Source organism: Aquimarina sp. AD1 (genome assembly GCF_003443695.1).
GTDB classification, from domain to species: Bacteria; Bacteroidota; Bacteroidia; order Flavobacteriales; family Flavobacteriaceae; genus Aquimarina; species Aquimarina latercula.
This window is the reverse complement of the sequence record NZ_CP031966.1, coordinates 2,862,501-2,920,171: the sequence shown is the minus strand read 5'-3', so window position 1 is coordinate 2,920,171 and position 57,671 is coordinate 2,862,501. Positions and strand designations below refer to the sequence as shown.

41 protein-coding genes and 1 rRNA gene (2 of these 42 cut by a window edge) are annotated in these 57,671 nt (G+C 32.8%); 28 read left to right on the top strand and 14 right to left on the bottom strand.

What is annotated here, in order from left to right; translation table 11 throughout:
• Nucleotides 1–490: the final stretch of a glutamate-1-semialdehyde 2,1-aminomutase gene (gene hemL / locus D1815_RS12770; RefSeq protein ID WP_027395355.1), read on the top strand. The gene continues 797 nt to the left of window position 1, outside the view; the window shows 490 of its 1,287 coding nt (coding positions 798–1,287); the start codon falls outside the window, past its left edge; it ends in the stop codon at nt 488–490.
• Between the two features lie 61 nt (nt 491–551).
• Here hemL and D1815_RS12765 read toward each other — a convergent pair whose 3' ends face one another.
• Nucleotides 552–3,041 carry a zinc-dependent metalloprotease gene (locus D1815_RS12765; RefSeq protein ID WP_118387395.1) on the bottom strand — a complete coding sequence of 830 codons (2,490 nt, stop codon included), beginning with the start codon at nt 3,039–3,041 and terminating at the stop codon, nt 552–554.
• A 165-nt stretch (nt 3,042–3,206) separates the two neighbouring features.
• Between D1815_RS12765 and D1815_RS12760 the strand changes: the two genes are divergently transcribed.
• The gene (locus D1815_RS12760) at nt 3,207–4,490 is read left to right on the top strand and encodes a hypothetical protein (protein WP_118387393.1); all 1,284 of its coding nucleotides are present in this window, start codon (nt 3,207–3,209) and stop codon (nt 4,488–4,490) included.
• Here the strand turns inward: D1815_RS12760 and D1815_RS12755 are convergent.
• Nucleotides 4,487–5,995 carry a hypothetical protein gene (locus D1815_RS12755; protein WP_118387391.1) on the bottom strand — a complete coding sequence of 503 codons (1,509 nt, stop codon included), beginning with the start codon at nt 5,993–5,995 and terminating at the stop codon, nt 4,487–4,489. The genes D1815_RS12760 and D1815_RS12755 overlap by 4 nt on opposite strands.
• A 178-nt stretch (nt 5,996–6,173) precedes the next feature.
• On the opposite strand from D1815_RS12755, the gene yiaA reads away from it, so the two are divergent.
• The 6 genes from yiaA to D1815_RS12725 all read left to right on the top strand — a co-directional run bounded on the left by yiaA (nt 6,174) and on the right by D1815_RS12725 (nt 10,213).
• A complete protein-coding gene (gene yiaA / locus D1815_RS12750) occupies nt 6,174–6,650 on the top strand; it encodes an inner membrane protein YiaA (protein WP_027395359.1) in 477 nt (158 codons plus the stop codon).
• A gap of 125 nt (nt 6,651–6,775) precedes the next feature.
• Nucleotides 6,776–7,543 (top strand): tetratricopeptide repeat protein, encoded by a 768-nt coding sequence (locus D1815_RS12745; protein WP_118387389.1) that lies wholly within the window; start codon nt 6,776–6,778, stop codon nt 7,541–7,543.
• A 32-nt stretch (nt 7,544–7,575) separates the two neighbouring features.
• The gene (locus D1815_RS12740) at nt 7,576–7,863 is read left to right on the top strand and encodes a hypothetical protein (RefSeq protein ID WP_118387387.1); all 288 of its coding nucleotides are present in this window, start codon (nt 7,576–7,578) and stop codon (nt 7,861–7,863) included.
• 85 nt (nt 7,864–7,948) lie between these two features.
• Nucleotides 7,949–9,232 (top strand): DUF2157 domain-containing protein, encoded by a 1,284-nt coding sequence (locus D1815_RS12735; RefSeq protein WP_118387385.1) that lies wholly within the window; start codon nt 7,949–7,951, stop codon nt 9,230–9,232.
• 11 nt (nt 9,233–9,243) lie between these two features.
• Nucleotides 9,244–9,795, top strand: a complete 552-nt coding sequence (locus D1815_RS12730) for a GDYXXLXY domain-containing protein (protein WP_118387383.1) — start codon at nt 9,244–9,246, stop codon at nt 9,793–9,795.
• A 73-nt stretch (nt 9,796–9,868) separates the two neighbouring features.
• Nucleotides 9,869–10,213: a DUF6515 family protein gene (locus D1815_RS12725; protein WP_118387381.1), complete on the top strand. Its 345-nt coding sequence runs from the start codon at nt 9,869–9,871 to the stop codon at nt 10,211–10,213.
• A 76-nt stretch (nt 10,214–10,289) separates the two neighbouring features.
• On the opposite strand, the gene D1815_RS12720 is transcribed toward D1815_RS12725, so the two are convergent.
• Entirely contained in the window at nt 10,290–10,907 is a 618-nt protein-coding gene (locus D1815_RS12720; protein ID WP_051336320.1) for an SPOR domain-containing protein, read from the bottom strand.
• 597 nt (nt 10,908–11,504) lie between these two features.
• Here D1815_RS12720 and D1815_RS12715 point away from each other — a divergent pair.
• The 3 genes from D1815_RS12715 (at nt 11,505) to D1815_RS12705 (ending at nt 18,843) form a co-directional block, all read left to right on the top strand.
• Nucleotides 11,505–15,902, top strand: coding sequence for a T9SS type B sorting domain-containing protein (locus tag D1815_RS12715; protein ID WP_158594410.1), 4,398 nt, complete (start codon nt 11,505–11,507; stop codon nt 15,900–15,902).
• Between the two features lie 35 nt (nt 15,903–15,937).
• The gene (locus D1815_RS12710; RefSeq protein ID WP_027395366.1) at nt 15,938–16,936 is read left to right on the top strand and encodes a type IX secretion system membrane protein PorP/SprF; all 999 of its coding nucleotides are present in this window, start codon (nt 15,938–15,940) and stop codon (nt 16,934–16,936) included.
• A gap of 176 nt (nt 16,937–17,112) precedes the next feature.
• Nucleotides 17,113–18,843, top strand: coding sequence for an alkaline phosphatase (locus tag D1815_RS12705; protein WP_118387376.1), 1,731 nt, complete (start codon nt 17,113–17,115; stop codon nt 18,841–18,843).
• Nucleotides 18,844–18,926: 83 nt separating this feature from the next.
• Here D1815_RS12705 and D1815_RS12700 read toward each other — a convergent pair whose 3' ends face one another.
• The gene (locus D1815_RS12700; protein WP_118387374.1) at nt 18,927–20,501 is read right to left on the bottom strand and encodes a hypothetical protein; all 1,575 of its coding nucleotides are present in this window, start codon (nt 20,499–20,501) and stop codon (nt 18,927–18,929) included.
• Between the two features lie 145 nt (nt 20,502–20,646).
• On the bottom strand, nt 20,647–22,356 hold the full coding sequence (gene lysS / locus D1815_RS12695) for a lysine--tRNA ligase (RefSeq protein WP_118387372.1): 1,710 nt from the start codon (nt 22,354–22,356) through the stop codon (nt 20,647–20,649).
• A 397-nt stretch (nt 22,357–22,753) separates the two neighbouring features.
• On the opposite strand from lysS, the gene D1815_RS12690 reads away from it, so the two are divergent.
• The 6 genes from D1815_RS12690 (at nt 22,754) to D1815_RS23650 (ending at nt 27,255) form a co-directional block, all read left to right on the top strand.
• Nucleotides 22,754–23,323, top strand: a complete 570-nt coding sequence (locus D1815_RS12690; RefSeq protein ID WP_118389969.1) for a transposase — start codon at nt 22,754–22,756, stop codon at nt 23,321–23,323.
• Nucleotides 23,324–23,366: 43 nt separating this feature from the next.
• Nucleotides 23,367–23,909: a hypothetical protein gene (locus D1815_RS12685; protein ID WP_118387370.1), complete on the top strand. Its 543-nt coding sequence runs from the start codon at nt 23,367–23,369 to the stop codon at nt 23,907–23,909.
• A 141-nt stretch (nt 23,910–24,050) separates the two neighbouring features.
• Nucleotides 24,051–24,341 (top strand): hypothetical protein, encoded by a 291-nt coding sequence (locus D1815_RS12680; RefSeq protein ID WP_118387368.1) that lies wholly within the window; start codon nt 24,051–24,053, stop codon nt 24,339–24,341.
• Nucleotides 24,342–24,574: 233 nt separating this feature from the next.
• Nucleotides 24,575–25,153 (top strand): hypothetical protein, encoded by a 579-nt coding sequence (locus D1815_RS12675; protein ID WP_118387366.1) that lies wholly within the window; start codon nt 24,575–24,577, stop codon nt 25,151–25,153.
• 584 nt (nt 25,154–25,737) lie between these two features.
• On the top strand, nt 25,738–26,922 hold the full coding sequence (locus D1815_RS12670; protein WP_118387364.1) for a PD40 domain-containing protein: 1,185 nt from the start codon (nt 25,738–25,740) through the stop codon (nt 26,920–26,922).
• A gap of 168 nt (nt 26,923–27,090) precedes the next feature.
• Nucleotides 27,091–27,255 carry a hypothetical protein gene (locus tag D1815_RS23650; protein WP_158594496.1) on the top strand — a complete coding sequence of 55 codons (165 nt, stop codon included), beginning with the start codon at nt 27,091–27,093 and terminating at the stop codon, nt 27,253–27,255.
• Nucleotides 27,256–27,336: 81 nt separating this feature from the next.
• Here the strand turns inward: D1815_RS23650 and D1815_RS12665 are convergent, their stop codons facing one another.
• From D1815_RS12665 to D1815_RS12655, 3 genes are all read right to left on the bottom strand, one after another.
• Entirely contained in the window at nt 27,337–28,221 is an 885-nt protein-coding gene (locus D1815_RS12665; RefSeq protein WP_118389967.1) for a thioredoxin family protein, read from the bottom strand.
• Nucleotides 28,222–28,328: 107 nt separating this feature from the next.
• Nucleotides 28,329–28,820, bottom strand: coding sequence for a DUF1573 domain-containing protein (locus tag D1815_RS12660; protein ID WP_118387362.1), 492 nt, complete (start codon nt 28,818–28,820; stop codon nt 28,329–28,331).
• Between the two features lie 154 nt (nt 28,821–28,974).
• A complete protein-coding gene (locus tag D1815_RS12655; RefSeq protein WP_118387361.1) occupies nt 28,975–30,039 on the bottom strand; it encodes a response regulator transcription factor in 1,065 nt (354 codons plus the stop codon).
• Nucleotides 30,040–30,156: 117 nt separating this feature from the next.
• On the opposite strand from D1815_RS12655, the gene D1815_RS12650 reads away from it, so the two are divergent.
• Complete coding sequence (locus D1815_RS12650) at nt 30,157–30,315, top strand: YqaE/Pmp3 family membrane protein (RefSeq protein WP_081415682.1); 159 nt, start codon at nt 30,157–30,159, stop codon at nt 30,313–30,315.
• A gap of 37 nt (nt 30,316–30,352) precedes the next feature.
• Entirely contained in the window at nt 30,353–31,105 is a 753-nt protein-coding gene (locus D1815_RS12645) for a hypothetical protein (protein ID WP_027395373.1), read from the top strand.
• A gap of 80 nt (nt 31,106–31,185) precedes the next feature.
• On the opposite strand, the gene D1815_RS12640 is transcribed toward D1815_RS12645, so the two are convergent.
• Nucleotides 31,186–32,037: a hypothetical protein gene (locus D1815_RS12640; protein WP_118387359.1), complete on the bottom strand. Its 852-nt coding sequence runs from the start codon at nt 32,035–32,037 to the stop codon at nt 31,186–31,188.
• Between the two features lie 112 nt (nt 32,038–32,149).
• On the opposite strand from D1815_RS12640, the gene lipB reads away from it, so the two are divergent.
• Nucleotides 32,150–32,866, top strand: coding sequence for a lipoyl(octanoyl) transferase LipB (gene lipB / locus D1815_RS12635; RefSeq protein WP_118387357.1), 717 nt, complete (start codon nt 32,150–32,152; stop codon nt 32,864–32,866).
• A 51-nt stretch (nt 32,867–32,917) separates the two neighbouring features.
• Here the strand turns inward: lipB and D1815_RS12630 are convergent, their stop codons facing one another.
• From D1815_RS12630 to D1815_RS12615, 4 genes are all read right to left on the bottom strand, one after another.
• On the bottom strand, nt 32,918–33,946 hold the full coding sequence (locus D1815_RS12630) for a hypothetical protein (RefSeq protein WP_027395376.1): 1,029 nt from the start codon (nt 33,944–33,946) through the stop codon (nt 32,918–32,920).
• Between the two features lie 23 nt (nt 33,947–33,969).
• On the bottom strand, nt 33,970–34,455 hold the full coding sequence (locus tag D1815_RS12625; RefSeq protein ID WP_118387355.1) for a T9SS type A sorting domain-containing protein: 486 nt from the start codon (nt 34,453–34,455) through the stop codon (nt 33,970–33,972).
• 83 nt (nt 34,456–34,538) lie between these two features.
• Nucleotides 34,539–37,007, bottom strand: a complete 2,469-nt coding sequence (locus D1815_RS12620; RefSeq protein WP_118387353.1) for a ribonuclease HII — start codon at nt 37,005–37,007, stop codon at nt 34,539–34,541.
• Nucleotides 37,008–37,115: 108 nt separating this feature from the next.
• Complete coding sequence (locus D1815_RS12615) at nt 37,116–37,718, bottom strand: ribonuclease HII (protein WP_118387351.1); 603 nt, start codon at nt 37,716–37,718, stop codon at nt 37,116–37,118.
• A 139-nt stretch (nt 37,719–37,857) separates the two neighbouring features.
• Here D1815_RS12615 and D1815_RS12610 point away from each other — a divergent pair, with 139 nt between their 5' ends.
• The 6 genes from D1815_RS12610 (at nt 37,858) to D1815_RS12585 (ending at nt 48,921) form a co-directional block, all read left to right on the top strand.
• Nucleotides 37,858–39,915: a putative porin gene (locus tag D1815_RS12610; protein ID WP_118387349.1), complete on the top strand. Its 2,058-nt coding sequence runs from the start codon at nt 37,858–37,860 to the stop codon at nt 39,913–39,915.
• 640 nt (nt 39,916–40,555) lie between these two features.
• Nucleotides 40,556–43,621: a TonB-dependent receptor gene (locus D1815_RS12605; RefSeq protein ID WP_118387347.1), complete on the top strand. Its 3,066-nt coding sequence runs from the start codon at nt 40,556–40,558 to the stop codon at nt 43,619–43,621.
• A gap of 23 nt (nt 43,622–43,644) precedes the next feature.
• Nucleotides 43,645–45,162, top strand: a complete 1,518-nt coding sequence (locus tag D1815_RS12600; RefSeq protein WP_118387345.1) for a RagB/SusD family nutrient uptake outer membrane protein — start codon at nt 43,645–43,647, stop codon at nt 45,160–45,162.
• 23 nt (nt 45,163–45,185) lie between these two features.
• Entirely contained in the window at nt 45,186–46,781 is a 1,596-nt protein-coding gene (locus D1815_RS12595; protein ID WP_118387343.1) for a PKD domain-containing protein, read from the top strand.
• Between the two features lie 20 nt (nt 46,782–46,801).
• Complete coding sequence (locus tag D1815_RS12590) at nt 46,802–47,800, top strand: hypothetical protein (RefSeq protein ID WP_118387341.1); 999 nt, start codon at nt 46,802–46,804, stop codon at nt 47,798–47,800.
• 23 nt (nt 47,801–47,823) lie between these two features.
• Nucleotides 47,824–48,921, top strand: a complete 1,098-nt coding sequence (locus tag D1815_RS12585; protein WP_118387339.1) for a family 16 glycosylhydrolase — start codon at nt 47,824–47,826, stop codon at nt 48,919–48,921.
• A gap of 348 nt (nt 48,922–49,269) precedes the next feature.
• Here the strand turns inward: D1815_RS12585 and D1815_RS12580 are convergent, their stop codons facing one another.
• The gene (locus tag D1815_RS12580) at nt 49,270–52,602 is read right to left on the bottom strand and encodes a VCBS repeat-containing protein (RefSeq protein ID WP_118387337.1); all 3,333 of its coding nucleotides are present in this window, start codon (nt 52,600–52,602) and stop codon (nt 49,270–49,272) included.
• A gap of 206 nt (nt 52,603–52,808) precedes the next feature.
• Here D1815_RS12580 and D1815_RS12575 point away from each other — a divergent pair, with 206 nt between their 5' ends.
• Nucleotides 52,809–55,589, top strand: a complete 2,781-nt coding sequence (locus D1815_RS12575) for a hypothetical protein (protein WP_118387335.1) — start codon at nt 52,809–52,811, stop codon at nt 55,587–55,589.
• Between the two features lie 797 nt (nt 55,590–56,386).
• Nucleotides 56,387–57,671, top strand: a 16S ribosomal RNA gene (locus D1815_RS12570) (it continues 237 nt past the right edge of the window).

The window sequence follows — 57,671 nt, the reverse complement described above, 5'->3', positions numbered from 1 at the left end:
TAAGGTAATTGGAGGAGGTCTTCCGGTAGGTGCTTTTGCTGCTAGAGAAGAAATAATGAATCACCTAGCACCTTTGGGACCAGTATATCAAGCAGGAACTTTAAGTGGTAATCCATTGGCAATGGCTGCTGGATTGGCAATGCTAACTGAGTTGCATGAAAATCCAAATATTTTTGATAGTATCGCAAAAAAGACTGAGTATTTACATGAAGGTATTGCTAAGGTATTAATAGAGAAAAATATAGTACATACGATTAACAGAGTAGGCTCGATGATTTCTGTTCATTTTTCTGAGAATCCTGTAGTAGATTTTGAAAGTGCTGCAGAAGGTAATAATGATGCTTTCAAGAAATTCTTTCATGGAATGCTAAGCCAAGGTGTATATATAGCACCAAGTGCTTTCGAAACTTGGTTTATCACAGAGGCATTAACTTATGAAGATTTAGATACTACTATAAAAGCAGTCTCCGTTACAGCAGGTAGTTTATAAAAACAAAAAGCCAATCTAATCTAGATCGGCTTTTTGTTTTTATAAACGATGGATTAATCATTTATTTTTTAGGTTCCAGTATTAGTGAGATTCTTTCTGTTGCATCCTGTAAATGATAACGTGTCATTCTATCAGATGTCCTACCTATTGCACTATTAATATTTCTTTGTAAGTTTTTTAATTCTGCTCTAACAATAGGTCTGATGTCACTTTGTGAAACATCTACATTAGTACGTCGTACAAAACGTCTAAAGTTAGCAGGAATTGGAGTTTGCTCTTTTGTCATCAAAAACTCCAATCTTTCTAAGTATGCACGTTGTAAATTACGACGATATACATCAATTGATGCTCCCGTTCTTAACTCTTTCCAAATACCAGATCTCAATTCTGTCATCATATCTATTAACGAATATGCATTTCTTGCGTTTAGAGCTTCATTTTCAATTAACCGCGCCATTCTGCCTTGATCTAGTAAATTGTTTAATGTTCTAGTTTGAAATCCACGAACGCGCTCTACGCTACCTGCAGATTCTATTTTATTAAAAATGGTAGCATCTAATAACCAGTCTGGAGTAATAAATAACTGCTCTTGTAAGAACTTCATGGCACGTTTTTGATTTTCTTTAGTTACATGTGTATAAACAGCTCCTTCTTGATCATAGGTCTTGTAGTATTCGTATACACCACCAATATTAGAAGAAACATGTCCCATATATCTATTATATTGACTTAATACTTGTCCATACATAGTCTGTAAGTCGCTATAATTTTTACCGTCTTCTGCAGTCCATTTGATTAAATTAGGAATAATTCTTTTTAAGTTGGCAATACCATAAGTACTAGCTTTTACCGCATCATCACCAAGATCTTCTGTTTGTGAACTAGGATCAATTACTCCAAATTGTTGTCTCCCAAAACGATATTTAGGATCATCTGCGTGTTTTAATATCCAACTATCCAAAGTTTTTTTCTCTTCTTCCGCAGTTGTATTAAGAATTGGTCGGTATCCCCATTTGATAGAATATTTGTCATAGATTCCAATTTCTGGCATTAGCGCGACATCTCCATCACCTGGTTGCGCAATGTAATTAAAACGAGCGTAATCCATTATAGATGGTGCAGTTCCATATTTTTTAGTAAAAGCTGGGTCACGTAATGATTCCACTGGGTATGCAACACTACTTCCCATATTATGAGGCAATCCTAATGTATGACCTACCTCATGAGAAGATACGAATCGTATTAATCTACCCATAACTTCATCTTTAAAAGCTACGCCTTGTGCGTCTGGATTGATCGCTGCAGTCTGTACAAAAAACCAGTTACGTAATAGAGTCATTACGTTATGATACCAGTTGATGTCACTTTCTAAAATTTCTCCAGATCTTGGATCACTTACATGTGGTCCATTTGCATTAGGTATAGGAGATGCTAAATAACGTACTACAGAGTAACGCGCATCTTCTGGACTCCAATCTGGATCTTCTTCTTTTGTTGGAGGATCTTTAGCAATAATGGCTTCTTTAAAACCAGCTTCTTCAAAGGCTACTTGCCAATCTTCAATACCTTGTTTAATATATTTCACCCATTTTTTAGGAGTAGCACGATCTATATAATAGACAATTTGTTTTTTAGGAACAACCAATTCACCTTTTTTGAATTTTTCAATATCTTCATCCCGAACTTCTAATCTCCATCGATCTAAATAGCGTATCGTTTTACTTTCTTGCGCTTCAAGTCCATAATCCGTTTGTCCTCGTGCAAACCAGCCAACTCGTTGGTCAAATATTCTACGTTTCATAGGTGTTTCTGGAAGTAAAATCATAGAATTACTCATTTCTAAAGAAATAGTTCCAGTACTTGCATTAGAAGGTGGTGCTCCGGCGTTGTATGTTTTTACGTGTCGCGTTTCTATATTAAGAGGATAACTTCTTATCGAGTCGATATAGGAAAGGCTAGCATCTAATCGAGTGATCTTAAATCGCTTTCTTCTTGAAGCTGGAAAACCAATGGCTTTCACATCTTTTTTAAATAAGTCTGTAACATCAATTACTGTGGCATTATTTACAGAATCTTTATGAAAAGCTTTTATTGGAAATGAAAATAGAACAGGTTCAAAGTTAGAATTTTCTACTGCTTCATGAATTGGTAAAGAATCTGCGGCATAAATCTGATGTGATACTACTCTTAGTAATACTTTTTTATTCTTTCTTTGCCATCTAAGTACCTGTGTGTTTTGTTTTCCACCACCAAAACCAATACCTGTAGCGGTTTTGGCAATTCTGGTTACCATCAACATCTCTCTGTTAAATAGTGAGTCCGGGATTTCATAAAAGTATTTGTCCTCTATGTTATGAACAGTGAAAAGTCCTGGGTCACTTTTAGCCTTTTTTGTAATAACCTCTTTATAAGGTTTAATAGCATTTTTGTCTTTGCTAGGTTTTTTAGCGGCTGTGGTAGCAGGCTTTTTATTTTTTTTGTTTTGTAATGAAGAGCAACTGGAAAACGTTACTGTAAATACCAATAAGAGGTATAGTGTATTTTTGAGCATGAGTTAATTTTTATCGGCCGAAGATAAAGAAATAACTATGGCGTAGTAGTGAAAGGAAAGTTAAAGCCTAAAATCAAGGCAATTAGTGCTCTGTAGATTGCCAATTTCTATTTCTTATAATTAGAATAATTGCACTACATTTAATCCTCAATTATAAAGTTGTTTATGCAGTACACTTTGATTCATCGCTTACTAAGAATGTTTTTGTATCTATTTGTTTGCATCTATGTTGTTTGGGTCGGAGTAGTTGTAGAACCAGATACGATGAGTTACGTTGGTCTTTCTTTAATAACACCGCCAGGATATGGAACTTTCTTATTTGTTTTTAGAAAATTGTTTGGAGAAGCTCATTATTACTATGTTATAGTATTTATTCAATTAATTTTAAGTTTTGTTTCTTGTTTGTATCTGGTTAAAACGATTAAAAAGGTTTTTGATTTAGATTATCGATTGATATTGTTGATCGAAGTGATGTTATTGGCTCCCGTGGTTATTCCGGAATATTTGACCGTAAATCGTATTGTTACGCAAGGATTAGCTTTTCCTTGTTTTTTGATGATTTCTTCATTTTTGATACAATATCTTTTCTTGAAAAGTAAAAGAGTAATAATGATGTTATTGCTAAGTATTTTTGTTGGATTGTTAATACGAACTCAGTTTTTCTTTATACTTCCAGTACTATTTTTAATATTGGTATATAGAGGGTATGTGAGTAAAAAAATTAAGCAATATTTGATTCCAATAGTATTTGTGTTGCTGATGCCGCTACTGGTTTCTGTGACTCAGAAAACCTTTAATTATATAGTTCATGATAAATATATAAATATTTCTAGTACAGGACTTCAGGTAATGATTATGCCATTTTTTGTAGCTGATCAAAGTGATTATAAAATTTATGAAAATCTTAAAATTCAGGAGTATTACAAGCATATGTATTCCTTAGCTTTTGAGCGTAAACTTTTGGATGATTTTTATAAGCCCGTAAATGATAATGTATTTCATCATTTTGATTATAATTTTGTGAATATATCTTATGGCGTATTTTCAATTGAAGGTAGAAAGTTTTTAATGCCATCTAATCCAAATTCTCATGAAGCTTTGATCGAAAATGATAAGATGTTAATGAGTATGTGGCTACCGTTGTTGTTTGATAATTTTTGGAAATGTGTTGATCTCTTTTATAAAAATGTAGTGAATGCTTTTGGAGGATTTTACATGATATGGTTATCACTTTTATTATTGATAAGCTCACTTTATATTTGGATAAAACGAAAAGAAAAAATTGCTTTACTGGCTTTTGTATTCTTGTTACTGACATTTAGTAATGTGTTGTTAATTTGTATTGTGCAGCATAGTATTGGTCGATATTTAATATATCACCAATGGATGTTACCAGTATTGTTTGTGTTGTTATTAGATTTGATTGTCAAACCAAAAAAACATATTTAAATCGAAGATGAGTCTTTTTGAGATTGATGTACAACTTGCAGCGTAGTATCATATAAATCTAATTGTAATACTTTTGCCTTTAACCAAGCATAAAAACTCATCGCAAAAATATCCTCTCGATCCGGACTGTTCTGAATTAAAGAATGTTCTATTTTTAATATAAATTCGTCGGTTTTTATGGTATGGCTATTAAAATAGAAGCTGGTAGCTAAGGATAAAAATTCTAAAACTCTGTGTTCATTATTATTAATTAAATAAGAACGGTGCTTTTTTCTAAAACTTTTTATTCTAGAAGTCACTAAATCCAAATGATCTAACTCTATGTGTAATAGTATTTCCGTTAGATTTTTCTTTATAACCCAGATAATCCCTGCTTTTTCTGTGTACCAAACATCGCTATGATGCAATTCATTTAGAAGTCTTAGTGCTTCTTTGGAACGTGATTGTTGAAAATAAAAAACAATTAGCGTTAATTTTAAATCTAAGATATAAGTGGTTTGATCTTTAAAAAGCTTATAGTTAAAATTTTCTAAGGGCACTATGGCTTCCGTGGCTTTTCCAGTATAATTATCATTTAGTACCTGTAATAGTGTAAGTTGAGGAAGAAATCTTTTGTAATATTTTTTCTTCTGTTTAAGCATCTGTACCTCCATTTTCTTTAGGTATTTGTAGGAGGTGGTAAAGTTTTTATTTCTGAAATAAGAATTAGCAACATAATAGAGAATCTGAATGTGGTAGAATAGATGCTTATCTGTAAGTTGTTCTTTTGATTCAATCTGTTGATATGTTTTTTCTACAAAAGAAAGGAGTGAATAGAAATTTCGAGTAACATTTGCTGCTCGATTGGTAATATCAAGAATCTTAAATAGTGATCGAAAAGTTAAATCATTAGTAATAGATATATCGAATTGATTTAAAGAGTTTTTAATAATCAACGATATATTATTACTGTTCTGTGAAAGCTCATTTTGAATGTTAGCATAAAAAAGATTTAGATTCTCCTCTTGTTGTAATAAAGTTTGATTTCTTTTAAAATCTTGTATTAAGGATGCTAAAGTTGTATTTGGATCTACATGTGCATATTGGATTTTTGTGTAATGTATCTCGTGTAATACACTAAAAAGATCAAATGTTTTGGCTTTTAGTTCTGCCTTTTTTATTGTCTTTAAGGCTATTTTGTATTGTTTTTGTTCAAAGAAAATTCTACTTGCCAGAAGCAGCTTAAAAATCTCCATTTCTTCAGAAGTTTCGGTTTCAAAACTTTTGGTTGCGATAAAATCAATAAGGCTATCGTGTAATCTTTTGCAAAGTGCGTGATAAGCACCTTTAGCACTCTTGCCATATATTTTTATATCTAGATCTTTATGGTTATATGATGTGTCTAGAATTTTAAATAACTGGATGTTTTTGGTGTCATTTCTTTTGTTTTTATGTTTTAGATAATTAATGAAACTCTTTTTTTCTTCAGTAGATAAAGTAGCTATTATGGAAGAAAGTGGATTCATTATATCGTAAGTATTTTAAAGATAAAACTCTTTTTTATAGATCTAATTTAAATAAAAATCACAATTATATCGTAAGTTTTTTGTAAAAATTGAGTTTTTAAGCTCATCAAGTCATCGCAAATTTGTCCTGTTCAAAACAAATAATTGAAATAAAATTTAATCATCAAAATTAATTATTATGGATTACAAGTTTAGCAACGAAGTAACAGAAGAAATTGTAAATGATCATGTTGATAAAAATGAAGTCAAAACGTATGATCAAAAACCGACACCAGCTTTTATAGGAGCATCTTGGGTAGCATTGTTTGCGGGTATGGTATCATTCTGTACTGGTTTATGGAATGCTGATATGTTATTAAATGAGAAAGGATATTACTTTACTATTTTACTATTCGGATTATTTTCTGCTGTATCCGTTCAGAAAAATGTGCGTGATAAATTAGAAGGGTTACAGGTAACAGAGATCTATTATGGAATTAGTTGGTTTGCAGCGTTAGCATCTATTGTTTTATTAATTATAGGATTGTGGAATGCAGATCTAGATCTGAGTGAAAAGGGCTTCTACGGAATGTCATTTACGCTAAGTTTATTTGCAGCGATTGCGGTACAGAAAAATACAAGAGATAAAAAATTCATTGAGGCAAAAGAAGTGTAATTGGAGAGTAAATCAAAAGGAGGGACTACAATATTGTAGTTCCTTGTTTTGATGATTAGAAAAGGCAGCTACGGCTGTAGCTGCCTTTTTTTAGTATAGTTTGATAATGAATTAATAAGTTAGAAATGTATAAAAATATAGTAAAAGGAATTGTGTGTTTAATGTCAATAGCAGTTTTTTCACAGGATAAAGGGACCGCTATATACTTAAAAGGGAATGAAAATTTTAAAAAGGGGAAGTATAAGAAAGCGATAAAAAATTATACTCAGTTAATTGAAAAAATTGATGTAGATCTTGTTAAGAAAACGGGATATATTAATAGGGGATTATCAAGAGATAAGTTAAAGGAATATGATCTTGCTATTCTCGATTTTACAGAGGCTATAAAACTTGATAGTATCGATATGGCTTCTTTTGTTGATAGAGGGTTGTCTAAAATGCATGCAGGATATCTAGATCAAGCCAAAGAAGATTACAAGTATGTTATTGATAAAAATAGTAATAGTAAAATGATGGAAGCATCAATTTATTGGACAGCGAGAATTAACTATTCCCAGGGAAAATATCAAGAAGTGATTAAGAACTGTGATGAATACTTTAAAGTTAATTCTACGGACCCTGAGCTTTATTTTATTAGAGGAACTGCCAATGATATACTTGGAAATTTTGAGCAATCAATTATAGATTATACAAACGCGATAGAATTTTACCCAAATTATTTTCAGGCATATGCGAATAGGGGTACTGCTAAGATTAATTTGTTAACCGGGAACGGCAATATTCAGCCTTCAAAAGAAGAAACAAAAAGTGCTTGTGAGGATTTAAAGAAAGCCAGAGACTTAGGTGATACTTCTATTGAAGACCTGATTTATATTTATTGTAAAAAGAAATAGAATAAAGAATAAGTTATTTTCATCGATTCATAATGCAGAACTCCAAACAGAATTTAAAGAATAAACCAACTTTGTTTTTTATGATAGGGATTATTGTTTTTGCCCTAGGAATACCTTCTGGAATTTATGGACTAACTCTTAATGGCGGTGCTAGTTTAGGAGGAGTATTAATTTTAAGTGGAGTTATTCTTTTTATTCCTTTTTTTATAATCGATCGAATTTTGGTAAAGCGGATAAAGCCTCTCAAGCTTTCAATTTTAGAATTAATCTTTAGTTTAATTATTCTACTCTGTTATAATATTCAACAGATTAGTATCTAAGTAATAAGGTCATTTTGAGGGAGGTAATTTTTTTATAAAATTAATTATTCCTTTTAAATAATTACAACTTTTTAATCATCAAAATATGAGTTCAAAATTTAATAAAGAATTAAAAGAATTGGTCAGTGATCAAGTGATTTCGTCAGAAATTGCAGATAAGATATCTCAATATTATGGTCAGAAAGAAGGAACTAAACCTAACAAACTGTTTACCATATTTGGGATTTTTGGGGCATTACTAATTGGGGCGGGTATTATTTTAATGTTAGCTCATAATTGGGATGATTTTTCTAGGCTAACAAAAACTATACTGGCATTTGTTCCTTTAGTTATTGGTCAGTCTATTGTTGGTTTTTCTATTTTAAAAAATAAAAGTCGCACTTGGAAAGAGGCTTCAGGAACTTTCCTGTTTTTTGCAGTAGGAGCTAGTATTTCTTTAGTAAGCCAGATTTATAATATATCAGGTGATCTAGGTTCGTTTCTAAAAACTTGGACTATACTATGTCTTCCATTAATTTACTTGCTTAGATCCCATGCGGTAACACTTCTAGTAATTTTATCAGGTACATATTATGTAGCTGAGGTTGGTATATGGAATTATAGAAACTACAGTGTTCCTTGGTGGTATTTTATTTTTATGTTGGGAATCATACCACACTATTGGCGACAGATCAAGAATAATATATCAAGTAATACAACGACAATTTTTAATTGGATTATTCCTTTAAGTGTTACTATAGGTTTAGGGGCTTTTATTAGAGGTAATGAGGAGTTGGGTTTTGTGATGTATGTGACTCTTTTTGGGGTTTTCTATAATATTGGTAGATTATCAATATTCAAAGAATTAAGGACACTTAGAAATGGATTCTTAATAATAGGTTCTTTGGGGACTATCATTTTACTAATGATATTTACATTTAAATGGACCTGGAAAGAGATGTATGATACAACTATGTATCAAGCACAAGAATTCTATGTTTCATTATTTTTAGTAGGTATAGCAATTTCCACCTTGGGATATATTGTCGTCAAAAAAGGTGTTAGATCTATAAATCTATTTCAAATTTCATTTCTAATATTCTGGGGATTATTCTTCTTGCTTTCTGGTGCAGAAGTAATTCCTATGATTTTAACTAATATATTGGTTTTTGCTTTAGGGATTACAGCAATTAAGATTGGAACGGATAAGTTTAATTTCGGAATCCTTAACTATGGACTATTGATTGTTTCCATACTTATTATTTGTAGGTTTTTTGATACAGATATGAGTTTTATTATAAAAGGTTTACTATTTGTGATTGTAGGGGCAGGTTTTTTCCTTACCAATTATATGATGCTAAAAAAACAACAGAAAAATTCTAATTTATAAAAATTAAACCTATGAAAATCATTTATTTATTTATCCTATTTATTGTGATTGCATTGGCGCAGATTTTTGTTCCAATTCATATGATTGTAAATAATGAGGATGTATTAATTTCAGGAACAGAGTATAAATTTAAAACAAGACCTGTTGATCCTACAGATCCTTTTAGAGGAAAGTATATCACATTGCAATATGAGATGAATCACTTTGACACAAAAGATACTACCTATGTAGTAGGAGAAGAGATCTACGTGTATCTTAAGAATGATAATGAAGGATTTGCTGAGGCCTCGGAGATAAGTAAAGTACCTGTAGAAACTGAAAAAGATTATGTGACCGCTAGAGTAACATATTATTATAATGGTCAAGTGAATTTTCAACTTCCATTCAATACTTATTATATGGAAGAAACAAAAGCATATGATGCGGAGGTGGCCTATGTAGAGGCAAATAGAGATAGCTTATCTAATAATATATATGCTTTAGTGTATATCAAAGATGATCATGTGGTTCTTAAAGATGTTTTGATAGATGATATACCTATAAAAGAATATGTAGAAAAATAAAATATAGGAATTAGATTAAACCTTTCTTCATAATCTGGGTCATATTAATGAAAAACATTAAAAGAAGATTATTATGAAGACATTATTGAAAACATTAGTAATTGGCATTATGTTATTTACATTAACTGCCTCTTGTGCAACTACGGTAAAAGTTAGTCCAGCGAATAATGTAGTGGTGACTAAGGTTCATAAGCCTAGAGTTGTAGTACATAAAAATGTAAGGTATTATAGAAATAATGGTGTCTGGTATGTAAAAAAGAATAGAAGATATGTTAAAGTTACAGCTCCAGTTGGTGTGCGTGTAAGTACTTTACCTACTGGATATAGAATTGTTAAGGTAAGAGGTGTGCGGTACTATAAGCATAAAGGAGTATTCTACAAAAAATCGGGAAGAACTTTTGTAGTAGTAAATGTGTAATAAGTTTTAGATTGAGTTGGTTAGTTTAGTTAAGAAAATTCCTTGAGGTTTAATAAAAAAATCTCAAGGTTTTTTATTACCAAGCTTCTTCAATCTTTATACGCTTTCCGTTTTGGTAAGAAGCAATAAACGCACCTCTAAAACCTAGGCCAACTAATTCTCTGCGGAATTTTTTAGCTTCAGCTAAAGAAGCAAAATTACCCAGCGCATATTTATTAAAACTTCCTGCTTTGATTTGTTTAAAGTTCACAAACTTATCCGAGTATAATGATAAATCTTTTTCTTCAAAAGCCCCGATCTGAACTGCATAAACAAGCTCTCCTTGTAAAGATGCTTTTTCCTGCTGTTCACCAGTATTACTATTTGCTGCATTGATCTCTTGATCCATGGATAAATTCTTAATAGTTTCTTCGAGTTCGGCAATCTTATTTTTAAGTATGTCGGATTTCGCTTTAGATTCACTTTTAGCAATTAGGTTATCAGGAGTATTGAATTTCATGAAATAGATGGTTCCTGCAACTCCTAAAAGAGCAATAATTCCTAAAATTATTGTAGCAATTTTAAATTTTCTACTATTTTCTTGTTCTTCTCTAAGAGCTTTGGTATGAGTATAGTTAGTAGCTCTCTTTTCTTCTTTAGCATTGTCGATTTGAACTTGAAAATCTAGTAGTTCATCATCACTGATATAAGGCATGAGTTGTGGTTTTAATGTGTTCAAATATAGTTGATTATTGTTTTACCCAAAAATTAAATTACTGATAAACCGTAATCACTGCTTTAACAGTGTGTATTTTGATAGGTTTTTGATAAAGGATTATTGCGTTAAAATATCCTAGTTAATATGTAGGATTTTTTGCCAATAAAAATAATAAATATCGAAAAATTGTACTCATAACGATTTTTGATAGCAGGATGTCGAATACTTTAGAAGTGTAGAAATATTGTATACAATCATGCGTTATTCTTTTTTTGGTAGTCTGTTTCAATAATCCGCCCACCCTATGTTGAAGTAAACTACGATGCTATTACTATACACTAAACTTAACCATCGTGAACACAAATATATCCTTATGGGTACCGCATTTATTTTTTTCCCATTTATGGTGTAAAAAACAATTGCATCCGAAGATTATTCGGAAAGTACATAGGATAAAACGTGAAAACATACCCAATACCCAAATCTCTTTAAATATACCTATGGACTTCTTTAGTTCGATAATTTGTTGTGGATTACAGTATTTATATGTTGATGGTACTTTTATAAAAACCAACTCAATAAATGCCAACAATTATGACACGGACACTATTTTCTAGTTGCCTAGCCCTACTTTTATTTACTTTTAGTTATGGTCAGACTGTTACTTTTCAAACTGATGATGGCTTAACCGCAAAAACGGTATGTAAAGGGACTGAAATCCAACTAAATTTAGATATAGATCCCCCCAGACCTTCTGGAGGAACGAGCACTTATAATGTTCAATGGGAAAAAACAGTTAATCCAACATTTATAAGAAACTGTCCATTTCCTAGTGGTGACGGTTCTTGTTCGTTTTATCGAGAAACACCATTAGAAACAACAACGTATACGGTTACTGTTAATGGAGGTTCTTCGGGTTCAGTGAGAAGTACTGTAACGGTTACAGTAGAAGAGGTGCCAAATCCAGGTTTAAATACAACGATGTTTCTATGTGGTAGAACTGGTATTATTAATTTGTTTGATGAATTAGATGGAGGGCCAGAATCTGGAGGTGTTTGGAGTAATGGAACAGGAACATATGATACCGCAGATCCTAATGGAGGAGCTTTTACATATACTATTGATAATGGAGCAGCTTGCCCTCCTGTTAGTGCTGTCATAACTGTAAAACCGTGCGGAAATAATGACTCTGATAATGATGGAGTTCCCGATACAACAGATAATGATGATGATAACGATGGTATTCCGGATACTATAGAAGATGGTTTTTGTACTGCAACTACGACGACACCAATTTTTGTATTAGAAGAAGATTTTGGTTTCGGGGGTCCAACACGAAGCAGATATGCAGAAGGATTAGGTTTGACTTACAATCCTGTGTTGCCACAGGATATTAATGGAAACGACGGAGAATATAACGTTGCTACTTCTACTCACTATCGTACCAATGTAGGATTTGATGCTACATTTCTTGCTACAGATCTTGTAGGAGATGTTGATGCTGATGGGAATACAGATGGTAGGTATTTGGCTATAAATATGAAATCGAGCGCATTCGCAGACTTGCCTGTTTTTGTGGCCGAAAATTTACCAGTTACTCCTGGACTTGAATATAATTTTAGCATGTCTATTGCTAGTTTAAATAATAATGCAGGAGAGTTACCTGCAAACTTAACCATAGAGGTTTTAGATCAAGTTGCAGGTACGCCTCTTTTTAGTGAGGATTCTGGTGAAATAGCGAACGGTTCCGATGCTTGGATCTTAGTAGAAGATACCTTCATTGCTCCCGCTGGAGTTAATATTGTTACGATACGAGTGATTAATAGACAAGGAACTGATGGGAATGGTAACGATATTGGTATAGACAATATTTTCTTATCCACGAATGCTTGTGATTTTGATCGTGATGGAATCCCAAATTCCCAGGATTTGGATGCAGATAATGATGGGATTTATGATATAGTCGAGTCAGGAAATGCAGCAGCAGATGCCAATGGAGATGGGCGCTTTGATGGCGCAATTAATACAGATGGTACATCTACTACTGTAGTTCATAATGTTATTAATTCTGATACCGATTCTAATCAAGACTTTTTAGATATCGATTCTGATGGAGATGGGATTATTGATAATATAGAAGGACAGTCAACAGCTGGTTATATTGCTTCAAGTGGAGTGGATGGCGATTTTAATGGAGTGGATGATAGTTATGATACCAATGGAACTGCAATTTCTCCAGTAAATTCTAATACCAATGCACTTCCTGATTATATTGATGTAAACTCGGATCCTATATCAGGAGATTGTTTAGAGGATACTATAGAAGCTTATGATATAGATCAGGATGGAATCCCTAACACTATAGCGGATGGTTCTGACATAGATGGAGATGGTTTGGATAATGCCTTTGATACTGTGGTGTTAGATAGGTTAACTGTGGAAACAAATGCTAGTAATGGAGGTACCGTTCCTACTGATTTCCCTAATAATCATAATCCCTTAACAGAAGAAAGAGATTGGAGAGAAGAAATAGGGGACGTTGATGTCGATCCTCTTACTATCACTATATGTGATCCCGTAAACTTATTTGATGAGTTACCAGTAGGTACGTTAACCACAGGAACTTGGAGTGTTCCTGCAATGGGTACAGCGCTTACAGGAGGACATTTAGGAACATTAGATCCTACTGTTACCGGTATTTTAGATGGAGTATATATATATACGTTACCTGTATTATCTGCTGGTTGTCCACCAATTAGATACTTAATAGATGTTACAATTGACGATGTTTGTCAATGTCCAGATATAGATGAACCTATTGTACCAGCTGGACCAATAACAACGTGTATAGATGCAACACCATTACCTTCTGTAACAGTTACACTTGCTCCTGGTTTAGAAGGCCGTTGGTATTTGGCAGATGGAGTAACACCTATTGCTCGAGCACAAAATACAGATACATTTACACCAGAAGTTGGCGAATTAGTATTAGGAGATAATATATTTAGAGTAGAAGCCTATGACCCTGTTGAAATGTGTACGAGTGATTTGGTAGATGTTATATTTACGGTTACAGCTCCACCAGAAGCAGGAGAACCAAATGATACACCTCCGATACCAGTTGCTTTGTGTGAAGGAGATACTACTGTTGTTAATCTGTTCGATGAATTAACTGGAGAAGATGTGGGAGGCGTATGGACTGATGCTATGATGACGGTAATTCCCGGTGGTACAATTACCGCGGATACTAATATTGAAGGTGATTATACATATACAGTAACGAGTAATGGGTGTACCGATACTGCAGTAATATCTGTAACTATCAGTACAGTGCCTACACTAGTATTTGGATCTACAACATGTGCTACTAACCGAACGACCTACGATCTGTCATTTACTACCAATGGTACTTGGGATATTTCAATAGACCCAGTTAATGAAGGTACTATTGATGTTACTAATTCAATGATTACTGGAATTACAGATGGAGTTGATGTAATAATAACAGCAACAAATCCTAGTAATACTGATTGTGTAGCAACTTTAATGGTTACTGCTCCGGATTGTAGTTGTCCAGATATTGTGGAACCTACAAACCCGAGTAATGAAAGTATTTGTATTGGTTCTACGGCGCCAGTGTTATCGGTAGATGTATTACCGGGTCAAACGGCAAACTGGTATGATCAAGACGGAAATTCTTTACTAATGAATAGTACCACTTATACTTCAACGGATACTGCAGCTGGTGATTATATATATAGGGTAGAAGCTTTTGATACAACAGAAAATTGTGCTAGTGACCGTATTGATGTTTTCTATCAAATTTTAGATATTCCGGTTATTGATCCTATAGATCCGATTATGGCTTGCGAATCTTATGAGTTACCATCGTTAGCAGTCGGAAATTATTTTACGCAAATGAACGGAGCAGGTACTCAGCTTAATGCTGGAGATATAATTAGCACAAACCAGGTAATTTATGTGTATGCAGAAACCGGAACAACACCAAATTGCTCTGATGAAGAAGTTCTTGATATTACCATAAATCCTTTACCTAATCCTGTTGCTCCAACAAATCCGGGAGATCGTTTTTGTGAAAGTTATACATTACCTGCGTTACAAAGTGGTCAAAGTTATTATACAGGATCTAATGGAAGTGGAACGCAATTAAATGCTGGAGATGTTATACAAGAAAGTCAAACGGTTTTTTTAAGAGAAGTTGACGGTAATAATTGCGAAAATGAAGTTCAGTTTTTTGTAGAAATTATAAATGTCGAAGAATTAGAAATAGAGTCAGGGATTATATGTGTAGGACCTTCTACAACAACTTCTTTTGTAATTAATACAGAATTAAGCGATATAGATTTTTCTTTTGAATGGAGTTTTGAAGGAACTGTAATTCTAGGAGCGAATCAATCTTTTTACGAAGCTACACAGCCAGGAGCATACACAGTAACCTATACAGATGTTATATCAATGTGTACAGAAACTTCAGAGGTAATAATTATAGGTGTTAGTGATCCAGAGAGTTTAGATCTTCAATTGTCAGCAGGAGCGTTTTCGGATAGCACTGATATTATAGTAACTGTTGTTGGGGATAGTACTTATGAGTATGTATTAGATGATGGAATTCTGCAAGAAAGTAACATATTTACAAATGTTTCGCTGGGATTACATGAGGTTACTGCAGTAGATATCAATGGATGTGGTTCAATTATAGCATCTATATTTGTTGTTGGTTTTCCAAACTTCTTTACTCCTAATAACGATGGAATTAATGATCAATGGGGTGTCATTGGAAATGCAGACACACCAGAAATGGACATCTTTATTTTTGATAGATACGGAAAACTGCTTCAACAATTAAATAGAGATAATCAATGGGATGGAACCTATGGGGGCAAACCTCTTCCTGCCTCGGATTATTGGTTTGTCGCAGAATTTAGAGATGGATCAGCCACCTTCAGAAGACACTTTACACTAAAAAGATAATGAGAGTATTATTTCTCAATTTCAAAACAAGCAAGATGAAATTTAAAAAAATATACCTAATGACAATGATAACATTGTTGTTTATAGGATTTGGAAATGCCCAAGAAGGATTATCTATATATTCCGATTATCTAACAGATAATTATTATTTACTACATCCATCTATGGCTGGTGCAGCTAATTGTTCTCAGGTTCGATTGACAGGTAGAAGAAATTGGGTAGGTCAAGAAGATAGTCCAGGATTATATACTGCAGCTTACAATGGTAGAATTGGTAATTCTCAATCAGGAATTGGTGCAATTGTGTATAATGATAAAAATGGTTTCACTTCTCAAACAGGAGGATATGTTACGTACGCACATCATTTGATGTTTTCTAGAAGCGAAGTAGATTTAAATCAATTATCTTTTGGGTTAAGTGCTGGAATACTTCAATATAGATTAGATCAAACTAGATTTGACCCCAATGATCCTTTGGTAGGACCAGGATCTATAAGCCAAAGTGAATTTAACATGGATGTAGGTTTTTCTTATAACCTATATAATTTTTATACACACGTTACTGTAAAGAATCTTTTAAAAAACTCCGGAGTTAACAATGATTTACAAATAGTTAATAACCTACGGAATTATCTAGTATCCGCAGGATATGTTTTTGATCGTCCAGGAAAAACTTTTTCATATGAACCATCAATTCTATATTCTTATAGAGATGGTGTTGGTCAATCTACTATTGACTTCAATTTAAAAGTTTACAGTGATATGAATTTTGGGAAACTATGGGGTGGGTTATCTTACAGAAGGAGTTTTGATTCCATAGATTTTTTAGAAGGAGAGGAGATAAAGAGTCAGGCTTTAAATTATGTTACTCCGTTTGTTGGAGTTAATTTTGGAAAATATATGTTTGCTTATACCTACTCCTATCAATCAAATCCAGTGACATTTAATAATGGTGGTTTTCATCAAATAACATTGGGGATAGATTTTTCTTGTAGAGCAAAAAAGTATGCGTGTTATTGTCCTTGGGTAGAGTAATTTTCTTTAGGATTGTACTATCTGAAATTTTAAAAAAAAGTAAAGAGAACAGATAGAACATTATATTATAGTTAACTTCTTTTATTAAGAGGAAGATAGTTTGATATTTTTTTAAAGAAGGGATAACATCAGGTTTATTGTGGTAAAATATTTTTGAAAGAAAATAAATACACACAATGAATAGAAGAAATTTTTTTGAAAAATCTTTGTTAGTTGCTGGAGGTTTTATGATTGCTCCCATGTACATCAGCTGTAATAACGATGATGATATGGACATCAGTATTCCAGATCTTAGTACGGATAACTTTTTTGAAGGAGTAGCAAGTTTTGACCCAACAGATTCTAAGATTATCATATGGACACGATTCACTCCGAATACTGGTAGTTCTAATATTACAATTAATTGGCAAATTGCTTTAGACCAAAATTTTGATGATGTATTAAGAAGCGGTGAGTTTGTAACTGGAGCGGATAGGGATTATACCTTAGCAATTGATGTTCAAGAATTGCCTTCTAATAGTAAATTTTATTATCGATTCTTTGAGTTAGAGACGCAGACTACTTCTGTGATTGGCGAAACAATTACACTTCCTGCAGTGGGTGATACGGTAACAGATGTAAAATTGGCTGTTTGTTCTTGTGCAAACTTCGCAGCTGGGTTATTTAATGTGTATGGTGCAATGGCTAATTCGGAGGCAGATGTGATTGTTCATTTAGGAGATTACATATATGAGTATGGAGAAGGAGAGTATGGAACCAATGAGAATACTGTAGCTTTAGATAGAGTTCATAAACCAGCAAATGAAATTATATCACTTACAGATTACCGAGCTAGGTATAAGCAATATAGAAGTGATACTCAACTACAATTAGCACATCAAAAAAAGCCATTTATTTGTGTGTGGGATGATCATGAAGTTACCAATGATGCGTACAAGGATGGAGCAGAGAACCATCAAGATTCTGAAGGTTCTTATGAAGCCAGAAAACAAAGGGCAATACAGGTATATAGCGAATTCTTACCATTAAGATCTACTGATCCATCTAAGATTTATAGATCATTTGATTTTGGAAGTGTGTTAAGTTTACATATGCTAGATACGAGAATTATAGGAAGAGATAAACAACTTTCTTACGATGATTTTTTTAGTCCAACTTCAGGATTGGATGCTGTTGCTTTTCAAACAGCACTTCAGGACCCTAGTAGAACTTTACTGGGATCAGAACAGTTAAGTTGGTTGTCTGGAGCAGTTTCTGCAAGTAATGCAAATTGGCAAGTTTTAGGTCAGCAGGTATTAATGGGTAAGATGTTTATGCCAGCAGAGCTTTTAATTTTAATAGGAACTCTTGTGGCAGAAATAGGCGCTCTAGGAAGTGCAACTCCAGAGACGGCTTTGGCTTTTCAAACCGCGTTAACGGATTTAACAGCTATAAAATCTAGGCTTTTAGCAGGTGATCCGACGCTAACACCAGAAGAGATTACTAGGGTGCAAACAGTTGTTCCTTATAACCTAGATGCATGGGATGGATATTTTATAGAAAGAGAGCAACTTTTTGCTATGTTAGGAGGAAAGAAAACAGTTTGTCTTGCCGGTGATACACATAATGCTTGGTATAGTGAATTAAAAGATGCAACGGGGAAAGAAATAGGAGTGGAGTTTGCTACATCATCGGTTTCTTCTCCAGGATTCGAAGGCTTTTTAGGAGTTGATGCCAATCAAGCTGCAGGTTTTCAGCAAGCCTTAGAGATATTAATAGATGATTTACAATATATGGATGCTACCCAAAGAGGATTCTTACAGGTAACCTTTACACCGAGTAGTAGTCAGGCGCAATGGAATTTTATAAATACCATAGCTGCTGAAAATTATACAGTAACTGTTGGGGAAACAGTTTCGTATAGCTAAGAATGTTTTTGTTTATAAGTATTTAGTCAAAACGCAACCTAAATAAGGTTGCGTTTTCTTTATGAGAATATCAGAAAAAAAAATTATTCTACACTACAATTCGTTAACTCTTTACAGAAACGAAGTAAATCTTCTTGATTGTTTTTATACTCTTTATTTGCTACTTTTTCTTGAACGATGGTACATCCTTCTGCTAATTTGGTAAGATTCTTTTTAAACCCAAAAACATAACCAGTTGACATAGTAGATTTACCTTTTTCACTTCCTGTAGGAAGAATTACTAGTTCTTTATTGTTAAATAGATATAAGTTTATTTTTTCAGATTCAAATAAAACTTTGCATAGTTTATCTGTTGCTCCACCAAGTATCATTTGACCAGCATCCACTTCACCATTCTTAATTGAAGATTCTTTAAATTTTATATTTCTAAAATGATCTCCGTCTACAAATACAAGTTCTTTGCATTTTTTAGCTTTTCTAACTCTAGTGCCAAAAGGTTTGCTATTTTGATCATATTCTACTGTTTTAAGACTGTAGGCAATTTTATTGATATCTGAGGTTTTGATGTCTACAAGGGTAGTGTCATTTTCTTTTGTTATTAAATACGCTTGATTAACTTCTATATCTGTACTTATATCATTCTGATCTTCTTCTTGATCGCTTAGGTCTTCAGTTACAACTTCAAAATGTCTGGACTTTGTTTCATTTGCTTTAAAATCTTCTATAAGTTGATCTGCAATTCTGTTAAAATATTTACCATCACTTTTGTCATAATCATTATCGATTATTTTCTGCGCATATTCTTTAACTTTTTCAGGTTCATCTAAATAATAATAGATTTTAGCGATGTTGTAATAACTCGCATATCGCACTTTACGTATTTTCCTTTTCTTGCCTTGGTAATTCGGGATTACGCTATTAAAATAGTCGATTACAGGTTGTACTTCGGTTTTGAGAGAATCAATAGATGCATTGTATTTCATTTTCTCAAAAGCAGATTGTAGTGTTTGATATGCTTCTTGATGCTTCGCAAATTCAGGATGTTTTTTAGACCTTAGAATCCAGAAAAATTCTCTTTCATGAGATTCAATGTCATAACCATATGTACTAGTAAGGTGACCTCTGGCAGAGCTTAAGAATTGTGATTTGTGGCTGCTTTTGTATTTATCTCTTAGATTATATCGGTTGTTGTTGTAGTAATCTTGTGCTTTTTTATAGGTGCTAAATTCTCCACTGGTATGAGTTTCACTTTCAGAATAGCTTTTTTCATAAGCGTTAGCATTTGTTGCGTTATTAACCGATAATGTAGCAGATGATGCGTAGTTTACATTGGCAGTGTATGTGTAGCTTACAGATAATACTTTACCGTCTTTGTCCTTTTTTTCGTGTTTTTCTTTTTTAATATCAACGGTTCCAATTTTGGTGCCGTGAAATTTGTAGTTGATATCTAAAGTTCCTCCTGTTTTTACTTTAGAAAATCCAGGGATGGTTATAGAACCTGTATTTATAGAATATGTTCTTTTACTATCATCAAGGATAGGCTTAGAAGGTAGATTTACATAAGAAGTCTTGAAATTTTCTCGATCTATATTGGCACTTTGAGCAAAGGATATAGTACATAAGAGTGATGCAATACAAGAAAGTAGTGTTTGTTTCATGAAATATGGGGTTTTAAAATAAAGGTGCGAAAATAGTTAAAAAAATGTTAACAGATGTGTTTGGTTATAATTTTTAGAGTTTTTGTAAAAAGAAAAAGCGTGTTTATTTTTAAAATAAACACGCTTTCATATATAATTAAATGATCTATTCTGCCAATTCTACGATTAGGCTATCATCTGTTTTAGTAACTTTAGTAAGACCTAGCTTAGAAAGTCCTTTCATACCCTTATCCCAAGCTTTATTACTTAAACCAGAAGCTGTTTTTAGATCAGCTAAAGGCATGCTTTGTTCTTTCTTGATAATTTCAAAAATAGCTTTTTCATTATCATTAAGAGATTCTATAATATTTGCCTGTGCGGTTCGCACCTCTGGTCGCATCTGTGGGAAGAATAGCACCTCTTGTATAGATTGGTTATTAGTTAGATACATAATCAATCGATCCATACCGATTCCCATTCCGGATGTAGGAGGCATACCATATTCTAGGGCTCTGATAAAGTCGTTATCGATAAACATTGCTTCGTCATCACCTTTTTCACTTAGCTTTAATTGTGCTTCAAAACGTTCTCGCTGATCAATAGGATCATTAAGCTCAGAGTATGCATTGGCTATCTCTTTACCACAAACCATTAGTTCAAAACGTTCTGTAAGATCTGGATTATCTCTATGTTCTTTACATAAAGGACTCATCTCTTTTGGGTAATCAGTAATAAATGTTGGTTGGATGTAATTTCCTTCACACTTCTCACCAAAAATTTCATCTATTAATTTTCCTTTACCCATGGTCTCATCTACTTCGATTCCCATACCTTTAGCAGCTTCACGAATTTCTTCTTCAGATTTACCAGTGATATCAAATCCAGTAAAATGTTTTATAGAATCGGTCATCGTTACACGAGCATAAGGAGTCTTAAAGTTGATTTTATGTTCTCCAAATGTAGCATCTGTAGTTCCGTTTACTGCGATAGCACAATGCTCTACTAGATTTTCTGTAAACTCCATCATCCAGTTGTAGTCTTTATAAGCTACATAAATTTCCATGGCGGTAAATTCTGGATTATGGGTACGATCCATTCCTTCGTTTCTAAAATTCTTAGAAAACTCATAGACACCTTCAAAACCACCGACAATTAATCGTTTTAGATATAACTCATTAGCAATACGCATATATAAAGGAATATCTAATGAATTGTGATGTGTTATAAAAGGACGTGCAGAGGCACCACCAGGTATCGGTTGTAGGATAGGTGTTTCTACTTCAAAATATCCTTTGGTATTAAAAAACTCTCGCATCGCGTTAAAAAGTTTTGTTCTTTTTACAAATACATCTTTAACGTGAGGGTTTACTACTAAATCTACATAACGCTGACGGTATCTCAATTCTGGATCTGTAAAGGCGTCATAAACTTTTCCGTCGGCATCCGTTCTGGGTTGCGGTAATGGTTTTAATGTCTTACTTAATAGCGTAAAATCTTTAACCATCACTGTTTTTTCTCCTACCTGCGTAGTAAAAAGTTCTCCTTCGATCCCAATAAAATCACCTATATCTAATAGCTTTTTATAGATCTCGTTATATTTGGTTTTATCATCACCACTACAGATTTCATCTCTATTAAAATACACCTGTATGCGGCCATTAGAATCTTGTACTTCTGCAAAAGAGGCTTTTCCTTGGATACGTCTAGACATTAGTCTACCAGCAATAACTACCTTTTTTCCTTCTTCATACTGCTGTTTGACATCCTCAGAAGTGTGGTCCACCGGAAATAAAGCTGCCGGATATGGATTAATCCCTAGGTCACGTAGGGTCTGTAGTTTCTCTCTTCTTACAAGTTCTTGTTCTGATAATTGCATAATGCTGCCGTTTTAAGCGTGCAAAGATACGAAGTATGAGATAATCTTTCAATTGATTTTTAAGGATAGTATTGCTTTAACTTTTCTATTTAAAATATAGGAATTCCAAATACCGAAATAGAGGATTTATGGAGCTCAGTAAAATGTATTTCTTTTGATTATATTCTTAATGCTTTTAAAATATAACGATTAAAGAATTTATTTTGATTGTAAGAAATTGATTTATGGAAGTAAAAGCTATCTAAGAATAAATAATTAGATAAGTCTTACTGTTTTTAACCCCGCTCCCGCTAGTTTGTAACTAGTGGCGGTAAAGATTGGCGGGTAAAATTAAATAATAAAAAGAGAAAACAAAAAGCTACTATCATATTCTAGTAGCTTTTTGTATTTTGGTGAAATGAGTAGAAACTATAAATTTCACAATAAGTCGGGGTTATATTTTGTAAGTTTTGCTACCGTTTATTGGATAGATGTTTTTACTAGAGAAAAATACCTATCTATTCTTGCACAAAGTATTGATTATTGTAGAAAAGAAAAAAGTATGGAGGTATATGCATATTGTTTTATGCCCAGTCATATTCATTTAGTTTTTCGTTCTGGTAATGATGATCCTTCTGTGTTGATACGCGACTTTAAAAAATATACGGCTAAAAAAGTAATACAAGCAATAGAAAATAACCCACAAGAAAGTAGGAAAGAATGGTTGCTATGGATGTTCGAAAAAACAGGTAGGAATAATGTTACAGTTACCAATAGGCAATTCTGGCAGCAGCATAACAAACCTATAGAGCTATGGACGGATAAGGTGATACAGCAAAAAATAGATTATATCCAGACTAATCCTGTGGAGTCTGGTTTTGTAAGCGATCCTGTGAATTGGAAATATAGCAGTGCCAGAAATTATCAGGATGATCATACTATCCTAGAAATTGATAGTGATGGTTTTCTGTTAGGATTAACTAAATAGGAAGGCCACTAGTCACAGACTAGCGGGAGCGAGGGATTAAAAAATGAAAAAAATAATATTTATAATAGTTTTATGTTTAAGCATTTTTTCAAATGCTCAAGAAATTAAAGTATTAGATTCTACATCACTAGTTTTTAAGGCAAAATTATTTACAGTTGATTTGACAGGAATTGATAATAAAGAAAGTATACTTAATCATTTAGAAAATAAAAGGGAACATTATTTCTTAAAGACAAAGTACTCAAGTTTTGTTTTTATTAAGATTGTGTCAAAAAAGCCTGATGTTGGTTGGTATAGGAATAAAAAAGGCTGTTCATTTTATTTGGCATTTAATTTATTGAATACTAGATTTTATCGTTTAGGAGGTTTTGATATTATAGATATAGATAATTTTATAAAAGATTTAAAAGAACAAGAAATAATCCTTTTTAAGGATTTAGAAGGAGGTAATGAGATAGAAGAAATGGATATTTATTGTTTATGTGAGTATTACGAGATGAAACCTAAAAAACGATTAAAGAAAGGTTTTAGTTGTTTTCAAAAATGCTCCAAAGAAATTATAGATAAGATAGGAAACCCACATTAAAACATTTTGCGCCGCTCCCGCTAGGATCATACTATCCTAGAAATTGATAGTGATGGTTTTCTGTTGGGATTAACTAAATAGGAACGCCACTAGGCAAAGACTAGCGGGAGCGAGGGTCAGGATCTTTTAAGTAATGAAGAAATGAAAACATGTTTTTCTAATTATTTTAAAGAATTTGTAGATAGTCATTTTGATTACAATGTGATCGAATATGCTAATCTTGAGTCAGGATTACATCGTATTCTGAGCAAGTTTAAGGTTTCTAAAAAGGGCAGGGTTATTGATGTTTTTGTATTACACGACAATCCATTTGTTGTAAATGAAATAACTAGAATTTTGTATGCTATCCCTACTTTAGAACCTGGAGAATTAGATGGAGAAGCGGTAGATGTGTTATACTCTTTTCCAATAAAAATATTTATTTCAGATTAGAAAATGAGACTAATAATATTGTAGTTTGGAAAAGAAAGTTTAGATAAGCATTAACTATTTGGGTTTTCTATAGATTTCCTGTAATTTATGAGTAAGTAAATAAAGAAAAATTAATGAATTGCCCATAAATGTTTTTAGTAAAGTCTACAGCTATATGTTACTCCCTGTCTTGTCCTGAAATAGGAACGCCACTAGTCACAGACTAGCGGGAGCGAGGCGTAAAACTATAAATTATGATTAAAAGATATATCTATATAACAACAATTTTCTTGTTCACTTTTCTATCGTGTAAAAGTCAAAACGTTGTTATTTTAGAATCTCTAAATAGAGAACTGACAAAGATTATTAATAAGGATAATGATATAAATAAGTTTAATAAAGATGATATTGAAGTGAAACAAAAAGCTCTTTCGGATATTATAGAACTTAGAAAAGAGTTCTTTTCGAAAGTTAATTTAAAAAAAACAGGATTTAAATTAATTGAAACGAGTCGCCTTAATAAATCTTACACTGGAATTATTTTTTTAGATAATAGTGATGTTTTTGTTTTTTCTAAAAAGGAAGAAGAATCTACATTTGAACAAACAAATCTAAATGATTATACAACGAATAACCCTAATGATATCAACTTGTATGTTTTTAAAAAGTTAAATGCAAAGAAATTGGACGAATTAATTACTATAAGCAAAAAAGCAAAAAATCATCATGGAGAAACTTTAATAGTAACAACATCTGAAAAGGGTAAAGTTACTTCCAATATTATGAATACTTTTTTCATACAAGATGATCAAGGTAAATTAATATATTGGTAGAAATCAAGATCCGCAAAGTCTCTCTGAATAGTGGAGATAAAGATGAGCGAGGGATTACTAAAAAAAATAAATAGTAAAAAATCAGTTACATTGATTTGTAGCTGGTTTTTTGTTTTGTGAAGGAGTATTTTATTAAAGAAATATCGGACTTTGGCTGCGCTCAGCCCTCTAATTACGTTTATTCCGAACCCTGAGCAGAGCCTAAGGGTGAAATGTAAACATCCATACGAAATTCAATAATAATTTTATGGTACTAGTTTTAGGAGTTAAACTTCTCTTAGCTATTGTGCCAGTCATAGAATAACTAAGATTCCGAAAGGCTATTTTCTGTAGTTGTTAACAACAATATTAAGATTGTAAACTATTTTCTTCTTTTTTAACATTTTATTTAATTAAGGATCAGTACATTGCATTATGTAACACAAAAAGTGTACAACGAATGCTATGGGGATAGCAGCATTGTAATTTTTATAAAAATCAAATATTTGTTTATCGTAATACAGTAGAGAAGGACGTCTACTGGTATACAATAGTTTTATAAAAGTTAACAATATAGTTGTATTTAACCAACAAAAAAGTAATCAATGACATTGCAAAAAAACCTTTTGGGGCTGGTTTTTTTCTTTCTTTTGAATTCAACATTTTCTCAACAAAAGCAATTAGCAATAGCTAATGAAACTCAATACGGGTATGCTTCTGTAGAAACAGCCAACTTAAAAAATAATAATGCTACTCCTATGGTAGCTGTATCATCAATTCGTTCAGAAATCTCATTAGAGACTAAGGGACATAATTTTATGTCAGAGGATTTGTCTACAGAATCGAGTACTTCGGCAAATTTTATCATAGAATCATTGCCGATTAATTCTAAAAACTCGGATTATGCACCTAGTTTTTATAAAGGTGAATTGGTATTTGCTTCTTCTCGTAATGCCAAGTCTATGTCAGTTATTCTGCAGGAAAAAACAAATGAACCTTTTCTGGATTTATACAGAACCAGTAAAAACATTCCAGACAAAGGAATAGAGAAACTAAAAGGAGCTATTAATACCAAGTTTCATGAATCTTCAGCTGTTTTTAGCCCAGATGGAAAAACGGTGTATTTTACTAGAAACAATTACTCTAAAAGAAAATTTAAAAGAAATACCAAAGGCTGCGTATTATTAAAAATATACAAAGCAACGTACGAAAACGGTAAATGGAAACATGTAAAAGAACTTCCATTTAACAGCGACGAATACTCTACTGCGCATCCAGCATTATCTCCAGATGGTAAATACCTTTACTTTGCCAGTGATATGCCAGGAAGTTATGGTAAATCAGATATTTATGTAGTAGCCGTTAATGAAGATGGAAGTTACGGTACTCCAGAAAACTTAGGAGGTCTTATTAATTCTGCAGGTAGAGAAACGTTTCCGCACGTGAGTGACACAGGTAAATTGTTTTTTGCTAGTGATGGACACGTAGGTTTTGGTGGACTTGATATTTTTATGGTGTTGCCTAATCAACAACGTTCTGGTTGGCAAGTGTATAATATGGGAGCACCAATTAATAGTGCAGCAGATGATTTTACCTTTATTATTGATGAAGAAAACAAAATGGGATATTTTGCTAGTAATCGTGGAGGTGGTAGAGGAGGAGATGATATCTATGGTTTTAGACAGATGATCTCATTAGAAAAGTATAGAGATTATATGCCTAAGGTTAAACATAAGATTAAAAGACATATGGATATCAAACCTATTTCTGAGGAGATTACATCTTTCTAATAGAAAATAATCAAAACCAACTGTTCTTTAAGAATTGTTAAACAGGGGATTTTTCTGTTAAAAAATAACAATTAACATAGATTGAAATTGTAAACATAATATATTGTTGTTATTAACCATAACAAATATATTATATTCAAAAAAAATTCTAAGATCGACGGTATTCAGGTGTTAAAGAAATCTGTGCAAAAAGGGATTAACGGAGGATTCTATTTTGATGGAGAGTATGGAGAATGTCCGACTCTAAATTCCTTTTTTTGTGGAGTTCCTGATCACATTTGCTGTAACGGTCTATGCGTATTACCAGAGCATCCAGCTTGTGGTCTTTTTTAAAACAATCAAAAAGTAAAGCGAACTTAGTTCGCTTTACTTTTGTCTTAATAGGTACTTTCTTTTTTATAAGAGTGTATTTTACTATAGTGATTTTTTCAACTCTTTGACTTTATCCACAATTCTTTGGTCCTTATTAAAATCTAAAGAACGTTCATAGTTGCGGATCGCATCCGATAGGTTATTGGTAATTGCTAGTTTATTGGCCAGACTTACATATGCATCAGCTTCTTTTGGGAATAACACAGTATTAAATTTTAGTATTTCTATTGCGTCTATTTGTTTGCCGGCAAAAAACAGCACATTAGCGTAGGTGTTTAATTCATACATATTTTCTGTAACATCTCTTAGTTCCTTTACAATACTTTCTGAGTTCTTTGATAAAAAATCAGATCCTTTTGTAGTAATAATAGTATTCATTTTAGTTACGGAGTAGTAGTTAGGAGTATAATTTCCAGAAAGGATATCCCTAACATCTTCCTCAATGGTTGTCTTGGGAGATTCTACGATCCGCTGCATTTCTTTGCCGTCTTTATAAAAAATAAACGTAGGCACTCTATGAATATTTAACCCTTCGTGTTCGCCTCCAGCACTTTGTTTGTAATGTTCGCGATCTGCATCTACCGCGATTGTAGTTAATCTGTTTAGCGGAAAGTTAGCTGCTTGTAGAACTTTATAAAATTTAGGCACTTCTCTCTTACTATCTCCACACCAGGTTCCCATAAATATTTTGATAGTATAGTTCGGTAAGTCTGTTTTTATAGAGTTTATTACTTGTTCATTAGGAGTATAGGACTCATAATTTTTAGAGAACCAAGTGCCATATGGAACTGTGTTTAATTTTTCGAAATTAATTTTCCCCGTGAGATTAGAGGTTCCTTTAGCGTTCGTTATTTCTTGATTAAATGATTGCGAATAGGTATGCGTAGTAATTGATAATAAAATCAATAATTGTATGATTATTTTCATTAGAGTAGGATTATATGGTGTATTCTTTGTGATAATATATGACCAACCCAAGTTTTTGTAGAATTTGATTATTATCTATGATACTTGGGTTGGAGATATAGTATTTTTTATTTGCTTAAAGGGATACCGCTTATAGTATTCTTAATCTTAGGAGTGACCATAGCCTTTATCTTTAGGATTTGTTTTCCTGTAGCAGCATTAGTGGTGATTGTCACTTGCTTATTCTGCAGGTTGGGTTTACCATTGGTATTAAATGTCACAAGCATTTCTTCGGTTGCTCCAGGCGCAATTGGTTCTTTTGGCCAATTAGAAACAGTACAGCCACAACTTCCTTTTGCATTCACAATAACCAAAGGCGCATTACCTGTATTGGTAAATGAAAATGTATGCTCCAGAATATCACCTTCTGCTACAGTACCAAAATCGAATTCGGTTTCTGAGAAGGTCATCACCGCAACAGCAGTATTGCTTTTTTGCTCGTTTGGCTCAGTATGCATAGCAAGTGTTTCTGCTGTATTATCTTGGTTTGAATTACCACAAGATGATAGTGCAAAAGAGAAAATAATGGAGGCTAATACATAAGTAATCTTGGTTTTCATGTCTTTAGAATGTTTTAGTTATTACTATTTTTTTTGAATTTTGATTCTGAACCAAAACTCTAGACATGTGGGCAAAAATCCAATGAAAACAAGGTGGAAATAGGGACTAGACCCCCGATGGAATTTTGAAATCTAAAAAATAAAGAAATGAGAATTACCTGTTCTTATACAGTGTTTTCGCCTCTTCTCGGCTTTCGACCTCTATTTTTTTATAAAGGTTGTTGATATGTGTTTTAATAGTGCTTACGCTTAAAAATAGTAAAGAAGCGATCTCTTTATTCGTTTTATCTTGTAGAATTAGATCTAAAATCTTTTTTTCTTGTTGTGTAAGTTTACTTTCTGTTAGCTTATTAGCGTTCTTGTTTTTTTTCAATCTCTGAAATAGATAAAGGTTTAATGCTATGGATCCTATTAATAACGATATGATGATCCAGACCCAATACTGTGTTGTTTTTTCTGGAGTGATCTCTACCGAAAATTTATCGGCAGCTAACTCTGTTTTATATTGTTTTACATAAGGACTATCAGGATACTTTTTTTCTAATCGTTCTAATAGTTGATCATAATAAGTATTCTGCTTTAGATCCTGCAGATAATAGGTATATAAATTATTAGATTTATCGGATAAGAATGAATAGATGTATAATTCTGTCAATGGTTCTTGCTGGCTTTTTCCGAATTCCTGTAAGGTATTAAACCATTTTCTAGAATTTACTTTTCTATTAGCTTCACTTCGGTATGAGCTAAAGGCATACCGCATATCTTCTATAATAGAATCTACTTTAAGAAATGTATTACTCCGTTCATTAGTAGAAACAACTTCACAAAATACTTCTTCTTCTATAGTAAATGGGAGTGAGATCGTATCTTCATTTTTAGCAATAAAAAGAATTTCTTTACTGTTTAGACAAATCCCATTAAAATGAATGGACTCTTTGTCTTCTTCAGAGCAATTTTCCGTATGGATTCGATATATCCTGTTTTGAGTAGGAAGATTATTTTCTGTAAACACAAAGTAACCTGTAGAATCGGGAGCTACTTTTTGGATGATTTGTTCTGGATAGATACCAGACATTTTTCTGTAATCTTCTATAAGAGATAAAAAGACATTACTGTCTTTATTACTGTTGTCAACATAACCAGAAAATTGATATTGACTCCATATTGCAGGAGAGAAGATTAAAAAGGAGATCCAAAGAATAATTTTGATCCATTTCATAGAATAATGTCAAGCTTTTTAGAAATGAACCCAATATAAAAATAATTTTAAGATAGAGGTGTAACATAATGGGATATAAGACTACCTATAATTATATTATTTAATCTATTTTTGTTTATGAGTATTTGGAGAGTTTTATTATCGATTTTTTTTCCACCTTTAGCTGTTTTAGATAAAGGATGCGGATCAATTATAATCGTACTTTTGTTAACTTTATGTGGATGGGTTCCTGGTGTGATAGCAGCATTGGTAATTATAAATAATCCAAATAAATAATTTTTAATTAATTTCTCGAAATTGAAAAACTAAACATATGAAAAAAGTTTCCCTGTTAATACAGGCATTTTTGGTGGCAATTCTATTGGTGGGATGCCAATTTTCTGAAGATTTACATATTAATGAAGATGGAACAGGAAAGATTTCTTTCAATTTTGACGGTTCCGAAATTATGCAAATGGGAGGTGATAAAATCACTGAAGGAAAAGAAGAGGTCATCGATTCTACTTTAGTTTTTAAAGAATTTTTAGAAGAGAAAAAAGATAGTATTTCTAAGTTGCCTAAAGAAGAACAGGAAAAGTTAAAGAAACTAGAGAGTTTTAAGATGCATATGCTAATGAATCCACAGTCCAAGGAGATGAAATTCGATTTGTACTCAGAATTTAAAAAAGTAGAAGAGCTTGGAGATGTATTTAATAGTTTTAAAACTGCTTCTACCATAGGTAATCAGAAAAAGACAGGTCCTGCAGGAGATCCGTTGGCAGGTTCTAAAGGAGAAGATCCTACTGAAGTGATTTATTCTTATGGAGAAAATAAGTTTAAAAGGATTACCAAAATCTTAGATAAAGATAAGCTGAAAATGAGTATGGATAGTTTAGAGCAGATGAAAATGTTTTTGGCAAGTTCTAAGTATAAAATTAATTACCATTTTCCGAAAAAAATAAAGAAGATATCATCAGAAAAAGCAATGTTTAGTCAAGACGGTAAAAGTTTTACGCTAGAAGTTGGTTTCTTAGAATACATGGAAGATCCTACCGTATTGGATGTAGAGGTAGAGTTAGAGAAATAATTAGTGTAGAATACTAAAATATAATACAAAAGGTGCTGTTCTCGGAACAGCACCTTTTGTATTCTTAAGATAGGAAACGATTATATTTTTCCTCTTTTTATAAGTTCGCGAACCATTTCTTTTATGGCTTCACTTCTTTTACTTCCCATAGATAGTTTGATATCATGATCCATAATTCCTAATTCTTTTTTGTTTCCATATATCTTAAAAGTCATAGAATGATAAGAGGCCAATGGGAACTTTTTAGTGTTGAAAATAAAAAAGTACTCACCACTTACAGTACCTACCTCGCGAATAGCAGAACCAATTAATGTATGATCGCCTTCTTCTACATGAGGATCACCAATATAAATGTTATACTTTACCTGATCAACCATGCTTTTATTTAGTTGACTAAACGCTTTCTCAGAAGGAAAAGCTATTAAGTGGATATCTAGATCATTAAAATCACGTTCTACTCTATGTCCTTTTCCACTTAGTAGTTTACGTTCTTTGTCTAGTTTTTTTAGTATTCTTTCTGGTCTTTTAGGTGTTTGTTCAACGAGTTCTTCAAACTTTGTTGTCTGAAAACCTTCTGGAGTAAAAATACCCATCTCCATCGCAAGTTTAAAGATTTTCTTCTTAGATAGAAAATAGTGGTGTTTAGAATTTATTAATAGGGTATCCTTCGCTTCATCTCTAAAAAATGCATTATAGGGATATGACTTATCAGAATGAAAAAGTAAAGACGCTACTTTTAAATCTCCGGCTCTAAATATAGGGTTTTTATCCAGGTCACTTATCTGAAAGTGTCTTAGTCCTTTTGCTTTTATTTTTTCAATGTGCGCAACTTTTACTTTGTCAATAAAGACTTCTCCTTTTTTGACTTTTATTTTTTGGCCAAAAGAAAATACGGAAATGAAAAGAAATACTAAAAGTAATGAATGCTTCATATTTTGGGGTTTATATATTAAAAAGGTGGCAAATATAGTTATAAATAAATAGATGGTTTTTAGTGTTTTAGAATGTAGAGAAGAACTTTTTTAATCTCGTATCTTTGCATTGATGAATAAGAAGATAGAACTACAAGAATTAGGGTTAAAAGATTTTAAGGAAACTTGGGAATATCAAGAAATACTTTTTAAAGGAATTCTAGATACAAAAATTAAGAATAGAAGAGAAGATGCTAATTTAGATACCAGTAATTATTTTCTTTTTGTAGAGCATCCACATGTATATACGTTGGGTAAAAGTGGTGATATAAGTAATTTGTTATTAAACGAAGAACAATTACAAGAAAAGGGAGCTACTTTTTATAAGATAAATCGAGGAGGCGATATCACATATCACGGACCTGGGCAGATTGTAGGATACCCTATTCTGGATTTGGATAATTTTTTTACCGATATTCATAAATATTTACGCTTTCTAGAAGAAATGGTTATTCTAACTCTAGCCGAGTATGGAATTACTGGAGTACGAAGTGATGGCGAGACTGGAGTTTGGTTAGATGTGGGTACTCCTTTTGCTCGTAAAATTTGTGCGCTAGGAGTTAGAGCTAGTAGATGGGTTACGATGCACGGTTTTGCATTTAATGTAAATGCAGATCTTGGGTATTTCGATAATATTATTCCTTGTGGGATTAATGACAAAGCAGTTACATCTCTAAATGTAGAATTGGGGGTTGAAAAAGTGAATGTAGAAGAAGTGAAAGAAAAATTATTGAAACATTTTACAAAATTGTTTGAAGCAGAATTTATAAAACAAAAAACCGAAGTATAAAATACCTCGGCTTTCTTTGACTAAAAACTAAACAAATCAAATAGGTTGGGGTTAGTTTATTTTATATCCTTCGAACCAGCTACCGGTTCCGTCAACTCTTACATCTGCACCTCCAAAATTTCTTAAGTTTACAAAAACTTCTTGTCCAACATTTAGGAAGTAAATACCACTTACATCGGTTTTCACGTCATCTCCATCCACAATTTGAGTAAAATCGACACCTGTATCTACATTAAAGCTAATTCTAAAAAAAGAAGTTGTAACAGCATTAGATTGTCTTACCACAGCATGTAGATAATAGTATCCACTTTCTGGAACAACAAATCTTTTAGTAGTTGTATTAAAAGCGTTGCGCGTATCGTAGGTTCTAATATCCCAGATATCTGTTTCTATAGTTGTATTAGCATCTAGATCTTTTACAGCAAAACCATTACCTCTAACTTTAAAAACTACAGGTGTAGTGGTTGCAGTGGCATTATCTACATAGGTTTTTACGGCTCTCTCTGTTGGGATTGCATTATTACTATTACTTCCTAAAGTTGCATCGGTAGAAATTTCATTAACAGAAGTTCCATTTTCTAATTTTAGATCTCCATTGATGTCCAGTTTTGCGGTTGGAGAGCGATCAATACCTACATTACCACTATTTATGTTCTCAATATCATTTCCGTTAGAAATCCATCTAGTGTCACCGGATGTAATAGCGTACGGAACTGCCATTAATTCATTGGTTCCAATTTCTGCTCCATTTAGGGATATGGTTACATAAGATGCAATTCCTCCCCATTGTAATGTATCAAAGTCACCTGTTACTGGCGTTCCGTTACCAATTAATAATGCAAATACACCATTTGTATTCGTAGTAATTGTATGGTTTTCTACATAACTTGCAGCAATATCTGGTGCTCCAAATTTTAGGGCTATTTGTATATTGATTGATTCTTCTGCGAGAATATCACCGCTAGCATTTTTGGCCACTCCTTGGTAGTTGATAAAGTTTTTTTGTACAGATTGGGCAGAGACCAATGCGCAAATTAGTAGAAGGCTAAAAAGGATTACATTATTTATTACTTTTTTCATGATTTTAAAATTTATAAATGAGGTTATTTTTTGATGATTTTAAATATTTTGTTTTCATTGATTTCAGGAATCGAAATTCTTAGTACGTAGGTTCCTTGGGCTAATGAGCTTATGTCGATCTGATGATTTATCATTGACGTATTGATTTCTTGAGTAAGTACTTCTTGACCATTAAGATTGTATATAGAAGCTGTGTAATGATCGATATTCGGAGTCCTAACCGTAAAGAAGTCTGAAACTGGATTCGGAAATATTTTAATAGCTCCGTTTTCTGGTTGGAACTCTTCTGTAGAGAGTTGATTTAAGGAACCAATACCCGACCAAAACCCTTGGTCTATAGACTGTGAATTAGAAATTGTTTCTATAAAGGGTTCCCCAATAGTAAAGTTTAGGGTATAAGATGTATTACTACTTACACCTCCAGAATTAGAAATCACACTCGTGTCAATCGATTGTGCCTGGATGGTCGAGGCAATACATAATAAGGATAAAATTTTTAAAGTTTTCATGACATCTTAATTACGTTGTTTCACATTAGTGAGACGCAGTATTAAAATGTCAACATGAAATCTTTATAAAATTTAAATCGATGTTAGTTTATCTGATAAATGAGAACACTATTTTCTTCTCCCTGAACAGCAAATTCTAGGTTTTTATCCTTATCCATATTACCTAAACTGATTACAGAGTTCCCATAAACTGGGAAATTAGGAAGTAGTTCTGCATTACTGTCATATACATATACTTTCTTGGTTTGTATATCTGTGATAGCTACGTAGATTTTATTATTGATATAAAAAATCTGAGGTTTTGTATACACTCCAAAATCTAACTCTAAGGTTTTCTCTTTGATAGATAATTTGTTTTCAGAAAAAGTAACTAATGTTTTGTTGGTAGAAACCAAGGAACTATTTTGATCTAATTCCTTATCTACCATGGTTACCGAACCATCAGATTGAACTTGTATTAGTTTTCCGTCTTTAGTAGTAGAGGTAAACTTATTTTGATATTGTTGCCATTGATTTTTAGAAAAATCTATATTTTGTTTTACATCTACTCTAGTTCTTCCTAAACGATCTAAAATATTTAATTTTCCATTTTCTTCGGATATAAGAATGTAGTCTTTACTGCCGATTCGAATATGTGTAGGAGGTATCACAAGATTGGTTTCAGTAGCTTTAAATCCAAAACCAGTAACTACTTTTCCTTCCGCATCTAGCATGGTAACTTCATTACCTTGCGTAATAATAATACGATATCGCTTATTTTTATCGTAATCAAATAAGGATAACGGCTGGGTAATAGCTTTTTCGAATTTTTTAGGATACGAAGTAACATCTTTTCCATCCCTATCTACAAGATAAAGTGTGTTTTCGGTGTTAAATAACAATTGATATCTACCATTTTTATAAATATCTATTTGTTGGATATCGCCCATAATGGCTCCATTAATCTGTTTTTTCCAAAAAATAGTTCCTTTATCCGAGATTAGATAGAGATTGTTGTCTACATCTTGTACTGCGATATCCATCCCTTTGGTTCTATGGTTTTGTACCAATATGGGATTATTAAGTATTTTATTTTCTAATGTAGTAGACGCTGTTTGTGTAACCGAAGTCGCAGATCCTTTTGCGATGTTTTTTTGTAAGACTCCATGAATATGAGCAAAGTTATTTTCTTTTATAATCTGAAAAGCACCAATTTGATATCCATTAGTTTTAGCTTCTTTCCAAGGTTTTTGCTCATCTTCTTCTATAGTTTCAGCAATGTACTCTTTGAGATTTTTGACAGTACTAACCATTAAAATTGATGATTCATCAGAAAGCTTTTCTAGCGTATTCGAGTAATAAGTTTGTTCTTGTAATACTGTTTTATTAAGAATGTTTGCTATAATAGTCTGTAAACCATTTTTAGAAGAAGCAAATACAATATGATTTTCGTAATTGAAATAAAATTTAGCTTCAAATTCTGGAATCAATGGCTTTAATAATCCAGAAAATGTTGTGGTTTCATCATAACTAAAAATATCAATGTTTCTATATGCTCCAGATGGAGATCCAGCTAGTTGTTCTAATGTATTTTCTGATGCTAAAGAGGTAAATGTTATAACATTTTCATTTTCTGTAAAAATCATACCGATTTCCGAAACTCCAGAGAATAAGTCATCGAGATCATCTGGGATATTTTCTATCTCTCTATCTTGAGCTAATGCTAAGTTCTTTTTAAGCGCATAAAAATCATCATACGTATATGAAATAAAACCTTTGGCGGTAATCGGAGTAATTTTGGCGATTTGATTCTCTTGAGCGATGGTGTTATCAAAAATTCCAATTGTAGTGGATAATGAATCTTTTTCTATAGCAATTCCATCAAGGTAAATGGCATTTTGCTCCACTTTAGCATCTACAGAAATCCAACCGCTAAAGTTTGATAACTGCGATAAGTCACTATTGGGAAGTAATGCGCTTTGAATTTCTTTTAGTTCTTTTCCATTTGCCAAAACTGCTAATGGATTTTTGGAGTCTGAAACTTCATACGCTTTTATAAGATCTTCTTGTACTGGGATTGTATTTTCTTGTTGACGTATTGCATTTTCAATCAATATCTGAGAAGAGGAAGCAATTAATAAACTGTCTTGTTTGGTAGCATAGAAAGTCTGTTCACCAGAAATGACTTTATGGATCACTTTGTTAGCATAATTTATAGTTTCGATTGTTCTTTTGTTTAAAGAATCTTTACCAATTATAGCAGGATCAAATTTTGAAATATAAGTGTATTCGAAATCATTTTTACCTATTGGAGAAAAACAGAGTAATCCTTTAGATTGTTTTATTTGATCTAAAACTGGAAGATTTTTAAAATAAGTAAACAACGCTACGTCTTTATTTTTCTTTAATAAATCATTATCACGTAGCATGTTTTTTGCCTGTTCTAAATCATTTATTTTTAAGATTACTTGAGCATCTTTTGGTATGTAATCAATAAGAGTGTTCGGTTTTTCGGTAGTCGTGTTACAAGCTAAAACAATTGTGGATAGTAGAATTACAACTATTTTTTTCATGTGTTTGTTTTCCTTTATATTCTTGATTCTATTCAAGTTGTCATTACGATTTAATAACTTTCTTTTTACAATAACTGTTTTCAAAAGCCTATTAGTGGTCAAAGATAATTATTTGAATTCTAGCGCAAGCTGTTCTGGTAATAATCTAAAACTTTTTCTATGATATTTAGTAATTCCATACTTTCGTATTGCCTCTCTATGTTCTGCTGTCGGGTATCCTTTATTTTTTTTCCAATTGTACATTGGGAATTCCTCGTGAATCTTTTCCATATATGCATCACGATATGTTTTTGCTAATACAGATGCCGCAGCAATATTCATATATTTTCCGTCACCCTTAATAACGCAAGTATAGGGTATATTATGATATGGTTTAAACCTATTTCCATCTACAGAAATATGCTCTGGCTGCGGTGTTAATTGTTCGATAGATCTTTGCATGCCTAATATAGAGGCATTTAAAATATTAATTTTATCTATCTCTTCCATATAAATATGTGTCACACCATAGGTAATAGAGCAGTCTTCTAATAGCGGTCGTAGTATTTTGCGTTTAGCTTCGCTAAGTTGTTTGGAGTCGTTTAAGATTTCATTGCTAAAATCATCGGGTAATATAATGGCTGCTGCGGTTACTGGTCCTGCCAGACAACCACGACCAGCCTCATCAGTGCCGCATTCGATGAGATCAGGCTTTAATTTTAATTCGAGCATAATACGAAGATAACGTAAGAACTGAACATCAGAAAACTATTTTTAATAATCGATAAAAAAACTTAGTATTAAAACGGGCAATTCATACCTATTGACTTTCGTTAAAAAAGTATATTTTTGCCATCAGTTTACTATATAGATGAAAAAGAACTTAGTATTTATAATTATACTTTTATTAGGATCCATAACCTTTGCCCAAGAAGGAAATGAAGAGGAGATAGATGGAGGAGGTACGAATATTCAGCAGAAACCGGACTTCGCTAAGAGCAAAAGGCCTTTGATCAAAAAAGGTAAGAGTAAGCCTCCTATTACAGATTATAAAATTATAGATCTAAAAAATGATACGACCTTTGTAGATACGACCTTAACTATACAAAGAGATTATAATTTTAATTACTTACGTAGGGATGATTTTGGTTTACAACCTATTAATAATGTAGGGCAGACATATAATAGCTTGGTTAAGATTGAGGAACAAGATCACGTATTACCACTTTTTGGTGCTAGAGCGAGGCATTTTAATTTTATGGAGGCTGAGGATATTAAGTATTACAATGTTCCTACACCACTAACAGAATTATATTTTAAAACTACTTTTGAACAAGGGCAGCAGTTAGATGCTTTTCTTACGATTAATACTTCTCCTAGATTAAATCTTTCTATTGCGTATAAGGGTAATAGGTCGCTAGGTAAATATCAACACGCATTGACCAGTACTGGTAATTTTAGAGCAACGGCTAATTATAGTACTAAAAATGATAGATATAGAATCAAAACTCATTTTGTATCTCAAGATTTGTTGAATGAGGAAAATGGTGGGTTATCAGAAAATGGACTTAACCAATATCTTTCTAATACGGAAGAATTTCAGGATGCAGATGAATTTTCTGATAGAGCTGCTATAGAAGTTAATTTTGAGAATGCTGAAAGTATTTTGTTAGGCAAAAGATTTTATCTAAATCACAGGTATTCGATCATAAAGAAAACAGATAGCTCTAGTACGGATGTAGCAGTCGGTCACATATTAGATATAACAGATAAGTCTTTTCAGTTTGACCAAGATGCAGCTAGTGATCTTTTTGGAACGTCTTATGAAACTACCGGAGCTCTATCAGATAAAGTAGCGTTAGAAGATTTTACGAATCAGGTATTTTTAAATGTTGATAACGTCTGGCTAGGTAATTTAAGAGTTAATGCCGGATATTCTGATTATAATTATGGTTATAATACGATTGTTACTCTAGAAGGAGGAACTGATATTACAAATAGGATTAAAGGTAATGTACTTACAATAGGTGGTTCTTATCAAAAGAATTACAAAGGATTTGAATTAGCTGCTAACGGAATGTCAATCATCTCAGGAGATTTTGACGGGAATTATCTAAATGCATCTGCAGGATATCAACTACACGATTATGGATTACAATTAGGAATTAGTTCGAATTCCACGGCTCCTAATTATAATTTCTTATTGTATCAAAGTGATTATGTGGGGTATAATTGGCAGAACTTCAACAATGCCAATGAGGATGATAATTTTAAAAATATAGAGACTCAAAAAATTCAGGCGAATATTCAGGTAAAGAAGTTTGCAAATCTTGAAGCAAGCTTCACTACAATTGATAATTATACTTATTTCACCAAAGGAGCCGATTCTTTAACAGTTCCAGAGCAGTATGATGGTAAGGTAGAACTCTTGAAATTGAAGCTTTCTCAAAACCTAAATTTTGGATGGTTGGGGATTGATAATTCCATTCTATATCAAAACGTTTCAGGAGGAGAAGTTTATAGAGTTCCAAATGTAGTGACACGTAATAGTGTTTATTATCAAGATCATTGGTTTAAACGAGCATTATTTTTACAGACTGGAGTTACTTTTAAGTATTATTCAGAATATGATGCAGACGGATATGATCCAGTGTTATCTGAGTTTTATGTGCAAAGTCAGAATGAAATAGATTATTTTGATCAATTTAATAACAGTGATCCTGATAATATTGTAGATACTAGACAAACCTTTGGTGGTTTTCCTCAATTTGATATCTTTTTTAATGCTAAAATTAGACAAACTCGAATCTACTTTAAGGTAGAAAATTTTGGAGAAGCTTTTAGTCAGAATAACGAATTTTCTGCTCCCGGATATGCACCACGTGATGCTGTTATACGCTTTGGGTTGGTTTGGAACTTCTTTTTATAAATATATAACTTCATAGTATAGCTTATTTATTAGTTGGCTGTTTTTTTTGAAATGATTCACAATAGGAGGGGATTATTGTATTCATCAATTATTTTTCTTGGACTCTCTGAAGCTTTTTATTCTTCATATTTTCATTTTATACATACTTTGATATATCTTCTTTTTTGAAGAAGTAAAGTGAATAGTTATAAAATATTTTAAGTGTTTGATAAATGCTCATGAAGTAAGTCAGTATTATAAGGATAATTCATTTTCGGGAATATTCTTCTTTTGCAAAATTATATTTAACGATGATATTTTGTTAAATAACTATTAAGAAAACATTTTTTGATCAGATTATTAAAAAAAAATTAACATTTGAAGGTGTTTGTGTATTGAAAAAATCTATAATACTAACATTATTCGTTTTGATCTTTTTTTAAGGTATTTTAAAACAGTAAAATGTATTTAAATGTTTGTAAATCATTTTTTTATGGTTTTTTTTAATTTTAAAAATTTAAGAACGAAATCTCACTTGTATATACTTTGTTAAGATTGACATATTGCTAAATTTAGGTTAAGTTTATTGTAGCTTTGACAAAATAAATGTGAAAAAACAACTAAATAATTATTTGTCTTTTCAGCTAATATTTTAAGCCTAATGAGGAATATATTATTATATCTATTTGTTATCGCAACTCATTTTTGTGTTGCTCAGGAAAACACAGTGACGGGGAAAACTGTAAATTCAAAAAATGGAGAACCATTACCTTTTGTAAATATTATTAATAAAACTAAAAATACAGGAACTACTTCTGATTTTGATGGGGTATTTTCAATTGTAGTAGAAAATGGAGAAACGTTAGAGTTTAGTTCAGTTGGTTTTAAAACGATAACAATGGTAATTAAAGATACTGCTGTTTTGGATGTTCAAATGGATGAAGATGTTGCAGAATTAGAATCAGTAGTTGTAATTGGTTATGGTACTCAACGTAAAAAGGAGATTACCGGATCGGTAAGTATCGTAGGAGATGATGTGGTTAGTGAATTACAACCTCAAATCGCAACAGAGGCGCTTAGAGGAACGGTAGCTGGAGTAGAGGTTTCGCAACAAGGAGGAAATCCTGGAGCTGCATTTAATATTAATATTAGAGGGATATCGTCTAATAGCAATAATAGACCAGATATCTATGTTGATGGCGCACTTACAGATTTTAATAATATAAATCCTGATGATATAGAGACATTTACTGTATTAAAGGATGCTCAAGCTGCAATATATGGTAGTACAGCTGCTAATGGTGTTATTTTAATTACGACCAAAGCGGGAAGAAGAGGTCAAAAGCCAAAATTATCCTATAGTAATTACTATGGTTTTCAGCAAGTAACGAAGAAGATTAATGTGCTAAATGCAACAGAATACGCTTTAGTGCAAAATGAAAAATTTGTTAATGGAGGTGATCCTATACGTTTCACTAATATAGCTTCTTTAGGAAGGGGAACAGATTGGCAGGAAGAAATTTTTAATACTGCGGCTGTTTTTAATCATGCACTTAGTGTGAGAGGAGGAGGAGAAAAATATACTTACTTATTAAGTGGAGCTCATTTAGAACAAGAAGGAGCAATAGGTGGGAGTAAAGCCAGGTATCAAAGGGATAATGTGCGTTTAAAATCGGATATATTTTTATCAGAGACTTTTAAGGTACGTACGGATATTAATTATTTATATACAGAAAATGGAGGAATCTTTGCGAATGGTTTAGGTTCAGTAACCTTTAATGCATTGAATTCTGAACCAACAATTCCACTAAGAGATGATAATGGAGTACTTAGTTTAGGATCTGCAGAGAGTTCTAATGAAGTATTTAACCCAGTAACTCAAATTGAGAATACTTTTAATGAATTTAGCCAAAATCGATTTTCTGGGTTTCTTAATTTAGAATATGATATTGTTCAAAATTTAGAGCTTAATGGAAGACTTAATATCACTCATCAATCTGGAAAACAACGGTCATTTACTCCTTCATTTGTGTATGGGCCGGGTAAAACAGCCAATGTAGATCCAGGAGAAAATACAGTCTTTGAACAAATAGATAATAACAACAATTATGTGTTTGATTATTTTGCTACATACAGTAATACATTTGCAGAAAATCATGATGTTACGTTAACGGCGGGAGGAAGTGCTCAGCGTTTTTGGGGATTTGGTTTCAATGGAGTAGCGTTTGATATTCCATTTAATTCATTTGATTTTGCAATATTAAGTAATGGTCGTCCATTTTCTCCATCTATAGATGATGATGAAAGACCTAATCCTGATAACTTATTTGGGAGGTTCGAATATACAAATACACGTTCTTCTTTATTCGGTAGATTTCAATATGGTTTTAAAGGGAAATACCTTTTGTCAGCAGTTTTTAGAAATGATAGATCATCTTTGTTTGCTCCAGGTTTTGAGTCAGCAGACTTTTTTGGTATAACCGCTGGTTGGGTAGTTTCTGATGAGTCATTTATGGAAAATACAGGTATTACTTTATTAAAAATTAGAGGAAGTTACGGAGAACTAGGAAATGATAAAGCGTTAGAAACAAGACAAGGCGTATTTAATTTTGATCTACAAGGAGAAGGAGAGTTTCCAATCAATGGAGGTAATACCATTATTAGAGGAGCCGCGCCAGGATCTTTAGGAAATCCTTTCCTAAAATGGGAGGTAGCCAAACAACTTGATGTTGGTTTTGATCTACAACTTTTGGATGGGAGGTTTAATTTTGTCTTTGATTACTTTATAAAAGATACAGAAAATCAAATAGTAGATGTCGACGTTTCGGGGATATTAGGAGGAGGTACTGCTGGAGCAGTTGTAGCTCCACAAAATGTTGGAGATATCCGTAATAAAGGTATGGAGTTTTCTGCGGATTATTCTTTTAATATTGGAAAGTTAGAAATTGGGTTAGGTGCAAATCTTACCGTTATAGATAATGAAGTAACCAAGGTTATTGGAGGAGAGTTTATAGAACAAAGTGGTTTTAGGTTAGGGCAAGCCGCTGCAAGATTTCAAGAAGGTTTACCAGTAGGTTCTTTTTATGGATTGCAGACTGCAGGAATATTTCAAACGCAAGAAGAAATAGACAACCACGCTACTTATAATTTAGGTGCAACTCCTGCTCCTGGTGATTTAATATTTGTGGATACTAACAATGATGGAGTTGTAGATAATGATGATAGAACCTATTTAGGTGATCCTCTGGGGGATTTTACTTATGGAATTAACCTGTCATTACAATATAAGGGTATTGATTTCTCAATAAGAGGATTTGGATCCCAAGGAAATGAATTACTTCGTTCATATGAAAGGGACAACCCTTTTGTAAACCAATTGGATTATGTGCTAGGTAGATGGACGGGTCCAGGGACGAGTAATGAAATACCAAGGTTAACTACAGAAACTACAAATAATGGATTGTTATCTACCTTCTTCGTAGAAGATGCATCTTATTTTAGAATAAATAATATCCAGTTAGGGTATAGTATTCCTGTAGATCCTTTCAAATCAATTGGTTTAGAGAAGCTTAGAATATATATGTTAGCTACTAACCCGTTTACTTTTACCGAATATCGAGGGTATGATCCAGCAGCACAAACGGGTAATATTATAACAAGAGGGATAGATAATGGTTTTTATCCAGCTGTTAGTACTTACTCGATGGGTGTGAATGTTAATTTTTAAAAAGAAAGAAGCAAATTATAACTATGAAAAATATTAAAAACACTTATTTAACGATAGTTGTGTCCATGGCTTTTGTTATGATACCGCTATCCTGTAGTGAAGATTTTACAAATGTAGAACAAGAATTTGAAGTTGGGGTAGATGAATTTTTTCTTGAGGATGAGGCTTTTTTCGAATTGTTAATAAGCGCATATGATCCTTTAGCTTTTAGTTGGCAGACACAGCTTTTTGGAGAATTTATGTCTGATAATGCTATAGTGGCTGGAGAAGATGGATGTCAGGATATTCCCGAGTTTCAAAGATTAGGTACATTAACACACACAACTACTAATATCGCTGTGGCTCGCTTATGGGATTCTCTTTTTGGAGGAGTATTTAGAGCTTCGTTTTTTTTAGATAATGCACAAACTAGGGAGTTTGAAGATAAAGATGTATTTATAGCAGAAGCACGTTTTTTAAGAGCACTTTTTTATTTTGAGTTAGTCCGTAATTTTGGAGGTGTACCTCTAAAAGAATCCCGTTTTTTGCCAGGCGATGAAACAGCAATTCCTAGAAGTTCTATTGAAGAGACTTATGAATTTATCGAAAACGACCTGAATGCAGCAATTCCTGATCTTCCTATTGCCCAATCTCAGGTCGGTAGAGTTACCAGAGGAGGAGCTATGGCATTATTGGGGAAAGTAAAATTTTACCAAGAAGATTGGGATGGTGCGGTCGAAGCACTTACATCTGTTACCACATTAGGGTTTTCTTTAATGCCTAATTTTGGAGATGTATTTACTACAGCGGGTGAAAATGGTATTGAGTCTGTTTTTGAGATACAGTATTCTAATGCAGAAGGTGGTAATTGGAACAATTGGCAAGAAAATGCTGAGAGTGAGGGTAATATCGGGGCGTTCTTTTCAGGTCCCCGTTTAAGCGGAGATCCTGTATATGATGCTGGGTTTAGTTTTAATATACCACAATCTGATCTGGTAGATTTGTATGCCGCTACTGATAGTAGAAAATCCCCTACAATACTAAACTTACTTGAATATTTTGGTGTAACAACCGAACAAGAACTTATTGATAGTGCTATAGAATATACACCAGGATGTGAAACGGACAGAGGATTTTATTTCAATAAAATTATTCCGAGAACTGGAGAGATAGACGGAGCTAATCAATTCGCTAGGTCTCCTTATAACCATAGATATATAAGATACGCTGATGTTTTGTTAATGTTGGCAGAAGCACATAATAGAAAAACCGCACCGAATGAGAACTTAGCCAAGAGTTTTTTACGTCAGGTTGTAGATAGAGCACATGGTACTGGCGTAATAAGTATTCCAGAATCAGGAATGCAACTTACACAAAGAATCTGGGACGAAAGAAGGTTGGAGTTTGCCGGAGAAGGGGATAGATTTTATGATTTGATAAGAACAAATCAGGCAGCAAGTAGACTTCCTAATTTTGAAATTGGGAAGCATGAATTATTTCCTATACCGTTAGATGAGATTCAATTTTCTCAAGGAAATTGGACGCAAAACCCAGGTTGGTAATATATTAATCAAGAGCAAGAAAAATGAAAAATTTTAATTTAATTATAGTATTAGTATTGTCAATCTTATTTATAGGATGTCAACAAGATGATAGTAGTACCGCTTTTATTGCAAATGCAGAGGAAGCTATTGTGACAGATGTAATGTTTGGAATTTCCGATGATAATTCAGGAGATGTTACGATTACTCCTTTAGGAAATAATGTATTATCCTTTGATGTGTTTTTTGGAGATGACACCATAAATCCGGTAACTGTGATCAATGGAGAAAGTGTAGAGCATACCTATGCTAGCGAAGGAATCTATGAAATAACAGTGCTTGCTTATAATGCAATTGGAGAAATTAGTGAATACAAAGAAGATCTAGAAGTGTCGTTTAAAGCACCGGAGAATCTTACTTTTCAGGTAATTCCTGATAATAATGACTTCCTTACATATTCGATACAAGCGGATGCGGATTTTGCAACATACATAGAAGTTTATTTTGGAGAGTTTGCAAACGAATTTATACAAATCGCTCCTGGAGATACTGCTACATATACCTATCAGACAGAAGGGGAATATTCAATTACTATTATAGCGTATAGTGGCGGTGCTGCTGTAACTCAAGATATGGGAATTATAGATGTATCTATTCCCCAAGAATTAGAAATCACATTTGATGATCCAGATGCAGTGTATTCTTTTAATACGTTTGGAGGCAATCAAACAGTTACAGTAGTTGATAATCCAGATGTTTTTGGAAATCTAAGTCCAAAAGCAGTACAATGGGTAGATGGTAGTCCTAGCGAAGTTTGGGCTGGAGCAGCAATGAGTCTTACTAATAGTATCAATTTTGGAGAAGGGACTACAATTAGTATGAAAGTTTGGTCACCAAGTGCAGGAACTCTTTTTAAGCTTAAAATAGAGAGTCTTGCCGATGCAAATTCTGCGGTTGAAGTAGATGTACTTACAACTACTACAAATGCTTGGGAAGTTCTAACATATGATTTTTCCACTACAGACTATGTTACACAGTTTGCTACTAATCCTGCTAATAATCTAGTTATATTCCCAAACTTTGGAGTAGATGGAGGTAATGTTACATATTATATAGATAATATTATACAAGGAGAACAATCTCTTGATACAGTTTTACCGATTCTTCCAATTGATTTCGAAAGTAGCGCGGGAACATTTAATCTATTTGGGTTTGGCGGCTCGGCTACAGAAGATGTAGTAGGTCAGGTTATTGATAATCCAGATGCGTCAGGTATTAATATTTCTTCTAAAGTTGGAACACTTAATAAACCAGTAGATGCAGAAGTATTTGCTGGAGTTGCTATTCCTTTAAGAGACGGTTATGCAATTGATTTTTCTGGTTCTACCTTAATTAGTGTAGATGTTTGGTCGCCTAGATCAGGGATACCAGTTTTACTTAAAATTGAAAATTCTGCAGGGGATGCAGCAGAAATAGAAGTGATGACAACACAATCTAATTCCTGGGAAACATTAACCTATGATCTTAATAATGCACCTGGTTTTAATAGTTCCATTGATTATACTCAAGTAGACTTATTCTTTGATTTTGGAACTGCAGGAATGGGTGAAGTATTTTATTTTGATAATATCAGACAATAATTTTTAATGAAATTCATAATATGAAAAATTTTAAATATGTATATAACATCAGTATTTTTTCTCTGCTTTTGATAGTATGCGGCTGTCAGGAAGAAGAGTTCGAATTTGGTGATATAAGTGCTCCAACGATTAGCTCTGTATTGGCAGAAGCACCTAGCCTTGGAGATCCAGAATATGGAACCGGAAATGTGTTTTTCGATTTGCAGGGAGAAGATATTATAACCTACATTATTTATACGGGTGATGGTAGATCAGAATCGTTTAAGTTTGATGGAAATGCTAAGGCGATGATTAATTATGCTGCACCTGGTATTAATACATATACGTACACAATTATTGCAGTAGGTATAGGAGGTATAACTTCGTCTACCACAGGAGAAGTAACTGTATTCACAGATTTAGATGATACAACCAAATCAATTTTTGGATTGTTAGCAGGAAGTACAACCGCTGATTCCTCTAAAACCTGGAAACTAGATGCTGGTGATGAACCAGGTTTTTATGGAGTAGGACCTGGAGGAGTAAATGTTCCACAAAATGATGGAGATCTTGTGTATTGGTGGGCACCGACTTCGTCCGATTTTAATGAGGATTGTTTATTTAATGATGAATTGACATTTAATTTTGATCTTGAAAATTTTACACTGTCTATGTCTACCGATAATATGGGAGACACTTGGTATCACGATGATTATACACCAGGAATTCCAGGAGGAAGTAATACAGCAGAGTGTTTGGAGGCTACTCCACCTTCAGTTTCTGTGTCTATTACAAATGCAGGTTCAGAATTATTACCAGAATTCACAACAGATAGAGCAATCGAATTAGGAGGAGATGGTTTTATGGGACTTTATATAGGGAATGCAACTCGTACCTATGAAATACTATCTATCGATTGTAATCTGGTGTCGTTAAGAATATTTTTCTTTGATGATGAAGAGGATAGATTTAATGCTTGGTATTTAAGATTCAGGGCTGTAGAAGATGCTACCGATTGCGGAATCACATTGCCAAATTAATGTAATTGCTAAAAAAAATAAATATGAAAAATGTTATAAATTATATATTCGTTTTTATGTCATTATCATTCATGTCATGCAATGAAGATAATGAGGTGTTTCAGGTTGATAGACCGAGTAACTTAACTTTTACAGTTGATGTAGTTGGTGAAACTCCTGAAATGCCCAATGGAGATGGGTCAGGAATGGTAATTATTGAAGCAACAGCGACTGGTGTTGTGAAATATGATTTCTATATTAATGATACAAAAAGAGCATCTACTCTGGATGGAAAATACACACACACTTTTGAGGCACTTGGTGTCAATCAAAATGACATAAGAGTAGAAGCTGTCGGTCTTTCTGGAGGGGTTTCTCAACAAACCAGAAGTATCAGTATTCTTAGAGAAGAGGATACTACGGATGGAGAATTGATAATTTCTGGACCACTTCCGGGACAAGCACTTGTATGGTCAGATGAGTTTGATGGCGGTAGTTTAGATGCTTCTAATTGGGTTTTTGAGACTGGGGATTTAGGAGTGAATAATGAGTTACAACGCTACACCGACAGAAGTGATAATTTAGTGGTTGAGGATGGACTTCTTAAAATTACAGCAAAAGCAGAACAATTAGATGGTAATGCATATACTTCTGCAAGAATAAAAACACAAGGTAAACGCGAATTTAGATTCGGAACAATGGAAGCTAGAATAAAATTAGCTTTAGGGCAAGGTACTTGGCCAGCTTTTTGGATGTTAGGAGCTAATATAGATGAAGTTGGATGGCCAGTTTGTGGAGAAATAGATATTATGGAGTATGTAGGGAGAAACCCAATACGCACATATTCGAATGTATTCTTTCCTGGGAATACAGGAGCTGATAATACTACATCAAGATCTTTAGATGTAGATGGACTAGATGAAGGCTTTCATGTTTTTAGAGCAGAGTGGGATACTAATAAAATAGTGTTCAAAGTAGATGGGGTAGAATATAACACATTTACAATCACCGATGGATTACCATTTAGAGATGATTTCTTTTTCATCCTTAACGTAGCAATGGGTGGAGATTTTGGAGGTGCTGTTAGTCCTGATTTTACAGAAGCTACTATGGAAGTTGATTATGTAAGAGTATACCAGTAAATAGTAATAATAGTAATGGAGTTTCACTAAATTAAATTAGTTGTTTTTTTAAAATGCTGAAGATGTAAATATCTTCAGCATTTTTTATTTGTAATAGAAACGATATTGTTTAGATAAATAAGATATCATTGCTATTTGTAAATCTTGTGTTAATGGATTAGGTAGCAAGATTTCATGATTACGATAATTATGAGGTCTTTTTTTTGATAAACGAAATGGAGGTTTTTATAATTTGAATTAACAAAAGTTGTTAGGTATCAATTTTACATCCAAGATTCTAGTCAAAAATTCTTCATATATCCTAATTATAGAATTAAATTAGGATATATAGAGGGTAATGGGATTGTATTATTTAGAGGGATAGTTTTTTTTGAGTACACAAATACTATCATTGTTTATACTGGCTAAATAATATTGCTGATTTTTAATTTTAATTTTTTCAATATCCCTAGCTGGACCTTGAATTTCAAACAAGCTCTTATTATCTTTAACAAATCCACCTTTCTGATCATTTATTAATAACATTCCATGAAAAGCATCAAGTCTGGATAGTTGAGTATTCAATTCATAATTATTACCAGATAATAAGATGTCATCATAACTGTCACTATTAAAGTCATCTATATACATTGTGTTGATACAGGAAATTTGAGCTTCTTTGGGTAAGGTTTTTTTCGAGAAAGTACCATCACCATTGTTAAGGAAGTAACAACTCTTTAGTTCGGTTACTCTTTTTTTAATGGCAGTTTTGATTTTTTGTTCCGGAAGATATTCTGAGAAATTTGCCTTAGCAAATTTAGCATAAGACAAATGTCTTTTGTTGATGACAGGCATTTGCTTACTTAATTCATCCTTATTGTTAAAAACCGTTTCCGTTCCTTGATAAAAATGTGTTATTACAGGATCCATTTTTCCATTGTCATCAAAATCACTAAGCATAAGAGTTATAGGTTCTTCTTGGCTTGCAGTTAATCTAGTATTTAATCCCCAATTCCCACCGATAATATCAATATCTCCATCATTATCAATATCACTAGTTTTTATAGAATTCCAGAAGCCAGATGTATTTTGTAGATTGCTTTTTTTATCTAATTTAAAAATGTTGTTTTTATTTATAAATATTTGGATTGGCATCCAATATCCAGCTATTATAATATCTGTTTGTTTATCATTATTTATGTCTGCAAATGTTACATCCTGAACTAATCCTATGGAAGTGAGTTCTGGTGCAATAGTTTTTGTTACATCAAGAAAGTTTCCAGTTCCATCGTTTTCAAAAATATAATTCTGAGGATTCATACCAAATGCAGATGGAATACTATTAGAACCTATAAGTATATCTTGATCACCATCACTATCAAAATCAAATGCTTTGACAACTGATCCATTGATTGATAAGTTTTTAAAGCTTTGATAATCTCTAATAAATGATCCATTTTGATTTCTGAAATAGTAAACGGAAAGATTATCAGTTGTTGCTCCAGTTTCATTTCCTCCATTAATGACAATAAGATCAAGATCATTATCATTATCAGTATCAATAAATATGTTGTCTGTATTTTCTGATTGAAAAGTTTCGTCTATTTCTGGGGTTTTTAATGCCGTAAATATTCCATCAGTTCCTTGTATAAATAGTTGAGCAGGTTTTCCTTTGGCAGCTCCTATGAAAAAATCATCATTACCATCACTGTTTATATCACCAACAGTAATTTCTGGTCCCTGATTAGTATTCATATATGGGATAAGAATTTCTCTATTAAATTCATTATAATTATTATCATTATGGCGGTATGGTATTTTTTGAGAAACATTAGTCAGTAATGATTCCGTATTTTTTTTAGTTGTTATTGCATAAAAATCATGCTTTGCCTCTTGTTTGTTCACCTTTAATGATTGGTTGCTACTAATGTTTTTTAATGTTTGAAAAGATCCTCCGGGCCAAACTATGATTAAAGAATCTAAGGTGTTATGAGGTCCTAGGCCTATATGCATTTTGGGTGAAACGGCAGAAATATATCCTCTGGAAGGGTAATTTTCTTGAGTAATAGTTTGATTTTTTGTATAAGCAATAACCTTAGATCCAATACCAAATCTATTATTTGTAGATCCATTAAATTCAATTGCTAGATAATTGTTTTCTTTAGATAGTGTATTGCTGTTGTTTTCCATGATCATAGCAGTTTCGTTCACATTATTTGTGACCAGATCTAAATCCCCGTCATTATCTAAATCTACGTAAACAGCTCCATTGCTAAAGGATGGTTTTTTTTCAAACCAAGTGTCGGTGACATCTTCAAAATCAAAACCGTTTTTGTTTTTAAATAAATAATTTGGAGTATGTTTTTTTGGTAATCGATCTACTAATTTTAAATCATTCTCAGACATATTTGTACTGATTTGATTTGAAATAATTCCGTTAGAAATGAAACTAACAAAATCTTTATCATTAGTAGCTCCGTATATTCCATTAGTAATGTAGATGTCTTTAAATCCATCATTGTCAAGGTCGGCAAATAATCCAGCCCAAGACCACTCTGTACCAGAAACACCAACCTGATATGAAATATCACTAAAGTTTAAGTTTCCATTATTGAGTTGTAAGGTGTTTCTAATAAATTGAGGATGATAGCCTTTCTTTAAATACTGATTAAAGTTTTGATAATTCATGTCACTTTCTGTAGTTTTTAAACTTTGCAAATCATCAGAAAGCATATCCAATGATAGAATATCCATGCGACCATCGTTATTAAAATCAGCAATGTCATTGCCCATAGAGAAGTTAGTGGTATGACCAAATTTTTTAAAATCTTGAGATAAAATATCTTTAAAAGTCCCATCTTTTTGGTTTATATATAAGTAATCATTTTCAAAAAAGTCATTACCAACATAAATATCTGGATAACCATCATTGTTTATATCACTTACGGATACACCAAGTCCATAACCAATAATACTACTAAAGATTCTTGATTCATTGGTAGCGTCTTTATAAACTCCATTATCATTTATAAAAAATTTATCACCAGCTAGAGAATCTTTTACAAGTCGTTTTTTAGAATCTCCATATGTTCTTTTCGGATATACAGAATAGTTTAAAACATATAAGTCCAGATCTCCATCAAGATCATAGTCCAAAAAAGCAGCTTGATTAGAGAAACCAATAATATCTAATCCATATTTTTTTGCTTCTTCCTTAAAAACGGGAATTCCATTTTGATTGAGCCCTTGGTTTACGTATAATAGATTTTTACCTTTTTTATTTCTGTGTTTTCCAAGTTTTGAGATATAGATGTCTAACCATCCATCATTATTGATGTCTACATGAGTAACACCAGACGACCAACCGTCTTTGTTATTTATTCCAGATGGTTTGGTAATGTCTTCAAATTTCAGGTTCCCCTTATTCAAATATATTTTGTCACTCTCCATATTAGCAACAAAATATAAGTCGGTTAAGCCATCATTATTAAAGTCAGCACTTGTTACACCGGCTCCAATATAAAAATACAAGTAGTTAAGAGCATTCCAGTCTGATGTATTTGTTAAAGTGTTGGAGAAATTAATTGATGTCTCTTTAGAACTTTTTAGTGTAAATAATTTAGTTTGTTTTTTCTTATTACAATTTAAAAAGAGTAGTGCTAAAAATGTATAAAAAATGAATTTTGTATGGAATATTTTCATTTTGTTTTTCATCTAAGTGTTGTAGCTTTAAAAATAGGGCTTTACAAAACGATTTGCCATTATTTATGTGGATATTTTTGTTTTTATTTTAAATCACAAAAATTAAGATATTTTATTGAAATTATTTTTAGTCGTCTTTTAATAAGTATGTTAAGATAATTTTCAGTATATTTGATAGACTACCTTAGCCCAAAAGATAGCATTTAATGAATCGTATTTGTTTTTTACTTTTTCTACTTCAATTTCTTTCTTTTTCACAATCTATTGAAAATAAGATTTTACCTAAGATTACCCATTATGATACTAAAAATATGGGATTTGGTGCACAATCTTGGGATATTGAACAAGATGAAAATGGAATTATATATATAGCAAATGAAAATAAAGTTTTAATTTTTGATGGAAGTGAATGGAATTCTGTAGCAACCAATAATGCCATGGTTAATAGAAGTCTATTTGTTAAGAACAAAGATTCAATTTATTTTGGAGCTGATGGACATTTTGGATTGTTAAAAAACCAATTAAAAAACACATACGATGTTTCCCTGTTAAATAATGTTGATAAAGGCGTTTCTGATAGCGCAGAGGAGTATTGGAGGATACATGAAATTAATGATGAAGTTGTTTTTCAAACGTTTGGGAATCTATATATAAATCAAGGCAATATCATTACCAAAATTCCAGCTCCCTGTTGTTTTAAATGGAGCTATAAAATTGATGATGATTTGTATGTTAATGACGATAAACATGGAGTTTTTAAGTTGTCAGGAACAAGTCTATTTCCGGTTTATGATAATGATGAGTTAAATGCAAATATTATAGGTGTAACGGATGACCGTGATGATTTAATTCTAATTAGTGATACTAAGGGATTGTTTAAGTTGAGTGATGGTGAAATTACAACCTTGGATTTCGCTATGTCGGATGAGGTAAGAAAGGCACAAATTTTTTCTTTTTTAAAATTGAAGGATGGAAGAATCGCTTTAGGGACAGTTTCTAATGGATTGTATATACTTGACCTAGAGACAAGAAAAGTTGAAAATATTAATAAGTTAAAGGGGTTGCAAAACAATACTGTTTTGTCAATATTTCAAGATGATGAACATAACCTTTGGTTGGCATTGGATTATGGTGTAGATTATTTAAAACTAAATTCTTCTCTTAAATATTTTTATGATTACTATGGTAAATTAGGAACTACATATGCGGCTGTAAAGGATGAGGGTTTTTATTATATAGGAACAAATCAAGGACTTTATTCTTTAGATGTGAAATCAATTACAGATAAAGAGGATTTTGAACAGTTGCTTAATGGTCAGGTCTGGAACTTAGTTTCAATTAATGACAATGTTTTTGTTGGTCATGATACTGGAGCCTATACATTGAGTGGAAAGATTCTTAAAAAGATGGGGTTTAGTAAAGGCGCCTGGGATTTTAGATCGTTTAGGGTGGATAAAGAGGATGTCATTATTTCTCCAAATTACAATGGAGTGTCCTTATATGAAAAAATAGAAGAGAGTTGGCAAGAATATCAGCTTAAAGGATTTAGTAAATCAGTAAGATATCTGGAGGTAGATGAAGATAATTATATATGGTTAGCTCTGCGATCAGAAGGTGTTTTTAAGTTTAAGTTAGATTATAAGAGTAAAACACTTTTGCAAGAAAGTTTTTTTCCTTTAAGTGATTTCGAAGGAGGAGTGTTGTCATTGTCTAAAGTGGATAATGAGATAATGATTACTTCAGGTTTTTATTCATATCGGTATAAATCAAATAGTGATTCTTTTGAAAAGAGAGAACTGGGTGAGAAAAAAGGATATTCTCCGAGAATTATAAAAAAAAATGGAGAAACTTGGTATGTTGATAATGAGAGCGTCGTTATAGAGAATGAAAAGGAAGCTGTCAATCTTAGAGAATTGCAAGATCAATTGGTTCCAGATGTTTTAAATGCTTTTACATTAGATGAAAAGCATGAGCTTATTCCTATATACAGTGGCTTTTCAGTTTATATTAGAGATAATTTGACTCCTTTAGAAAATATAAGAGAAAAGGTTTTAATTCGGGATTTTGTTTCAGTGGGTAGTAAAGTTTCTTATGAAGAAGAATCTAATATACCTTTTAAGGATAATGACCTTAAGATAAGGTATGCTTTGCCTATATATGGTAAAAAAGTTACGTTTCAATCAAAGTTAAATGATCAAGAATGGAGTGATTGGACCACTTCTACAGAACATACATTGTATAATTTGAAGGAAGGTAATTATACGTTTTATGTAAAAGCAAAGTATGATGAAGTTGTAAAAGAGTCTTCTTTTGTATTTACGATAAAACCTCCGTTATATAGAACATCTTGGGCATATTGTTTTTATATTTTGTTGATTGGAGGAATGCTTCTTATAGCGCGCTTTATCAATCGTTATAAAATGAAAAAGCAAAAAAAGAAATTACTTGAATTAAAAGAAGAAAAGCTAAAGAAACAAGAAGAGGAACATAAGGCACAAAAGTTAGAACAAGAACGTAGGATAATCGAACTTAAGAATTCTAAATTAGAAAGTGAGGTAAAAGCAAAAAGTAGAGAACTTACTCAAATTGCTTATGTTAATCTGAATAAAAATAAAATTTTAAAAAAGATTAGGGATAAAATTGTGAAAATTCAAGAATCTCCTAATTCAAGATCTCATGATAGTAATTACATGGACTTAAAAAGATTGGTAGAATATTATATAACCGACAAAGAGAGTAAAATATTTAAAATAAATTTTGATAAGTCTCATCAAGAGTTTTATGAACGTTTGTCAAAACAGTATCCGAGTTTGACATCAAAAGATCTTAGACTGTGTGCTTATCTTAAAATGAACTTATCTTCCAAGGAAATAGCACCTTTATTAGGAATAAGTCCCCAGAGTGTCGATGTTAATAGGCATAAACTTCGAAAAAAGCTAGAATTAGATCCAGAAAGTAATCTAACTAATTTTTTAATGATATTCTAAACGTTAGAATTGTTGGTTCTTTCCTAAATAGCGACAATTTTTATTTCAATAACCTTAGTTGTAATAGCTAGAAGCACAGTTGTTATATAATAATCTTTATGCATAGCTTATATTTTACTTTATATATTATATGTTATTTCATGGGATGTTTTAAGTTGTTTTATTAATGTGGTATAATAATAAGGACAGGTTGTTATTTAATTTGATATTATTGTTTTGATTTATTGTGGATTGTTTTCTATTTTTTTTGTTTGTGTAAATCGTATGTTTCTAGGTTGTTATAAAAAGATTAAAATTTTCTTTAAAAAAGTTGTTGTTGATTAGAAAAAGGGTTGTATGTTTGCACCCGCAAAACGGGATATTGTTTTGTTGTGTTCATTGAGATTGATTTTGTTTGTTTGAGTTAGGTTTTACTGGGGTTTAGATGCTTTTGTAGATTTGGTTCAGGTTCTAAAAAAAACTTTATTTTTTTTCAAAAAAGTTTTGTGGAATTAAAAAGAGGTTGTATATTTGCACCCGCTTTGAGAAACAAGCGAAGTTCATAAGAATAAAAGTTGTACTGGAGTAGAGTGATTAGGTTCATTTATAGGGTTCGATTCCTTGTTAATTTTCGATTAACGACTGGCAATGAAGATTGTTTTCAGATAGTTAAAAAAGTTCATTGATATATTGATTGACAGCGCGTATTATGGTTGTATTTATTTACGATCATATTACAATAAGAATTAAGACTAGAAGCATTTTTGAGATACGATTTAAAATTCCTGTTGTTATTGTTAAATAATATTTAAGAATACACGATGAAGAGTTTGATCCTGGCTCAGGATGAACGCTAGCGGCAGGCTTAACACATGCAAGTCGAGGGGTAACGTGAGTGCTTGCACTTGACGACGACCGGCGCACGGGTGCGTAACGCGTATAGAACCTACCTTATAGTAAGGGATAGCCCAGAGAAATTTGGATTAATACCTTATAGTATGATAAGATGGCATCATTTAATCATTAAAGATTTATTGCTATAAGATGGCTATGCGTTCTATTAGCTAGTTGGTATGGTAACGGCATACCAAGGCAACGATAGATAGGGGTCCTGAGAGGGAGATCCCCCACACTGGTACTGAGACACGGACCAGACTCCTACGGGAGGCAGCAGTGAGGAATATTGGACAATGGAGGCAACTCTGATCCAGCCATGCCGCGTGTAGGAAGACTGCCCTATGGGTTGTAAACTACTTTTATAGAGGAAGAAACAGTTCCACGTGTGGAACTCTGACGGTACTCTACGAATAAGGATCGGCTAACTCCGTGCCAGCAGCCGCGGTAATACGGAGGATCCAAGCGTTATCCGGAATCATTGGGTTTAAAGGGTCCGTAGGCGGGTCTGTAAGTCAGTGGTGAAAGTTTTCGGCTCAACCGGAAAATTGCCATTGATACTGCAGGTCTTGAATCATTATGAAGTGGTTAGAATAAGTAGTGTAGCGGTGAAATGCATAGATATTACTTAGAATACCGATTGCGAAGGCAGATCACTAATAATGTATTGACGCTAAGGGACGAAAGCGTGGGTAGCGAACAGGATTAGATACCCTGGTAGTCCACGCCGTAAACGATGGTTACTAGCTGTTCGGACTTCGGTCTGAGTGGCTAAGCGAAAGTGATAAGTAACCCACCTGGGGAGTACGTTCGCAAGAATGAAACTCAAAGGAATTGACGGGGGCCCGCACAAGCGGTGGAGCATGTGGTTTAATTCGATGATACGCGAGGAACCTTACCAGGGCTTAAATGTAGTATGACAGGTTTAGAGATAGACTTTTCTTCGGACATATTACAAGGTGCTGCATGGTTGTCGTCAGCTCGTGCCGTGAGGTGTCAGGTTAAGTCCTATAACGAGCGCAACCCCTGTTGTTAGTTGCCAGCGAGTAATGTCGGGAACTCTAGCAAGACTGCCGGTGCAAACCGCGAGGAAGGTGGGGATGACGTCAAATCATCACGGCCCTTACGTCCTGGGCCACACACGTGCTACAATGGTAGGTACAGAGAGCAGCCACTTTGCGAGAAGGAGCGAATCTATAAAACCTATCA

Excerpts from the sequence above, each read along its gene's own strand:
- D1815_RS12620 (WP_118387353.1), bottom strand. The coding sequence starts at position 37,007 with ATGAAAAAAATAGTTGTAATTCTACTATCCACAATTGTTTTAGCTTGT.
- D1815_RS12735 (WP_118387385.1), top strand. The coding sequence starts at position 7,949 with ATGAGTTCAAAATTTAATAAAGAATTAAAAGAATTGGTCAGTGATCAA.
- lipB (WP_118387357.1), top strand. The coding sequence starts at position 32,150 with ATGAATAAGAAGATAGAACTACAAGAATTAGGGTTAAAAGATTTTAAG.
- D1815_RS12765 (WP_118387395.1), bottom strand. The coding sequence starts at position 3,041 with ATGCTCAAAAATACACTATACCTCTTATTGGTATTTACAGTAACGTTT.
- D1815_RS12660 (WP_118387362.1), bottom strand. The coding sequence starts at position 28,820 with ATGAAAACCAAGATTACTTATGTATTAGCCTCCATTATTTTCTCTTTT.
- D1815_RS12755 (WP_118387391.1), bottom strand. The coding sequence starts at position 5,995 with ATGAATCCACTTTCTTCCATAATAGCTACTTTATCTACTGAAGAAAAA.
- D1815_RS12645 (WP_027395373.1), top strand. The coding sequence starts at position 30,353 with ATGAAAAAAGTTTCCCTGTTAATACAGGCATTTTTGGTGGCAATTCTA.
- D1815_RS12685 (WP_118387370.1), top strand. The coding sequence starts at position 23,367 with ATGAAAAAAATAATATTTATAATAGTTTTATGTTTAAGCATTTTTTCA.
- D1815_RS12720 (WP_051336320.1), bottom strand. The coding sequence starts at position 10,907 with ATGCCTTATATCAGTGATGATGAACTACTAGATTTTCAAGTTCAAATC.
- lysS (WP_118387372.1), bottom strand. The coding sequence starts at position 22,356 with ATGCAATTATCAGAACAAGAACTTGTAAGAAGAGAGAAACTACAGACC.
- D1815_RS12580 (WP_118387337.1), bottom strand. The coding sequence starts at position 52,602 with ATGAAAATATTCCATACAAAATTCATTTTTTATACATTTTTAGCACTA.
- D1815_RS12670 (WP_118387364.1), top strand. The coding sequence starts at position 25,738 with ATGACATTGCAAAAAAACCTTTTGGGGCTGGTTTTTTTCTTTCTTTTG.
- D1815_RS12650 (WP_081415682.1), top strand. The coding sequence starts at position 30,157 with ATGAGTATTTGGAGAGTTTTATTATCGATTTTTTTTCCACCTTTAGCT.
- D1815_RS12575 (WP_118387335.1), top strand. The coding sequence starts at position 52,809 with ATGAATCGTATTTGTTTTTTACTTTTTCTACTTCAATTTCTTTCTTTT.
- D1815_RS12610 (WP_118387349.1), top strand. The coding sequence starts at position 37,858 with ATGAAAAAGAACTTAGTATTTATAATTATACTTTTATTAGGATCCATA.
- yiaA (WP_027395359.1), top strand. The coding sequence starts at position 6,174 with ATGGATTACAAGTTTAGCAACGAAGTAACAGAAGAAATTGTAAATGAT.
- D1815_RS12745 (WP_118387389.1), top strand. The coding sequence starts at position 6,776 with ATGTATAAAAATATAGTAAAAGGAATTGTGTGTTTAATGTCAATAGCA.
- D1815_RS12615 (WP_118387351.1), bottom strand. The coding sequence starts at position 37,718 with ATGCTCGAATTAAAATTAAAGCCTGATCTCATCGAATGCGGCACTGAT.
- D1815_RS12680 (WP_118387368.1), top strand. The coding sequence starts at position 24,051 with ATGAAAACATGTTTTTCTAATTATTTTAAAGAATTTGTAGATAGTCAT.
- D1815_RS12710 (WP_027395366.1), top strand. The coding sequence starts at position 15,938 with ATGAAATTTAAAAAAATATACCTAATGACAATGATAACATTGTTGTTT.
- D1815_RS12600 (WP_118387345.1), top strand. The coding sequence starts at position 43,645 with ATGAAAAATATTAAAAACACTTATTTAACGATAGTTGTGTCCATGGCT.
- D1815_RS12585 (WP_118387339.1), top strand. The coding sequence starts at position 47,824 with ATGAAAAATGTTATAAATTATATATTCGTTTTTATGTCATTATCATTC.
- D1815_RS12725 (WP_118387381.1), top strand. The coding sequence starts at position 9,869 with ATGAAGACATTATTGAAAACATTAGTAATTGGCATTATGTTATTTACA.
- D1815_RS12715 (WP_158594410.1), top strand. The coding sequence starts at position 11,505 with ATGACACGGACACTATTTTCTAGTTGCCTAGCCCTACTTTTATTTACT.
- D1815_RS12730 (WP_118387383.1), top strand. The coding sequence starts at position 9,244 with ATGAAAATCATTTATTTATTTATCCTATTTATTGTGATTGCATTGGCG.
- D1815_RS12595 (WP_118387343.1), top strand. The coding sequence starts at position 45,186 with ATGAAAAATTTTAATTTAATTATAGTATTAGTATTGTCAATCTTATTT.
- D1815_RS12655 (WP_118387361.1), bottom strand. The coding sequence starts at position 30,039 with ATGAAATGGATCAAAATTATTCTTTGGATCTCCTTTTTAATCTTCTCT.
- D1815_RS12605 (WP_118387347.1), top strand. The coding sequence starts at position 40,556 with ATGAGGAATATATTATTATATCTATTTGTTATCGCAACTCATTTTTGT.
- D1815_RS12740 (WP_118387387.1), top strand. The coding sequence starts at position 7,576 with ATGCAGAACTCCAAACAGAATTTAAAGAATAAACCAACTTTGTTTTTT.
- D1815_RS12625 (WP_118387355.1), bottom strand. The coding sequence starts at position 34,455 with ATGAAAACTTTAAAAATTTTATCCTTATTATGTATTGCCTCGACCATC.
- D1815_RS12665 (WP_118389967.1), bottom strand. The coding sequence starts at position 28,221 with ATGAAAATAATCATACAATTATTGATTTTATTATCAATTACTACGCAT.
- D1815_RS12640 (WP_118387359.1), bottom strand. The coding sequence starts at position 32,037 with ATGAAGCATTCATTACTTTTAGTATTTCTTTTCATTTCCGTATTTTCT.
- D1815_RS12675 (WP_118387366.1), top strand. The coding sequence starts at position 24,575 with ATGATTAAAAGATATATCTATATAACAACAATTTTCTTGTTCACTTTT.
- D1815_RS12590 (WP_118387341.1), top strand. The coding sequence starts at position 46,802 with ATGAAAAATTTTAAATATGTATATAACATCAGTATTTTTTCTCTGCTT.
- D1815_RS12760 (WP_118387393.1), top strand. The coding sequence starts at position 3,207 with ATGCAGTACACTTTGATTCATCGCTTACTAAGAATGTTTTTGTATCTA.
- D1815_RS12690 (WP_118389969.1), top strand. The coding sequence starts at position 22,754 with ATGAGTAGAAACTATAAATTTCACAATAAGTCGGGGTTATATTTTGTA.
- D1815_RS12705 (WP_118387376.1), top strand. The coding sequence starts at position 17,113 with ATGAATAGAAGAAATTTTTTTGAAAAATCTTTGTTAGTTGCTGGAGGT.
- D1815_RS12700 (WP_118387374.1), bottom strand. The coding sequence starts at position 20,501 with ATGAAACAAACACTACTTTCTTGTATTGCATCACTCTTATGTACTATA.
- D1815_RS12630 (WP_027395376.1), bottom strand. The coding sequence starts at position 33,946 with ATGAAAAAAGTAATAAATAATGTAATCCTTTTTAGCCTTCTACTAATT.